The 41,883-nt window shown below is 63.3% G+C and carries 50 protein-coding genes (1 of these 50 cut by a window edge); 21 read left to right on the forward strand and 29 right to left on the reverse strand.

The features are described from left to right. Positions 1–589, reverse strand: the 5' portion of a protein-coding gene (locus FJV77_RS25255) for a xanthine dehydrogenase family protein subunit M (RefSeq protein WP_142869307.1). Its footprint begins 272 nt before the window's first position; only the first 589 of its 861 coding nucleotides appear in the window; the start codon lies at positions 587–589; the stop codon falls past the left edge of the window. A gap of 141 nt (positions 590–730) precedes the next feature. After that, positions 731–1,687 (reverse strand): SDR family oxidoreductase, encoded by a 957-nt coding sequence (locus FJV77_RS25260; RefSeq protein WP_142869308.1) that lies wholly within the window; start codon positions 1,685–1,687, stop codon positions 731–733. 95 nt (positions 1,688–1,782) lie between these two features. Between FJV77_RS25260 and FJV77_RS25265 the strand changes: the two genes are divergently transcribed. Then, a complete protein-coding gene (locus FJV77_RS25265) occupies positions 1,783–2,691 on the forward strand; it encodes a LysR family transcriptional regulator (protein ID WP_142869309.1) in 909 nt (302 codons plus the stop codon). On the opposite strand, the gene FJV77_RS25270 is transcribed toward FJV77_RS25265, so the two are convergent. The 3 genes from FJV77_RS25270 to FJV77_RS25280 all read right to left on the reverse strand — a co-directional run bounded on the left by FJV77_RS25270 (position 2,655) and on the right by FJV77_RS25280 (position 5,377). Next, positions 2,655–3,830, reverse strand: a complete 1,176-nt coding sequence (locus FJV77_RS25270; protein ID WP_142869310.1) for an MFS transporter — start codon at positions 3,828–3,830, stop codon at positions 2,655–2,657. The two genes, FJV77_RS25265 and FJV77_RS25270, sit on opposite strands and share 37 nt — an antisense overlap. Before the next feature lie 430 nt (positions 3,831–4,260). Continuing rightward, positions 4,261–4,569, reverse strand: a complete 309-nt coding sequence (locus FJV77_RS25275) for a DUF1244 domain-containing protein (protein ID WP_142869311.1) — start codon at positions 4,567–4,569, stop codon at positions 4,261–4,263. A gap of 10 nt (positions 4,570–4,579) precedes the next feature. Beyond that, the gene (locus FJV77_RS25280; protein ID WP_142869312.1) at positions 4,580–5,377 is read right to left on the reverse strand and encodes an N-formylglutamate amidohydrolase; all 798 of its coding nucleotides are present in this window, start codon (positions 5,375–5,377) and stop codon (positions 4,580–4,582) included. 246 nt (positions 5,378–5,623) lie between these two features. Here FJV77_RS25280 and FJV77_RS25285 point away from each other — a divergent pair, with 246 nt between their 5' ends. Then, positions 5,624–6,112, forward strand: a complete 489-nt coding sequence (locus FJV77_RS25285; RefSeq protein WP_112559583.1) for a DUF1036 domain-containing protein — start codon at positions 5,624–5,626, stop codon at positions 6,110–6,112. Continuing rightward, positions 6,109–7,554, forward strand: coding sequence for a pyruvate kinase (pyk, locus tag FJV77_RS25290; protein ID WP_142869313.1), 1,446 nt, complete (start codon positions 6,109–6,111; stop codon positions 7,552–7,554). Before FJV77_RS25285 ends, pyk begins: the two co-directional genes overlap by 4 nt. Positions 7,555–7,562: 8 nt before the next feature. Here pyk and FJV77_RS25295 read toward each other — a convergent pair whose 3' ends face one another. The 4 genes from FJV77_RS25295 to ykgO form a co-directional block, all read right to left on the reverse strand. Further along, positions 7,563–8,027 (reverse strand): hypothetical protein, encoded by a 465-nt coding sequence (locus FJV77_RS25295; RefSeq protein WP_142869314.1) that lies wholly within the window; start codon positions 8,025–8,027, stop codon positions 7,563–7,565. A gap of 7 nt (positions 8,028–8,034) precedes the next feature. After that, positions 8,035–9,102: an alpha/beta hydrolase gene (locus FJV77_RS25300; RefSeq protein WP_142869315.1), complete on the reverse strand. Its 1,068-nt coding sequence runs from the start codon at positions 9,100–9,102 to the stop codon at positions 8,035–8,037. 165 nt (positions 9,103–9,267) lie between these two features. Continuing rightward, a complete protein-coding gene (locus tag FJV77_RS25305; protein ID WP_142869316.1) occupies positions 9,268–9,855 on the reverse strand; it encodes a hypothetical protein in 588 nt (195 codons plus the stop codon). A 113-nt stretch (positions 9,856–9,968) separates the two neighbouring features. Beyond that, a complete protein-coding gene (gene ykgO, locus FJV77_RS25310; protein WP_006203764.1) occupies positions 9,969–10,094 on the reverse strand; it encodes a type B 50S ribosomal protein L36 in 126 nt (41 codons plus the stop codon). Between the two features lie 240 nt (positions 10,095–10,334). Here ykgO and FJV77_RS25315 point away from each other — a divergent pair, with 240 nt between their 5' ends. Continuing rightward, a complete protein-coding gene (locus FJV77_RS25315; RefSeq protein ID WP_142869354.1) occupies positions 10,335–10,763 on the forward strand; it encodes a lysozyme inhibitor LprI family protein in 429 nt (142 codons plus the stop codon). 45 nt (positions 10,764–10,808) lie between these two features. Here FJV77_RS25315 and FJV77_RS25320 read toward each other — a convergent pair whose 3' ends face one another. From FJV77_RS25320 to FJV77_RS25380, 13 genes are all read right to left on the reverse strand, one after another. After that, a complete protein-coding gene (locus FJV77_RS25320) occupies positions 10,809–11,885 on the reverse strand; it encodes a 5-(carboxyamino)imidazole ribonucleotide synthase (protein ID WP_142869317.1) in 1,077 nt (358 codons plus the stop codon). Continuing rightward, positions 11,882–12,379 (reverse strand): 5-(carboxyamino)imidazole ribonucleotide mutase, encoded by a 498-nt coding sequence (gene purE, locus FJV77_RS25325; RefSeq protein ID WP_112559807.1) that lies wholly within the window; start codon positions 12,377–12,379, stop codon positions 11,882–11,884. Before purE ends, FJV77_RS25320 begins: the two co-directional genes overlap by 4 nt. A 100-nt stretch (positions 12,380–12,479) precedes the next feature. After that, positions 12,480–13,367: a ribokinase gene (locus FJV77_RS25330; RefSeq protein WP_142869318.1), complete on the reverse strand. Its 888-nt coding sequence runs from the start codon at positions 13,365–13,367 to the stop codon at positions 12,480–12,482. Next, positions 13,364–14,239: a MurR/RpiR family transcriptional regulator gene (locus FJV77_RS25335; protein ID WP_142869319.1), complete on the reverse strand. Its 876-nt coding sequence runs from the start codon at positions 14,237–14,239 to the stop codon at positions 13,364–13,366. Before FJV77_RS25335 ends, FJV77_RS25330 begins: the two co-directional genes overlap by 4 nt. Next, positions 14,236–15,225 (reverse strand): TIM barrel protein, encoded by a 990-nt coding sequence (locus FJV77_RS25340; RefSeq protein ID WP_142869320.1) that lies wholly within the window; start codon positions 15,223–15,225, stop codon positions 14,236–14,238. Before FJV77_RS25340 ends, FJV77_RS25335 begins: the two co-directional genes overlap by 4 nt. Positions 15,226–15,428: 203 nt before the next feature. Beyond that, positions 15,429–16,310, reverse strand: coding sequence for an anti-sigma factor (locus FJV77_RS25345; protein ID WP_142869321.1), 882 nt, complete (start codon positions 16,308–16,310; stop codon positions 15,429–15,431). Next, positions 16,297–16,830: a sigma-70 family RNA polymerase sigma factor gene (locus FJV77_RS25350; protein ID WP_246691381.1), complete on the reverse strand. Its 534-nt coding sequence runs from the start codon at positions 16,828–16,830 to the stop codon at positions 16,297–16,299. The genes FJV77_RS25345 and FJV77_RS25350 overlap by 14 nt, the downstream gene beginning before the upstream one ends. Before the next feature lie 401 nt (positions 16,831–17,231). After that, the gene (locus tag FJV77_RS25355) at positions 17,232–18,437 is read right to left on the reverse strand and encodes an aminotransferase class V-fold PLP-dependent enzyme (RefSeq protein ID WP_142869323.1); all 1,206 of its coding nucleotides are present in this window, start codon (positions 18,435–18,437) and stop codon (positions 17,232–17,234) included. A gap of 20 nt (positions 18,438–18,457) precedes the next feature. Beyond that, positions 18,458–18,919: a RidA family protein gene (locus tag FJV77_RS25360; RefSeq protein WP_142869324.1), complete on the reverse strand. Its 462-nt coding sequence runs from the start codon at positions 18,917–18,919 to the stop codon at positions 18,458–18,460. A gap of 37 nt (positions 18,920–18,956) precedes the next feature. After that, a complete protein-coding gene (locus tag FJV77_RS25365) occupies positions 18,957–19,751 on the reverse strand; it encodes an amino acid ABC transporter ATP-binding protein (RefSeq protein ID WP_142869325.1) in 795 nt (264 codons plus the stop codon). Positions 19,752–19,755: 4 nt separating this feature from the next. Then, positions 19,756–20,406 (reverse strand): amino acid ABC transporter permease, encoded by a 651-nt coding sequence (locus FJV77_RS25370; protein ID WP_142869326.1) that lies wholly within the window; start codon positions 20,404–20,406, stop codon positions 19,756–19,758. 1 nt (position 20,407) lies between these two features. Beyond that, positions 20,408–21,073: an amino acid ABC transporter permease gene (locus FJV77_RS25375; protein ID WP_142869327.1), complete on the reverse strand. Its 666-nt coding sequence runs from the start codon at positions 21,071–21,073 to the stop codon at positions 20,408–20,410. Between the two features lie 88 nt (positions 21,074–21,161). Further along, the gene (locus FJV77_RS25380; RefSeq protein WP_142869328.1) at positions 21,162–22,031 is read right to left on the reverse strand and encodes a transporter substrate-binding domain-containing protein; all 870 of its coding nucleotides are present in this window, start codon (positions 22,029–22,031) and stop codon (positions 21,162–21,164) included. A 118-nt stretch (positions 22,032–22,149) separates the two neighbouring features. On the opposite strand from FJV77_RS25380, the gene FJV77_RS25385 reads away from it, so the two are divergent. After that, a complete protein-coding gene (locus tag FJV77_RS25385; protein ID WP_142869329.1) occupies positions 22,150–22,953 on the forward strand; it encodes an IclR family transcriptional regulator in 804 nt (267 codons plus the stop codon). Between the two features lie 24 nt (positions 22,954–22,977). On the opposite strand, the gene FJV77_RS25390 is transcribed toward FJV77_RS25385, so the two are convergent. Further along, positions 22,978–23,181 (reverse strand): YdcH family protein, encoded by a 204-nt coding sequence (locus FJV77_RS25390; RefSeq protein WP_112559568.1) that lies wholly within the window; start codon positions 23,179–23,181, stop codon positions 22,978–22,980. Positions 23,182–23,421: 240 nt separating this feature from the next. On the opposite strand from FJV77_RS25390, the gene FJV77_RS25395 reads away from it, so the two are divergent. The 5 genes from FJV77_RS25395 (at position 23,422) to FJV77_RS25415 (ending at position 27,016) form a co-directional block, all read left to right on the forward strand. Further along, a complete protein-coding gene (locus FJV77_RS25395; protein ID WP_095487303.1) occupies positions 23,422–23,601 on the forward strand; it encodes a YdcH family protein in 180 nt (59 codons plus the stop codon). A gap of 297 nt (positions 23,602–23,898) precedes the next feature. Continuing rightward, positions 23,899–25,152 (forward strand): flavodoxin-dependent (E)-4-hydroxy-3-methylbut-2-enyl-diphosphate synthase, encoded by a 1,254-nt coding sequence (ispG, locus tag FJV77_RS25400; protein WP_142869330.1) that lies wholly within the window; start codon positions 23,899–23,901, stop codon positions 25,150–25,152. A 4-nt stretch (positions 25,153–25,156) separates the two neighbouring features. Beyond that, positions 25,157–26,017, forward strand: a complete 861-nt coding sequence (locus FJV77_RS25405; RefSeq protein ID WP_142869331.1) for a lytic transglycosylase domain-containing protein — start codon at positions 25,157–25,159, stop codon at positions 26,015–26,017. A 10-nt stretch (positions 26,018–26,027) separates the two neighbouring features. Beyond that, entirely contained in the window at positions 26,028–26,207 is a 180-nt protein-coding gene (locus FJV77_RS25410; RefSeq protein WP_246691382.1) for a hypothetical protein, read from the forward strand. A gap of 56 nt (positions 26,208–26,263) precedes the next feature. Beyond that, positions 26,264–27,016, forward strand: a complete 753-nt coding sequence (locus FJV77_RS25415) for a Stf0 family sulfotransferase (RefSeq protein WP_142869332.1) — start codon at positions 26,264–26,266, stop codon at positions 27,014–27,016. Here FJV77_RS25415 and FJV77_RS25420 read toward each other — a convergent pair whose 3' ends face one another. After that, positions 27,017–29,359 carry a response regulator gene (locus tag FJV77_RS25420; RefSeq protein WP_142869333.1) on the reverse strand — a complete coding sequence of 781 codons (2,343 nt, stop codon included), beginning with the start codon at positions 29,357–29,359 and terminating at the stop codon, positions 27,017–27,019. It lies immediately after the preceding gene. 189 nt (positions 29,360–29,548) lie between these two features. On the opposite strand from FJV77_RS25420, the gene FJV77_RS25425 reads away from it, so the two are divergent. The 3 genes from FJV77_RS25425 to FJV77_RS25435 all read left to right on the forward strand — a co-directional run bounded on the left by FJV77_RS25425 (position 29,549) and on the right by FJV77_RS25435 (position 31,939). After that, entirely contained in the window at positions 29,549–30,028 is a 480-nt protein-coding gene (locus FJV77_RS25425) for a carboxymuconolactone decarboxylase family protein (protein ID WP_142869334.1), read from the forward strand. Further along, on the forward strand, positions 30,028–30,885 hold the full coding sequence (locus FJV77_RS25430) for a sigma-70 family RNA polymerase sigma factor (protein ID WP_142869335.1): 858 nt from the start codon (positions 30,028–30,030) through the stop codon (positions 30,883–30,885). The genes FJV77_RS25425 and FJV77_RS25430 overlap by 1 nt, the downstream gene beginning before the upstream one ends. Positions 30,886–31,045: 160 nt before the next feature. Then, on the forward strand, positions 31,046–31,939 hold the full coding sequence (locus FJV77_RS25435; protein WP_142869336.1) for an aminoglycoside phosphotransferase family protein: 894 nt from the start codon (positions 31,046–31,048) through the stop codon (positions 31,937–31,939). A gap of 49 nt (positions 31,940–31,988) precedes the next feature. Here FJV77_RS25435 and FJV77_RS25440 read toward each other — a convergent pair whose 3' ends face one another. Beyond that, entirely contained in the window at positions 31,989–32,573 is a 585-nt protein-coding gene (locus FJV77_RS25440; RefSeq protein WP_142869337.1) for a TetR/AcrR family transcriptional regulator, read from the reverse strand. A 103-nt stretch (positions 32,574–32,676) separates the two neighbouring features. Between FJV77_RS25440 and FJV77_RS25445 the strand changes: the two genes are divergently transcribed. Further along, on the forward strand, positions 32,677–33,492 hold the full coding sequence (locus tag FJV77_RS25445) for an oxidoreductase (protein ID WP_142869338.1): 816 nt from the start codon (positions 32,677–32,679) through the stop codon (positions 33,490–33,492). A 68-nt stretch (positions 33,493–33,560) separates the two neighbouring features. Then, complete coding sequence (locus tag FJV77_RS25450) at positions 33,561–34,562, forward strand: NADP-dependent oxidoreductase (protein WP_142869339.1); 1,002 nt, start codon at positions 33,561–33,563, stop codon at positions 34,560–34,562. A gap of 98 nt (positions 34,563–34,660) precedes the next feature. Here the strand turns inward: FJV77_RS25450 and FJV77_RS25455 are convergent, their stop codons facing one another. Continuing rightward, positions 34,661–35,578, reverse strand: a complete 918-nt coding sequence (locus FJV77_RS25455; protein WP_142869340.1) for a polyprenyl synthetase family protein — start codon at positions 35,576–35,578, stop codon at positions 34,661–34,663. A gap of 131 nt (positions 35,579–35,709) precedes the next feature. On the opposite strand from FJV77_RS25455, the gene FJV77_RS25460 reads away from it, so the two are divergent. The 4 genes from FJV77_RS25460 (at position 35,710) to FJV77_RS25475 (ending at position 38,527) form a co-directional block, all read left to right on the forward strand. Next, complete coding sequence (locus tag FJV77_RS25460) at positions 35,710–36,417, forward strand: transglycosylase domain-containing protein (RefSeq protein WP_185970426.1); 708 nt, start codon at positions 35,710–35,712, stop codon at positions 36,415–36,417. 198 nt (positions 36,418–36,615) lie between these two features. Further along, the gene (gene rpmF / locus FJV77_RS25465) at positions 36,616–36,798 is read left to right on the forward strand and encodes a 50S ribosomal protein L32 (protein ID WP_008834724.1); all 183 of its coding nucleotides are present in this window, start codon (positions 36,616–36,618) and stop codon (positions 36,796–36,798) included. 217 nt (positions 36,799–37,015) lie between these two features. Then, on the forward strand, positions 37,016–37,963 hold the full coding sequence (locus tag FJV77_RS25470) for an agmatinase (protein WP_142869342.1): 948 nt from the start codon (positions 37,016–37,018) through the stop codon (positions 37,961–37,963). 162 nt (positions 37,964–38,125) lie between these two features. Beyond that, complete coding sequence (locus tag FJV77_RS25475; RefSeq protein ID WP_142869343.1) at positions 38,126–38,527, forward strand: hypothetical protein; 402 nt, start codon at positions 38,126–38,128, stop codon at positions 38,525–38,527. An 8-nt stretch (positions 38,528–38,535) separates the two neighbouring features. Here FJV77_RS25475 and FJV77_RS25480 read toward each other — a convergent pair whose 3' ends face one another. The 3 genes from FJV77_RS25480 to FJV77_RS25490 all read right to left on the reverse strand — a co-directional run bounded on the left by FJV77_RS25480 (position 38,536) and on the right by FJV77_RS25490 (position 40,111). Then, complete coding sequence (locus tag FJV77_RS25480) at positions 38,536–38,967, reverse strand: heme-binding protein (protein ID WP_142869344.1); 432 nt, start codon at positions 38,965–38,967, stop codon at positions 38,536–38,538. A gap of 183 nt (positions 38,968–39,150) precedes the next feature. Next, the gene (locus FJV77_RS25485; protein WP_246691383.1) at positions 39,151–39,348 is read right to left on the reverse strand and encodes a hypothetical protein; all 198 of its coding nucleotides are present in this window, start codon (positions 39,346–39,348) and stop codon (positions 39,151–39,153) included. A gap of 250 nt (positions 39,349–39,598) precedes the next feature. Continuing rightward, entirely contained in the window at positions 39,599–40,111 is a 513-nt protein-coding gene (locus FJV77_RS25490; protein ID WP_142869346.1) for a helix-turn-helix domain-containing protein, read from the reverse strand. Between the two features lie 100 nt (positions 40,112–40,211). Between FJV77_RS25490 and FJV77_RS25495 the strand changes: the two genes are divergently transcribed. After that, positions 40,212–41,045, forward strand: a complete 834-nt coding sequence (locus tag FJV77_RS25495; RefSeq protein WP_142869347.1) for an alpha/beta hydrolase — start codon at positions 40,212–40,214, stop codon at positions 41,043–41,045. Between the two features lie 91 nt (positions 41,046–41,136). After that, positions 41,137–41,793 carry a glutathione S-transferase family protein gene (locus tag FJV77_RS25500; RefSeq protein WP_142869348.1) on the forward strand — a complete coding sequence of 219 codons (657 nt, stop codon included), beginning with the start codon at positions 41,137–41,139 and terminating at the stop codon, positions 41,791–41,793. Positions 41,794–41,883 lie beyond the last annotated feature (90 nt).

Here is a 41,883-nt window from a genome sequence, read left to right on the forward strand (position 1 = left end):
TCACGCCGGCGCTGACCACGGCGATGTCCATCTCGGTGCGCGGAATGAATCGGAGATAGGCATCGCCCGAACGCGGCGCGCGTTTGTCGAGCAGGATCGCCTCGATGATCTCGCCCTTGGCGAGCGAGGTCTTGCCCGGCCCGATCGGCACGGCCTCCACGGCAATGGTGCGCTTGCCCGAGGGACCGGCAATCACCGCCTTGGCGCCGGCGGCCACCAAAGCCGGGACGCTGTCGGCGGCCGGCGAAGCGTTGCAGAGATTACCGGTTATCGTACAACGACCCTGCACCTGCTTCGAGCCGATCAGCTTTGCCGCTTCGACGACGCCGGGCCATGCCGTCTTCAGAGCTGAGTTTTCTCCCAGCACGGCGCAAGCAACAGCCGCGCCGATGCTGAAGCCATCGGCTGTTTGCCTGATCTCGCCCAGGCCCTCGATCGCCTTTATGTCGACGATCAGGTCGGGTTCGACAAACCCGCCCTTCATCCTCACCAGAAGGTCGCTGCCTCCTGCCAGAATGGCGGATGTGCCGGAAGAGCCGGCCAGCAGGCCAACGGCATCTTCGATTGAAAGCGGACGTATGTAACGCATCGTCTCCCCTTGGTCATCGTGATCTCGCCGACCGTTATAAACAGTCTCCTCATAATGACCATCCGGTTGCTCATTTCCGCGATTGGGCCAGGTGCGAGTTGGGTTCCATACCAAGCGTGGCTGACGCCCTACACTGTATGCCTATGCTGCGTCTTTTGCACGAGGGGCGGTGATGCCGATGTCATCGAGCGCCTCTGCCACAGCCTGATCCAGCGGCGTGTGCGGGACATCGCCGATGATGCCTTCCAGCCGGTCGGACACGAGCCGGTGCGGTTCGAAGCGCAGATAAGACATCGAGACGATCTCGCGCCACATCGCCACGAACGGGCTGCCGGCGCGCAGCACCCACCAAGGCATGAAGGTGAGCTTCAGCGGACGGCCCAGCGCCTTCTCGGCCGCCGCCTTGATGTCCATGTCGGTGACGGCATGGCCGGGGAAGTTGAGCACCTCGTAGAAACCGAGCTTGCCCAGATTGCGCACCAGCCCGACGAAGCCGACGGCGAAGTCCGGTAAATAGGCCCATTCATGCACGAGGTTGGCCGGGCCGGGCGCGGTGTAGACGCCCTTGTTCATCTTGGCGGCGACGACAAGGTCGAACCATGATCCGCTGCCGGTGCCGCCGAAGAAGTCGCCGGCGCGCAGAATGATGGTGCGGACGCGGCCGGCATCGGCCTCGCGGCGAAACAGCGCTTCCATGGCACAGCGGATGCGGCCTTTTTCGGTGGTCGGGCGGAAGGGGGTGTCCTCGGTGACCACCTGCGGCATTGGCGAGCCGTAGTTGTAGACGGTGCCGGGGAAGAGATGCAGCGCGCCATTGGCATGGCAGGCGGCCATGACGTTTTCCGCCATCGGCAGGCATTTGCCCCAGTCGGTGTAGATCGGGTTGAGGCCATTGAAGACGATGTCGACGCCCTCGGTGGCGCTGATAAGCGACTGGGGGTCCATGGCGTCGCCGGCGACGGAAGTGGCGCCGTCGAGTTCGGCCGGCACCTTGCCAGTGCGGGTGACGGCGCGGACGTCGAAGCCGGCGTCGATGAAGGCTTTGCCAACCACGCGGCCGAGCCGGCCATTGGCGCCGAGAATTGCGATCTTGGTCATTTTTCGTCTCCGTGTTTGTGTTTGCAGGCCGAATATGATGCCTTCATCTTCGAATGAAAATTGACTACGAATGCAGGTTTGATATTCATAAGTGAATGACAGAGATCGACTGGAACCTGATCAAGAGCTTCGTCACCGTGGCTGAAAGCGGCAGCCTGTCGGCCGCGGCGCGAAAGCTATCGGCCAGCCAGCCGACGCTTGGGCGCCACATCGGCGAGCTTGAACAGGCGCTCGGCGTCACCCTGTTTCGGCGCGGGCGGCGCGGCTATGCGCTGACGGAAGCCGGCGCCACGCTGTTCGAGCGCGGCAGAGCGGTGAGCGAACAAGCGAGCGCCTTTTCACTGCTGGCGCTGGGTTCGGTCGAGGCGATCGAAGGCACGGTGCGCATCGCCGCCAGCGAGGTGGTGGCAGCCTATGTGCTGCCAACAATGACGGCGCGGCTCGGCATCGAGGAGCCCGGCATCGAGGTCGAGATCGTTGCCTCGAACCAGGTCGAGAACCTGCTGCGCCGGGATGCCGATATCGCCATCCGCATGGTCAAGCCGGCGCAGAACGAGCTGACGGCGCGCAAGGTCTGCGACATTGCGCTGTGCTGCTGCGCGGCCAAATCCTATCTCGACCGGCACGGCCGCCCGCTGGCGCCAGCCGACCTTGTCGGCCACCCGCTGATCGGCTTTGACCGCAGCGACGAAATGATCCGCGGCTTTACCCAGTTCGGCATCCCGATAACCCGCAGCAATTTTCGTTTCAGGACCGACAACCAGATCGTCTTGTGGGAGGCGCTGCGGGCGGGAAACGGCATCGGCCTCGGCCAGGAGCCGCTGGCCGACAGCGACCCGTTGCTGGAAAAACTGCTGCCCGGCCTGCCCTTGCCCAGCCTGCCGGTGTGGCTGGCCATGCATCGCGACGTGCGCACCAGCGTGCGCATCCGCCGTGTCGCGGATTTCCTCTACGAGGAGCTGAAGCGTTATTCGGCCGGGACGGGCGCGAATTCGGCGCGGTGAGCGAGCCCGGCCATCAACAGCACAACGATCAGCAGGCCCGACATGGCGACGAAGATCGGCCCGAAGCTCGAATGCTCGGCGACGAAGCCGATCGCCGACGGCGCCACCAATATGCCGGAATAGCCCATGGTGGTGACGACGCTCATGCCGGTGCCCGATGACATGCCTTCCTGGTTGCCGCCGGCCGAAAAGATGATCGGCACCATATTGGCGATGCCGAAGCCGCAGAGAGCAAAGGCCGCGATGGCGATCCAAGGCGAGGGCGCCAGGCCGGCGACCAGCATGCCGGCGGCGGCGACGATGGCCGAGCCGCGCAGCGTCGCTACCGCGCCGAAGCGGTTGCGCACGCCGTCGCCGAAGAAGCGCATGATCGCCATGACACCGGAGAAGGCGGCGTAGGCAAGACCGGCAATGGCAAGGTCGGCGCCAAGCTCTTGCCTCAGGTAAAGCGCCGCCCAGTCGAGCACGGCGCCCTCGGAGATCATGGTCAGCAGGGCCATCAGCCCGACCAGATAGACCAGCGGATTGGCCGGCAGCGCGAATTTGTGATGCTCGGCGGCCTGCGGTTTGTCCTCGGCGATGAGATAGCCGACCGCCACGGCTATGACGGCAAAGGCAAGCACCGTCACGACAGCCGCATGGGCAAGATGGCCGTAAGTCTGGATGGCGTAACCGCCGAGACCGCCGCCGGCGAAACCGCCAAGGCTCCAGAAGCCATGCGACGACGACATGATGGCGCGGGACAGCCGGCGCTCCACCACCACGGCATTGGCGTTCATGGCGACATCCATGCCGCCGATCGAGCCGCCGAAGATGATCATGGCGATCGCCGCCAGCGGCACGTTGGGCGCCAGCGCCACCACCAGCAGGCCGAGGCTGCCGCACAGGCCGAACCAGCGCAGCACGGTGCGCGAGCCATGTTTGGAGATCAGTTGCCCGCACCAGCTCATGGCCGCGACCGCGCCGACGCCGAACAGAAGGATCAGCAAACCGAGCGTGAATTTTGTGATGTCGAGCCGAGTCAGGAACACCGGAATCTGCGGCGCCCAGCTGCCGGTCAGGAAGCCGTTGGCGAGAAAGATGCTTGCTACGGCCCATCGCCCGCGAATGGCGCCCTGTATGGTGTTTTGCGCGTCCATGGGTTCGAATCCGGTCAAAAATGGCTTTGCGCGGCAAATTAGATCGATTCAATCTGCAGTCAAGCGCCTGGCTGCGAGGAATGTTTGGACCAAAGGCCAACGTGGGTCGGTACCGTTCATGGCGAACTACTACGTCGGAGATTAGGAAGACGCCTCTCCCTTCGTCATCCACGGGCGAAGCAAGGAGCGTAGCGACGCGGCGCAGACCCGAGGATCCATTCCGTGCCGTCTGTGCGGTGCTACGGCGCAGAATCAGGCATGGTGGGCGCGACCTTCATTCTGAGCCGTTGCGCTCTTCGGCCGATGTCACGGCATGGATCCCAGGGTTTCCGCTACGTCGCTTCGCAACTGCTCCACCCTAGATGACGAAGTCGCGTAGGGCCCCGCCAATCGCGGGCGCGCAGTCGCCTATAGCGTTGCCAGCGGGGTGCTAATGATCCCTCGGCCGCCTCGCCTCGAACTCTGCTTTCTTGGCGTCCGAAGCCTCGGTCTGGTTCAGCGCCTGCCATTGTGCATACGGCATGCCGTAGACGATCTCGCGCGACTGATCCTTGCCGAGGTCGACGCCCTCGGCATTGGCGGCCTCGCGATACCAGTTCGACAGGCAGTTGCGGCAGAAGCCGGCGAGATTCATCAGGTCGATGTTCTGCACATCGCTGCGCTCGCGCAGATGGTCGACCAGCCGGCGGAAGGCGGCGGCCTCGAAATCGCGTTTCTGTTCGTCGCTGAGCTCGGTCATGTCTTGATCCTCACCGCGGCCCGGTGCGCGAGCCGAACATCCTCACGTCATGTATATCGGGACGACGATTGATCGCGTCAACGATCGGCGCCAGCCGTTCAGCCCACGCGATCGCACCCTTCTGATCAGCGATCAGGTCCTGACGGATCTCGATCAGCGCATGGGCAAAGCCGTTGACGATGGCGTGCTTGAACATGGTGTCGCCGCGCAGTGCACCATCATAGGGTTCGTTGTCGCCGACGACGAGGTCTTTATCCTCCTCCAGCATGTCGATCAGCGGCCGCGCCACGCGGTCGTCGAGGTCCCACAAGATGCCGACATGCCAGGGCCGCGCAATACCTTGCATGGCCGGGGTGAAGGAGTGCACGGAGAAGATGAAAGGCGCTTTGCCTGAAGCCTGCGCCACCGAGGCGATCATGGCGCCGACCGCGTCGTGATAAGGCCGGTAGAAGCCGTCGAGCCGCCTTTCGCGTTCTTCCGGTGCCATCGGGTAGTTTCCCGGCACCACGGTGCCGTCATAGAGCTGACGGATCAGCGTCGGGTCGTCCTCGCCACGATTGGGGTCGATCAACAGGCGCGAAAAATTGGCGATCACCGCCGGTACGTCGAGCGCCGCCGCCAGTTCGCGCGTCACGGTCTCGACGCCGATGTCGTAAGCGATATGGCGCTCGAGTTGTGCCGCCGGCAGGCCGAGGCTGCCATACTCATCCGGCAAGTCGCGGCGGGCATGGTCGGCGATCAGCACGATGCCTCGCTTGCGGTCGCCTTCGACAAGATCGAAAGGCGCGAAAACTGTGGATCGGGTCATTGGCTGAAAAGGTCTGTTCGCTGGCGTCGGGGAGGGTGCTATCGTCATTACCCACGAAGAGGACGCTGGCGCAATGCCGTTGTTTGGCCACGGTTTCTGCGAAAATCCGGTCACGCGCGGCAGATTGCGTGTCGGGGGCCTTTCTAAATCGATTGGAATTGGACAGAACGGCGCGTTGACATGCGCCCGGACTTTTCCGAAAAGGGGCGTTGAGAGATGCAGATGACGTTGTTGAGGGGTTTCGGGATGGGTTCCGCCGGCAGGCCGCGCGCGCGCAGCGCCTTTGCCGTGCCGCTCCTGACCTTGACGGTGGGGCTTACCGCGCTGGTCGCGGCCTCGCCCGCCCGCGCCGATTTCCGCGTCTGCAACGCCACGCAGAACCTGGTCGGCGTCGGCATCGGCTACCGCGCCAAGGCCGGCTGGATCACCGAGGGGTGGTGGCACATCGAAGGATCGAGCTGCAAGACGCTGATCGAAGGGCCGCTGTCATCAAGGTTTTACTATCTTTATGCAGAAGACGCCGAGCGTGGCGGGCGTTGGGATGGCCCGATCAACATGTGCGTGGCCGAAAAAGAGTTTAAGATCGCCGGCGTTACCGATTGCGTCGCCCGGGGCTTCCAGCGCGCCGGATTCCAGGAATATGACACGGGCGAACAGGCAAGCTGGATGGTCCAGCTGACCGATGAGTCCACAACGGGAGGCGCTCCAGCCGCCCCGGGAACAAACAGTCAATGAGACGTAGCCGCAAGGTCAAGATCCTCGCCACCATCGGTCCGGCCTCCTCGTCCGAGGAGATGCTGCAGAAGCTGTTCGAAGCCGGCGCCGATGTCTTCCGCATCAATATGAGCCACACAGACCACGAACTGATGCGCACGCTGGTCGGCCGCATCCGCGCCGTCGAGGAAAAGGTTGGTCGTCCGATCGGCATCCTGGCCGATTTGCAGGGGCCGAAGCTGCGCGTCGGCAAGTTCGCCAACGGCAAGGAGGTGCTGACGGCTGGCCAGACCTTCACGCTCGACAACAATCCCGAGCCCGGCAATTCGACCAGGGTCTACCTGCCGCATCCCGAAATCCTGAGCTCGGTCGAGGCCGGCCACCGTCTGTTGATCGACGACGGCAAGCTGGAGCTGAAGGCTCTGAAGAGCGACGGCAAGTCGATCACCTGCACGGTGGTCGCCGGCACCACGATCTCCGACAAGAAGGGCGTCAGCCTGCCCGACACCGACCTGCCGGTCGGTGCGCTGACCGAAAAGGACCGCAAGGACCTCGATGCGGTGCTGGCAGCAAGCGTCGACTGGGTGGCGCTGTCCTTCGTGCAGCGGCCGGAAGATCTCGCCGAAGCCCGCAAGATCGCGCGAGGCCGGGCGCTGATCATGGCCAAGATCGAAAAGCCGCAAGCCGTCACCCGGCTGGCCGAGATCATCGAATTGTCGGACGCGCTGATGGTCGCCCGCGGCGACCTCGGTGTCGAAATGCCGCTCGAAGCGGTGCCCGGCATCCAGAAGCAGATAACGCGCGCGGCGCGCCGCGCGGGCAAGCCGGTGGTTGTCGCCACGCAGATGCTGGAATCGATGATCACCGCGCCGGTGCCGACCCGCGCCGAAGTCTCCGACGTCTCGATCGCCGTGTTCGAAGGCGCCGACGCCATCATGCTTTCAGCCGAGTCGGCGGCCGGCGCCTATCCGGTCGAGGCGGTGGCGATGATGAACCGCATCGCCACCAAGGTCGAAACCGACCCGACCTATGCCGGCATCATCAACGCACAGCGTTCGGAACCGGAAGCGACCGGCGCCGACGCCATTTCGCTCGCCGCGCGCGAGATCGCCGAGACGCTGAAGCTGTCGGCGATCATCACCTATACGGCGTCGGGCAACACCGGCCTGCGCGCCGCGCGCGAGCGCCCGCAGGTGCCGATCATCGCGCTGTCGCCGATCCTCAACACCGCGCGGCGGCTGTCGCTGCTGTGGGGCACGCATTGCGTCGTCTCGCCCGACGCCGTCGACCTCGACGACATGGTCGACCGCGCCTGCCGCATCGCGTTCGAAGAGGGTTTCGGCCAGCCGGGCGACCGCGTCATCATCACGGCAGGTGTGCCGCTGAGGACGCCGGGCTCGACCAACATGCTGCGCATCGCCTATGTCGGATCGGACGTGCAGGCTAGCCGCAACATAGGCTGAGAGAGGCTTCAACTCGCCTTGGTTCGCAGCGCTCTTGCCGCGGCTTCGGCGTGATCGATACGCCGAAGGAACCGGCACGCGCGAGGAACGGGGTCGTGCAGGTACTGGTCCGGACCCAGCATCTTTCGCCGGTTGAGTTCGACCGTGTCGAGCAGGTCGAAATCGACCCTGGTGATTGCGCAGTGCCATCCAGGGTTGTGCGATGCCCAGCCTCTTCTGTGGTGTTCCAGCAGCCGCTTACGAGCGGAATAGCCGTGGTAGTCGAACGCGATCACGCCGTTGGTCACATAGATATGGTTTCCGGAAAAGCCCTCGCCCGGAATGATCCGTTCGCCGTAAAATCCTTCCAGAGGAGCGTGCTCGAGAAAGGCGCCTGCGAGAATGGCGCACGCGCCGTGACCGAAGAAGATGCGGTCCGGCAATGCCCATCGCTTCTCCGGGTTCTTCTTGATGCCGTGCTTCAGGACATACATGCGGCGATCAGATCGGGGCGAGTTCCGCGTCGGGCGCCGTGATGTCGGGGCATTGTCCCTCATTATAGGCGTCCCCTGCGATCCGCATCTCCACGGTTTTCGCCATTGCCTGCAGGTCGACGTCCTTGCCGGCGACTTTCTCGATGGCGCCAACGACGAGATCGGAGGCGATCCAGTCCGGCTTGTGGCCGAGATTGTGGACCCAGATCAGCTCGGCGCCCGGAATATCCCTGACCAGGCCGACCGAATGGATCGAGGCATAGACCACCTTGTCGCGGTCACCTGAGATAACGACCGTCGGCGCCTTGATGTCGCGGTAATGCGGCGCGGCCTTGAGCGCATAGTCATAGAGGCCGGCGACATCGATGGCATTGGCGCGGAAGGCACCGGGACGCAGCACCAGCGGGATCGAGGCGTTGCCGACATAGACGTCCGGCACCTTGTTGGGCGAAAACACGCAGGCCGTGGCGCCGTTCATCTGCAGTGTGCCGGCCGGATAGGCCAATGTCTCCGAGAACAGCCAGCCAATGATGGGGATGTTGGTCAGCTTGTAATACCAGGCGGTCGCGCCGCCCGGCCAAGGGTGGCTGACCGGCGACAGGAAGACGAGGCCGAGCGTCTTGTCAGGATGCTCGCGGCCAAAGGCAGCGGTGATCACGCCGCCGAAGGAATGGCCGACGATTATGGCCTTGTGGATGCCGACGCGGTCCATCAGCTTGGCGATGGTGTTGGCTTGCGCTGCGGGGCTTTCATTGTTGCCGGGGCCGCGTTCCGACCAGCCGAAGCCCGGCCGGTCGAGGAACACCATTTCGGCGCGGCCTTCGAGCAAAGGCCGGATCGGCAGCATCTGATCCCTGAGGTTGGCGCTGGCGCCATGGATGAAGACGATCGCCGGCAGCTCGGCATTTCGCGGCGCCGGCACATGGACATAGTGGATGCGGGCGCCGTCGATCTCGGCAAATTCGCCGGCCGGCGGATTGCGCCACTCGATCAGCCACGCGCCGGCGCGGGTGACTCCGGCAAGGGCAAAGACGAGCGCGAGGAGGAAGGCACAGGCGGCGTAGATGAGGTTCATGAGGAGAGGTACGGGGGTGGAGGGGGATAAGTTCTAGGCAGTAGGCAGTAGGCAGTAGGCAGTAGGGCAGTAGGGCAGTAGGGCAGTAGGGCAGTAGGGCAGTAGGGCAGTAGGCACGGGTATCAACCGCCACCCTACTGCCTAATCCCTATCCCTACTGCCTAATCAAATTCCTTCGCCGGCAAGCTCTTCCGACAGCGTCGCGACCTGGTCCTGGGCGCTCCGCATCATCGGGTAGATGGCCAGCACCTTCTGCCAGGCTTCGAGCGCCGATTGCTTGTGGCCGGTGGCGGCCATGATCTGCGCCAGGCCGCAAAGCGCGCCGAAATGGCGTGGTTCCAGCTGCAGCGTCTGGTCGATGTCGGACATCGATTTCCCGAAATTCCTCATCATGTAGTGCACGGTGGCGCGCCGGTTCCAGCCCTCGGCATATTTGGGCTGCAGGGTGACGACCTGGTCGAGGAAGTCGAGGGCGACGTCGAACTTCTGGTCATCCATCGCCTTTTGCGACCATTGCATCATCAGGTCGATTGAGGCGCTGCCTGACTGGAACCATTCGCCCCATATGCGCCCGGCGATGCGCTCGGCAGCCTTTTCGTTGCGTTCGCGCTTCAGGTCGGCAAACAGCTGGTCGAGCCGGGCTTCCTTGGTCACGGCAACCGGCGGCGTCGTGGCGGCCGGTGGATCATCCGCTCGCACTGCTGTGGCGCTGAACAGGAAGAGGGCCGCGAAAAATGCAAAAAGAATCCGCATCGCCCGAATCTAACCCCGGACGGCGGATCGTCAAACTGAAATTAGCGTGAAAGTGCCGGATCTCCGGCAAATAACATCACAGGGACGGAGGCAACGAGCCTCCGGCCGAAAACTCAGCCCTGGCGCGCCTTGTAGCGCGGAGCGGTCTTGTTGATGATGTAGATGCGGCCCTTGCGGCGAACCAGCTGGTTGTCGCGGTGACGCGCCTTCAACGCCTTGAGCGAATTCTTGATCTTCATGGTCTTGCCCGTCGGTCTGGGCCCTGTCCGGGCCGAATTATTAAGGCGCGCCAGAAGACGCGCCTTTGAACTTGCGTGGCTCATAAACGAGGAGCCTTGCCCATGTCAACCGCAAGCGTGCTGCATAGCGGCTGAGAACGGCTTTGGCCATCAAATATCCGCCATCTCGGCTCGACGCCATTGCGCCGCCGAAGGCGGGCTGGAATGGTGCGGCGCCTGCAAGCTGATTTGGAGAGGTCCATGCGCCCGTTGTTTGTGTCCGCCTGCCTTGCCGTTCTGGCGGCGGCCTCTACTGCACAGGCGCAGGAATGCGACCGCAACGACGACAGCCAGCAGATGATGAATATCTGTGCCGGCGAGGACTATCAGGCAGCCGATGCCAAGCTCAACCAGGCCTACAAGGATCTCGTCGGCAGCAACGACGACAAGAGCAGGAAGCTGCTGCAGGTCGCGCAACGCGCCTGGATCGCCTTCCGCGACGCCGAATGCGCCTATACCACGACAGACAGCGAAGGCGGCTCCATCCATCCCATGGAGGTTTCGCAATGCCTGACCGAACTGACGGAGCAGCGCACCAAGCAGCTGACGTCCGGCGCCAATTGCCAGGAAGGCGACGCGAGTTGCGCCAGCCCCGACGAAGACGGGGATCTGAACAACGAGCTGCAATAGGGCCACGCCCCTTAGGCAAAGCGCTGCGCGCTTTCCTGGAATAGCTCAGCTACGCCGGCTGATGCGCGTGAAATGGCCCATCTTGCGGCCTGGGCGGGCTTCTGCCTTGCCGTAGAGATGCAGCATCAGATCGGGCTCGGCGAGCAGAGCGGGTACGCGCAGGACGTCGTCGCCGATCAAATTCTCCATGACGCAGTTGGAATGCCGGCCGGGGTTGCCCAGCGGCAGGCCGGCTATGGCGCGGATATGCTGCTCGAACTGTGAAACGATGCAGGCGGCTTCCGTCCAGTGGCCGGAATTGTGCACCCGCGGCGCCATTTCGTTGGCCAGCAGGGAGCCATCGGCAAGAACGAAGAACTCGACGCCGATGACGCCGACATAGTCGAGGGACGACAGGATTTTTGCCGCCGCCGCTTGTGCCGCCGCCGCTGTTTCCTGCCTGATTTGGGCCGGCAGGGTCGAGGTATGCAGGATGCCGTCGCGGTGGACATTCTCGGCCGGATCGTAGGCGGCGACCGCGCCGTCCAACCCGCGCGCGGCGATCACCGAGATCTCACGCTCGAAAGCGACGAAGGATTCCAGGATCAGCGGCACATTGCTCATGGCCTCGCAGGTGCCGGCAAAGCCGCCCGTCTCCATGTTGCGGAAGACGCGCTGACCCTTGCCGTCATAGCCCATGCGGCGGGTCTTCAAGATGCCGCTGCCCGAGAACGCTCTCAGCGCCGCCGTCAGCTCGTCGTCATTGTCGACGGCGCGGAAATCGGCGGTCTTGATGCCAATGCCGTTGAGAAATTGCTTCTCCGCCACCCGGTCCTGTGCCACTTCCAGCGCACGCGGCGGCGGATGGACCGGCACCTTGGCGGCAAGCGCGCTGGCAGCCGCCACCGGTACGTTCTCGAATTCATATGTGACGACGGCGCTGGCTGCTGCAAGTTCGGCAAGAGCGTCCGCATCGTCATAGGCGGCGGTGATCTGGCGGTTCGCGACCTGAGCCGCCGGGCAATCGGCCTGCGGTTCGAGGATAATTGTGCGGTAGCCGAGGCGCGCCGCGGCAACAGCCAGCATGCGGCCGAGCTGGCCACCGCCGATGATCCCGATGGTCGATCCCGCTGGCAGGCTCACGGCGCGTCCGTCGGTTCGGCGGCGACCTTGGCGGTCTGGGCGGCGCGCCAGGCGTCGAGACGGGCGGCAAGCTTGTCGTCGTTGAGCGCCAGCACAGCGGCCGCCAGAAGGGCGGCGTTGGCGGCACCGGCCTTGCCGATGGCCAGTGTGCCGACCGGAATGCCGGCCGGCATCTGGACGATGGAGAGCAGCGAATCCTGACCGGACAGCGCCTTGGATTCCACCGGCACGCCGAACACCGGCAGCGGTGTCATCGCCGCCGTCATGCCGGGCAGGTGCGCCGCACCGCCGGCTCCGGCGATGATCACCTTGTAGCCGGCCGCCTTGGCGCCCTTGGCGAAATCATAGAGCCGGTCCGGGGTCCGGTGGGCGGAGACGATCAGCCGCTTGTGCGGGATGCCCAGCGCTTCCAGTGTTTCGGCGGCGTGGCGCATCGTCGCCCAGTCGGACTGGCTGCCCATGATGATGGCGACGTCGGCGCGGTGGTCGGTCAAGCGCATGCTCCCGGCGGCAAAGGCGCGCCTTAGCGGAATTCGGCATCGACGGCAAGGATGCGCGGCGCTTGGTGTCTTTTGATGATATCAAAACCGGCCGTTAGATACGTTTGGCCTCCGGTGTCGAGACCAGCACGGCCGAAGCGGCGTTGGCGACAGCGAGGGCCGGCCGCAGGGCCTGTCCCCTGGCAAGGGCTGCGGCCAGCGCGCCGACGAATTCGTCGCCCGCGCCATGCGTGCTGACAACCTTGACCGGAATGGCAGGGAGCGCGAAGGCTTCGCCGCTCCGGTCACAACAGGCGACACCTTCGCCGCCCGCCGTGACAATTGCCGTGGGGCAGAGATCGACAAGGCGTCGCGCAGCCTGCGCCGCACCGTCGAGCGTTTCGACCACCGCCATGCCGGCCAGGAACTCGGCCTCGATGGCGTTGACGATGAGGATGTCGACCAGCGCGATCAGATCATCGGAGAGTTTGCGGGCCGGAGCCGCGTTGAGCACGACCCGGCCGCCCCTCGTTTTCACCGCGCGCGCGGCGGCGATGTTGGCGGCCTCAGGCACTTCGTTCTGCAGCAACAGCACCGCCGTCTGGGCCACCACTTCGGAAGGAGAGGCAATGTCGGCCTCACCCAAAGTGAGGTTGCTGCCCGAGACGATCACTGCGCCGTAATCGCCTTCCGCGTCGAAGATCGCGACGCTCATGCCGGAGCCTGTATTTCGCGCCACACGCACACAGCTGTGGTTGACGCCGGCGCGCGTGAGATTGGCCAGCAGAGCCGTGCCGAAATCATCGTCGCCGACGGCTCCGATCATCGCCGCACGCACGCCGGCGCGCGCCGCCGAGATCGCTTGATTGCCGCCCTTGCCGCCGCATTTCGGGTGCCAGGCGTGACCGGTTACCGTCTCGCCCTTGCGTGGCCGGTCAGGCGCATCGACCATGATGTCGTAGTGCAAGCTGCCAAACACGGTGACCAGTGGCGGATTGCTCATGAGCCACGGTCTTTTCGTTTTGATTTCACCGCCGACATGGTGCGGCCAAGATTGCGCTCCGCCGCCTGGTAATCGCGCTGCGCCACCGCCACGAACAGCGCGTCGAGAATATTGAGCTGTGCAATGCGTGCCGCCGCGTTTTCTCCCATCAACGGCGAGCCCTGTGCGGTCGAGCACAGCACGATGTCGGCTAGCCCAGCGAGTGGAGAACTGTCGTAGTTGGTGATGGCGAGCGTGCGCGCGCCATTCTTGCGGGCCAGCTGAATGGCATCGATGACGGCCGACGTGTTGCCCGAATGCGAGAAGCCGACGGCGATGTCGTCGGCGCCGAGCAGCGAGGCCGACATCAGCATCATGTGCGAATCGTCATAGACCGATGCGCGGATGCCGATCCGCAGGAATTTGTGCGAAACGTCGCGTGCGATCTGCGCCGAACCGCCGACGCCGTAGAAGTCGCGATTTGAAGCGCGGTAGAGCAGATCGGCGGCGCGGTCGAAATCCTCGATGTCGAGTATGGCGAGGGTTTCCTCCAGCGCCTGGATGGAGGTGCGAAACACCTTTTGCACGATCTCGGCCGAACTGTCGTCGACCGACAGTTCCTGGTGCATTTCGGCGGTCGGCAGGCGGCTGTATTCATAGACGGCGGTGCGAAAGTCGCGATAGCCGGAGAAGCCAAGCTTCTTGGCGATCTTGACCACCATCGCCTCCGACACGCCGGCTTCCTCGGCGATCTGCTTCAGCGGAATCGTCTCGTCGAAACCGCGCCGGCCAAAAACGGTTTCTACCACCTTGGCCTCGAGCGGGGTGAGATGCGGCATCATCATGCGGATGCGCGGCCCCACGGCTTTCAGATCCAGCCCACTCAGGCTCATATGTCCGGTCCAAGCATGATTTCCTGGACGATGGCCTGCGATGTCACGGCGTCCTGGCTGCCCATGGCGGCGGACAGCCGGTTGTCCTTTTCCAGCCGCTCGACGACGCCGAGCATGCGCCTGACAGTGGCGATGTTGACTTCGCATTCGCGCACAGGATCGAGCCCGGTCATGTCGGGAAACGTGTCGAAATAGATCGCGCCGGCGTAGCCGTCGCGGCGGATCTGGCGCAGCAGTTCGACGGTCTGCAGCGTATGCACCGCGCCGACCATCAGGCCGTCGTCGCGCTTGGCGTAACCATCGTTGAGATGCACGCCGAGCAGCTTGCTGTGGCGGGCGATCAGGGCGGCGGCAAAGGCCGGCTGCTCATCGGCATAGAGCACATGGGCGAAATCGAGCGTGACGCCGAGATTGGGCAGGCCGACCTCGCGGATCGCCAGCAAGGTCGTCGCCGCATCAGGCATCAGGCTATAGGAGCGTGGTTCGTTGGGCTTGTATTCCAGGCTGATCTGGCAATCGGGATCATGCGCGGAAACTTCACGAATCCCATCGATTTCGTGTTGCCAGAGCGTCGCATAGTCGGCCTGGAAGGCATAGTCGAAGCCATCCTGACCAAGCCAGAGCGTCATCAGGCTGGCGCCGGCCTCGCGCACGGCGTCGATGCCAGCCTTGGTTAGGTCGATGGCTTCGCGGCGTACCACTGGGTCCGGATTGGTGAAGGCGCCGAGCTTGAAGGCCGGATTCGAGTAGTAGCGCATGGCGAAGCCATTGATGGAAAGCCCGAGGTTACCAAGCTTGCGGGCGATTCCAGTTGGCTTTTCGCCGACATGGTCGGGGAAATTGAGATCAAGATCAGTCAGCCCTGCAACCTTGGCGGCGCGCGCCGCCATCTGCATTAGCGACGGCTTGCCCGAAAGATCGGGCCATTCGGCCTGTGGCCGTGAGGCAAAGGAGTTCAGGCGCGTGGCAAAACGATTGGCTGTCATGATTGACCCTTCAAGACTCATAACTTCACATAAACACAAATATTTGTAAAGTTATCGTTTTAAAGGGCTGCGAGCAGCGGCCTGGCCGTATCCCGGCCAAGTTGAGCAGCGCAAATGCGCACCGGGAACCGGCTATTTCCTAATCGCTGTAGGCTGGAGAACCTGTCAGGGTGGCGGCGGGATCAGTGACGAGACTGGACTCCTCACACCGCAGCCTTGCGGAAGCGGGCGACGAAATCGTCGAGTTCTGGCCGCTCCATGTCGGAGATCGCCCAGTAGGAGAAGGCGCCGTCGCTCCAGTGCACCATAGAGAAGCCGCCCGAGGAAACGTCCTTCGGTTCGGTGACTCGGCCGCCTTGCTGCGGTTCGGCAACCAGCGTGATCAGGTGCTCTCGGTGGCGGTAGACCAGCGCCGGCACCGGACGACCGGAGACGACCTCGACCCGGCCGCCGATCAGCGCGAAGCCGTCCGTGGCAAGATCGGGCGCCGGCGGCGACACGCCGATGCGGGCGTCGAGCCACGGTTTCACCGTGTGGCGGTCGGACGAGACGATGTCGATCGGGCTGGCGGCGAGCAGGCTGCGGCGATGGTCGCCGGCGATCTCGGCGGCGACGCTGTCCGATGCGGCATTGAACATCACCCACTGCGTGGCGCCGCTGGCCAGCACCGCGGTCATGACGATCGACGCCGCCATGGCGCGCCAGTCGAACGAGCCGAAGCGGCGCGCCCTTGGCGATGGCCTCGCCTGGGACGGCCGCGTATCGGTCGCTCGCCGTTGCTGGGCTGCCCCGGCGATCAATCCCGGCAGCGCCGGCGGTGCCTCGTCCTGCGCCTGTGCCGATGCCGTACCGATCGCCGCGATGCGGGCTCGAAAGGCATCGCTGACATCGGGGCGCGGCAAGCGGCCGACTGCGCCTTGCAAGGCGAGGATGCGGGCGTGTTCGGCGGCAAGCTTCGGATCGGCGGCGATGCGGCGTTCAACGGCAAGTGCGGCCGCCGCATCGAGTTCGCCATCAACCAGAGCGTGGATCATCAGCATGATGCCTTCGGGATCGTTGGGCAGTCCGTCATCATGGGCGGTCATGGCGCTCTCCCAGTTCGGACGCAAGCAGGCTGCGAGCCCGCGCCAGCCGTGACATCACCGTGCCAATCGGCACGCTGAGCATCACCGATATGTCACGGTAGCTGAGGCCATTGATGTCGCGCAGCACCAGCGTCTCGCGAAAAGGCTGCGGCAGGCCGGCGATCGCTTTCTCCAGCGCCGCCGTCTCGGCCTTGGCGATCAGGCTCGCCTCCGGGCCATCTTCATCCCGCACATTCGTGCCGTGTGCAGCCGCCATCTCGTCGAGATCGCCGAGATCACCGACGGCCATCATGCCGCGCGGCCGGTTGCGCGACATCCAGGTGTAGGACGTGTTGCGCACAATGGTCAGCAGCCAGGCGCGCGGGTTGCCGCCAGCATAACCGGCAATGCCGGTATGCGCCTTGATGCAGGCATCCTGCACGACATCCTCGGCGTCGGCGGCATTGCCGGTAAGCCAGCGCGCCAGCGCAAGCGCGTCGCCGAGATGCGGCAGCACCACTTCGTTGAAGCGTTCGGCCATAGCCTTCTCGCTCAAAGCAGCACCATGATCCGACACTCCGGGGCGGATGGGCCGTGCGCATTCAGCGTGCGACGGCGATCTCGCCCTACGGGCCAACCCCGCAGGAACAGGCAAGGCTGCCTGTTGAGGCGAAAGTGAATTCATCTGCGTCACCAGTGTCAAGCGCCAGGCAGGAGACGCCGATGACGATCATACGGTCCAACTCATGACGAGACGGCTGATGCCGTGGCCATGGTGGCTGTCCTCGTATCGATGCGGCATATCCGTCTCCTCAACGCCAGCGATGGCGTATACCGAGAAGACCTGTCGCGGCCGGGATTTATTCCCGCAGCGCGCAAATCCGGCTGTTCACAGTCGCGTGATCAGCCGGTTGCATCAGCTTTGTCTGACCTGGTTGGTGCTCAATCCGGCCAGCGCAAGGCGCCGGACGAATCCTTTCGCGGCTGTTTTATCGCATCCGCCGGCCGCTCGGCCGCCGTCAGCACGGCGCGCAGGCACTCGGCGACGATCTCGGCCTCGCCGGGATGCAGGTTGCAGGGGTCAAGGAAGAAATGGCCGCGCTCGACCTCGTGGTTGCGCACGATGATCGGCGGCGAGCCGGCCGCCAATGCCGAGGCGAGGCCGGCGGCGGTGAAGCGGCTTTCGGGCGAGATGAAGATCTGCAGCCGGTCGAGCGGGTTGGCGGTGGGGTCGGGAATGATGTGGGCGGCGATGCCCGGTATGCCTTGCAGCGCGCTCTTCCACAGGTTGAGCGCCGCTTCCTCGCGCCGGCGGATGCCAGCATGGTCACGTTTTTCCCAGGCTTCGAGTGCCGCCATGGTGCCGGCGATGCTTTCCTTGCCGACCTTCATGGCGCGGGCGACGCCGCGGTTCTGCAGATAGGCGGCCCGCACCAGATCCTTGCGTCCCGTGACAATGCCGCTGGTCGGCCCCGAGAGGAATTTATGGCCGCTGTAGACGACGATGTCGGCGCCGCGCGCCAGGAAGCTGCGCAGATCATATTCGGAGGCCGCATCGACGATCACCGGCACGCCCCTGGCGTGGCAGATCTCACAGAATTCCTCGAGGGAAAGCATGCCGTATTGCACGGTGTGGTGCGCCACGACGTAGAGCGCCGCCGCGGTGCGCTCGTTGATCGCTTCGCGCACATGGTAATCCTGGGTGACGCTGACCGTGCCCGCCGGAATGACCTTGGCGCCGGCGATGCGGATCGACTGGTCGATCGGCGCGCCGTAATTGACGATATGACCAAGCTGGATGACGACTTCCGACTTCAGGCCTTCGGTGTTGTCCGGCAGGCGCTCGATCGCCAGAAGGTTGGTGCCGGTCATCGCGCCGGCGATCGCCATGGTGATGCCTGAGGCGCAGCAAGCGGTGATGAAGCCGGCCTCGCCGCCGGTAAGGCGAGCGGTGATCACGCTTGCGGCGCGCTGCAGATCGTCCATCTCAACCCATTGCGAGGCGATCTCGGCCATGGCGCTGATCGCCTCGGGAACAATGATCGAGGCGCCGAGCGTCGTCATCGTGCCGGAGACGTTGATGATCGGCCGCAGTCCCAGCCGTTCGCGGATCGTGGTGTTGGAGCCGGTGTCGGAATAGGTTTTCATGTCAGCAAATCCCTTGACTGTCAGTCGGCGATCTCGACGACCGCTTCGATTTCGACGGTGATGTTTCCAGGCAGCGAGCCGACGCCGATCGCCGAACGGGCATGACCGCCAATCTTGTCGAAGACGTTGGCGAACAGGTCCGAGCAGCCGTTGACGACTTTCGGGTGGTCGCTGAACGTCGGCGTCGCATTGACGAAGCCGAGCAATTTGACGACGCGCACGATGCGGCCGAGATCGCCGGCGGCGGCATGCATGACGGCAAGTAGATTGAGGCCGGTGAGGCGGGCATGCTCATAGGCCTGCTCGACGGTGACGTCCTCGCCGACCTTTCCGGTGCACAGCGTGCCGTCGGCGCGCAGCGGCCCTTGGCCGGAGAGGAAGATCAGCCGGCCGCTTTCGGCATGGGTGACGAAATTGGCGATCGGCGTCGGCGGCTCGGGCAGCGTCAGGCCGAGTTCGGCGAGCCGGATGTAAGGCGTCATGGAAGAATTCTCCTTGGGGCGGCTTCAGCCGCCCACGTCAGAAATGCGAGGCGCGGAACCGCGCCAGGAAAGAGCGCAGGCGCTCATTGGTGGTCTCTTGGGCGAGGATCTCCTTCGGCGGACCGACAGCGCTGACACCGCCATCGGCCATGAAGACGATGCGGCTCGAAGCGTCACGGGCAAAGGCCATCTCGTGGGTGACCATCACCATGGTCATGCCGTCTTCGGCCAGGCTGCGGACAACGGCCAGCACCTCGCCGACCAGCTCGGGGTCGAGCGCGGAGGTGATCTCGTCGAGCAGCAGGATCTTCGGCTCCATGGCGACGGCCCGCGCTATGCCGACGCGCTGCTGCTGGCCGCCGGATAGTTCCGCGGGCAGGCTGTCGGCCTTGTGGGCGAGACCGACGCGGCTCAGCCAATGCTCGGCGATCTGGCGCGCCTCGGCCTTGCTCTTGCCACGCACCTTGGTGAGGCCGAGCATGATGTTGCCGGCGGCGGTGAGGTGCGGAAACAGGTTGAAGCTCTGGAACACCATGCCGGTCTCGGCGCGCATGGCGGCCAGGTCGCGCTCGCTGCGCCGCTGGCGCGTGCCGGCCTCGCGAAACCCGACCTCCTTGCCGTCGATGCGGATCGAGCCCGAGTCGTAGCTTTCGAGGAAGTTGACGCAGCGCAGAAGGGTCGTCTTGCCGCTGCCCGAAGGGCCGATGACGGTGACCACCTCGCCCTTGTCCACCTTGAGGCTGACCGAGCGCAGCACCTCGACCGAACCGAAGGCTTTCGAGACCCCGGCAATGTCGAGAAGGGCTGGATTATCGTGCGAGCTTGTGGCCATCGTGCTAATCCCGGATGAAGGCAAAGCGCCGTTCCAGCCGCCGGCTGGCGTAGGAAAGCGCATAGTTGACGGCGAAGTAGATGAGGGCGCCGAGGATATAGAGCGGCATCGCCTCATAGGTGCGGCCGATCACCTGGTTGATCGCCTGCATCAGGTCGGTGATGCCGAGCAGCGAGACCAGCGCGCTGCCCTTGACCGCGTCGGTGACGCCGTTGATCCAGGGCGGCAGGAAGCGCCTGAAGGCCTGCGGGAAGATGACATAGGTGAGCCGCTGGCGAAAGGTCAACCCGATCGCCATCGCCGCCTCGGATTGGCCTTTCGGGATGGAGCCGACCGCGCCCCTGAGATACTCGATGACCTGCGCCGTCTTGAACAGAGTGAGCGCCAGCACAGCGGCCCAGAAGGACTCCAGGTGGACGCCGACGGCCGGCAGGCCGTAATAGACGAAGAATATCAGCACCAGGATCGGAATGCCGCGGATGGTGTCGCTGAAGATACGCACCGCCCAGCGTAGGGGTGCTGGACCGTAGACAAGGCCGACGCCCATCGCCACGCCGGCCACGAGCGAGAAGACCACGACCAGAAGCGACACCCACAGGGTCAGGGCGAAGCCCTGGGCGAGGAAAGGTAAAGCGTAGAGGATCTGGCTCAGCATGTCAGCGTGCCGCCCTGAACCGGCGTTCGACAAGGCGCAGCGCGAAAAGCAACACATAGCCGGTCAGGAGGTACATCGCGGTCGTCACAAGATAGACCTCGACGATGCGGAAGGTGTTGAAATTGATCCACTGGGCGCCGTAGGTGAGCTCGGGCACCGAGATGACCGAGGCGACGGAGGTGTCCTTGAACAGCGACAGGAAGGTGTTCGAAAGCGCCGGCAGCGTGATCCGCAGCATCGTCGGCAGGCGCACGTGAGTGAGCCGCTGCCAAGGCGTCAGGCCGATTGCCTTGCCGGCATCCAGTTGTCCGCGCGGGACGGCTTCCAGACCGGAGCGGAAAACCTCGACCAGATAGGCGCCGCTATAGACCGACAGCGTCAGCACGAACGAGGTTGGCGCGCTGTAGGCGAGGTCGACGACCGTCGGCACGCCGTAAAAGACGAGATAGACCAGCAGGATCAGCGGCACGTTGCGGATGAATTCGACATAGGCCGCGATGATGGCGCGCACCACGCGACCGGCCGAGACATACCAGACCGCCAGCACCAGGCCGATGACGACACCGATGGCAATCGAGATCACGGCAAGCTCGAGACTGAGTAGCAGGCCACCCCACAGCTTGTCGAAATGCCGCCAGATCAGGTTGAAGTTGAGGGCATAGCCCATGCGTCTGCCTCAGTACCCAGCGTGGCATCGCGCGCTGTCGAGGAGAAGGAGGCGGAAGAGCGTTTGCTTGCCCCTCCGCCGGCTAGTGTCAGATGACCGGGAAACCAGGATGCCGCGCCGGCGGCTCCAACCCGAAATAGTCCTTGAATGCCGCGTCGTAGAGCGCCGTTTCATGACCGAACATTGCGGTCGCGAAGGTCGTATTGACGAAGGTCAGCCAGTCAAGATCGCCCTGCCGCAGTGCGGCGCCATAAAGCATCGAGAACCAGCTCTTGCCAGCATCGAAGTACTTGTCGGGATTGCGCGAGGCGAGCCAGCGGACCGTCGAGAGATCGACGGCGGCTGCGTCGACGCGCTTCGATTCCAGCGCCTGCAGCACGTTGGCCTGGGTGTCGATCTGCATCACCTGTGACTCCGGCAGGACGAGATGCACATTTGCCTCGGCATCGACGTTCTGCAGGATGGAAATGCGCGTCGCAGCACCGCCAGCGAGCAGCTTGTCGAACGTCTTGTTCTCGGCAGTCGGAAGGGTCAGCAGCGCGACGCCTTCGACGTAGTACGGCCTGGAGAAGTTGATCAGCTGCGAGCGCTGGGCGGTCATAGTCATGAACTGGATGGTGATATCGACCTTATTGGTGGTCACGTTTGGAATGCGCTGCGCCGGGTCCTGCATGACGAACTCGACCTTGGTCGGGTCGTCAAAAAGTCCCTTGGCCAGGATGTGCCCCATGGTGATGTCCATGCCGACGAGTTCGCCGGCATCGTTTTCGAAATGCCACGGGGCGTTGGTGCTGCCGGTGCCGACGATCAGCTTGCCGCGATCGAGAACGGTACGCAGCAGGCTGTCGGGTGCTGCCTGAGCCGCCGCCTTCTCGGCGTTGATTGCGGTCACTACGCCGGCCGTTGCCAGTCCGGCCATGCCCAGTTTCAGAAAATCTCGCTTGGATGTGTCGTTCACTGCGACCTCCTGTTCGTTTGAGTTCCCCTTACAGGCACATGCGTCGCCTACGTGAATTGTCTCTTACAAAAGACACATGTATCCTATACAAGACAGATACTAACATCAGGAATCAGTTATGCAAGACAGCAATGGGATCACCGATCAGCCAGTTCTTGGCCCAGCCGCGGACAAGACCTCGGGCTCGCGGGAAAAAGGTCTCAACCGGGTGCTGGAGATCCTGGAGTTCCTGCATGTCACGCAGCGCGCCATCGGCATTGGCGACCTTGCCAAGGGGGTGAATGCGCCGCGTTCGACCACCTATACGCTGGTGCGTTCGCTGGTCGACGCGGGTCTGCTGGAGATGGAAGGCGACGGTAACCGCGTCTATTTCGGCAAGAAGCTCTACCTCTACGGAATGGATTATGTCCGCGGCAACGACCTGCTCCGCCGAGGCCGGCAGGAGGTCGACAATCTGTCACGCGAGACCGGCGAGACTTCCGAATTGTGCATGCTGCAAAGCGGCCGCTATACCATCGTCCATTCCAGTCCGGGCACCAGGCCGTTCCGGATCAGCTCCGCCACCGGCCTGCAGATCCCGCTGCCATGGACGGCATCGGGGCGGCTGCTTCTGGCCGGGCTTGAGAGGGCGACTATCCGGGACATGGTGTCGGAGAGCGACCTTTTGCTGCCGGATGGCCGCAGGCTGCAGCTCGACGATTTCATCGCCGATATCGCGACGGCCCGGACGACGGGCTATTGCATCACGTCGGGGCTGGTCGACGCCTATACCAAATGCCTGGCCGCCCCGGTCTTCTCGGCGGCCGGCAATGTCGAGGCGACGATGTGCCTGGTGGTGCCGATCGATACCGCGAAGGAAAAGACCGACGAGCTTGTTGCGCTGTTGCGTGAACGCGCCGCAAGGCTTTCGATCCCGGGATAAGGGGTCAGGCTCCGAGGCTATCGCTCAGGCGATAATGTCCGGAATGATCTTGTCTTCCAGCGCCATCAGCCGGTCCTTGAGGAACAGCTTCTTCTTCTTCATGCGCTGGATCTGCAGGGGATCACAGCCCATGGCTATCATCGCATTGATGGCCGCGTCGAAATCGGCATGCTCTTGTTTCAGCCGAGAAAATTCGAGGCGGATATCAGCCTGTTCCTGTTCGGACATTATCTACCGTCTGCACGTCTGCGGCGCCCAATGATGGGCCTGATTGGGCGGGACCGGCGGGGTTTTGTAGCCGGCGCGCAGCCCATACCACATTTCACATTGTCGTGGAATGCTACCACGCAGCATTCGACATCTCAGTTGGATGGTGGCAGACTGTCATGGTGCCGTCACAGATACGACCTGCGGTGGACGTGCCTTTGACGGCTGCAATCGAGGAAACCATGAAAGGGAGAACCAATCATGTCTCTTGCATCCCATCTTGATGAGTTGCAGCGGAAACACGGTGATATCGAGCGCGAGATCGATGATGCCATGAACCATCCATCGGTCGACGACCTCGAAATCGTGAATCTCAAGCGACGCAAGCTGGCACTCAAGGACGAGATTGAAAAACTGAAGGCGAAACCGACGACGCACTGACGCCCTTCCTGGACTAGACGCGCCGCTCCGGCGCGCATCCATCGCTCCGGTGGCGAGGCGCCGCCGGAGGATAGTCGTTGTTACTGTTTCCGACACTATTGACCGGTCGACACCGTCTGTGACGGGTCGCCGCGCCACTGCGATTTGGCGGCTCAGCCCGCCTGTCGCCATTGACAAGCCATCTTTGCTCCTCCACCTCATGCCCGAACCTCAGCGCAATGCGCTGATAACTGTTTGAGCGTAGGTTTGCGCGTCAACGCGAACGCAGGTCGCTCAGGAGCTCAAGAGGCTGCCGGCATGACCGGATATTTTTCCTCCCCCTTTCCGCGCCGCGCATCGGTCGGCGTCGATGTCGGCGGTGTGACCGTCGGCGGCGGCGCGCCGGTCGTCGTGCAGTCGATGACCAACACCGACACCGCCGATATCGATCAGACCGTCGCGCAGGTTGCTGCCCTGCATCGCGCCGGCTCCGAGATCGTGCGTATCACTGTCGACCGCGACGAGAGCGCCGCCGCCGTGCCGCGCATCCGTGAGCGGCTCGAACGGCTCGGCATCAATGCGCCGCTGGTCGGCGATTTCCATTATATCGGCCACAAGCTGCTCGCCGATCATCCGGCCTGCGCCGAAGCGCTGGCCAAATACCGCATCAATCCCGGCAATGTCGGCTTCAAGGACAAGAAGGACCGCCAGTTCGCAGCGATCGTCGAGATGGCGATCAAGCACGACAAGCCGGTGCGCATCGGCGTCAACTGGGGTTCGCTCGACCAGGAGCTTTTGACCCGGCTGATGGACGAGAACCAGCGCCAAGGCTTTCCACTGACGGCGCAGGAGGTTACCCGCGAGGCGATCGTGCAGTCGGCGATCCTGTCGGCCGAAATGGCCGAAGAAATCGGCTTGACCCGCGAAAAGATCATCCTGTCGGCCAAGGTCAGCGGCGTGCAGGATTTGATTGCCGTCTATACCGAGCTTGCGACGCGCTCCAACCATGCGTTGCATCTCGGCCTCACCGAAGCCGGCATGGGCTCCAAGGGCATTGTCGCCTCGTCGGCCGCCATGGGCATTCTTCTGCAGCAAGGCATTGGCGATACCATCCGCATCTCGTTGACGCCGGAGCCGAATGGCGACCGCACGCGCGAGGTGCAGGTGTCGCAGGAACTCTTGCAGACCATGGGCTTCCGCCAGTTCGTGCCGATCGTCGCCGCTTGCCCCGGCTGCGGCCGCACCACATCCACCGTGTTCCAGGAACTGGCGCAGAACATCCAGGCAGACCTGCGCAAGAACATGCCGGTCTGGCGCGAGAAATATCCCGGCGTCGAGAATCTCAAGGTCGCGGTGATGGGCTGCATCGTCAACGGCCCCGGCGAGTCCAAGCATGCCGATATCGGCATTTCGCTGCCCGGCACCGGCGAGACGCCGACGGCGCCCGTCTTCGTCGACGGCAAGAAGTCGGCGACGCTGCGCGGGCCGTCGATCGCCGCCGATTTCGAGAAAATGGTCGCCGACTATATCGAGCAACGGTTTGGACAGCACGGCAAGGCCGCGGCCGAATAGGCCTATGCGCGAGTTGCTCAAAGCCGGTGTGATCCTGCTTTGCGGCCTGGGTTGCGCCGGACAGGCCCTCGCCGATCCGCCGCAATCGCGCTCGGCTGCGAAACGATTGATCGGCCGCGTCTGCGACCTGATCGAGGCGCATGCCGAGCAGAACGGCCTGCCCAAGGATTACTTCGCCCGTCTGATCTGGAAGGAAAGTCGTTTCGACCCCAATGCGGTGAGCCCGGTCGGCGCTGAAGGCATCGCCCAGTTCATGCCGGGCACGGCCAAGATGCGTGGCCTTGCCGATCCCTTCGACATCGACCAGGCGATCCCGGCCTCGGCAAAGTATCTCGCCGAGATGAAGGTCAGCTACGGCAATCTCGGCCTCGCGGCCGCCGCCTACAATGCCGGCGAGAACCGGGTGTCGCGTTGGCTCGGCTCCGGCGGCTTCCTGCCGATGGAAACCGAAGCCTACGTCTTCGACGTCATGGGCGAGCCGGTCGACAAATTTTCCGACAGCGCCTACGCCGGAACGGTCGAGCCGCTCGATGCCAAGACCAGCTTTGCCGTCGCTTGCCGCAAACTGCCGGTGATCATGTCGAGAACCGTCGCCATGGCCTCGATCAATGTGAAGCCGTGGGGCGTGCAGGTGGCCGGCAATTTCCGCCGGGGTGCTGCGATCAATCAATGGCTGCGGGTCAGGAGCCGGTTTCCGGCGCTGCTATCCGGGCATGATCCGGTGGTCAGCCGGGTGCGCACGCCGATCGGCCGGCGGGGCATTTATGCGGTCAGGATCGGTGTCGACGACCGCGCTGCGGCCAATGTCATCTGCCAGAAGCTGCAGAGCGTCGGCGGCGCCTGTATCGTCGTGCGCAACCGGTAGGCATGGTCGCATGGCGCCGTTGGACGTATTGGAAGCGCGGGAAGCCGCGCGTGCCGACAGGCTGCCCGGCCTGGCGCGCTGGCAATATCCTCGCGTCCACAAGGGCATGGATTACGACCTCGAAGTCGACACCAGCCAACTGACGCCGCTCGAATGCGCCCGTCGCATCCAGCAGGAATTTCAGCTATAGGCCGGCGCTTAAGTGGCCGGGCTTGCCTTGGCTCTTACGAACGACAAGGGCAGTGAATGTTAGACGGCTACATAATCTGCGGTACGCCGAGAACCGGAAGCACTTTGCTGTGCGGCTTGCTGGCATCGACGAAGACAGCCGGCGATCCGCACTCGTTCTACCGGCGGCAGAACATAGCCGAGTGGGCCGAAGAGTGGCATTTGCCGCATCCCGAGACGATGAGCGCGCATGATTTCGATGTCGCCTACCTCCGGGCGGCGATCAGGGCCGGGAAGGGCGGAACAAGCGTCTTCGGCCTGCGCCTGATGCGGGAAAATCTGGATGAGCTTTCGGCGATCCTCGACGGGATTTTCCCGGATCTGCCGTCGGACAAAGCGCGCTTTGAAAAGACCTTCGGCCGTGTTCTCTACATCCACCTTTCGCGCGAAAACAAGCTGGCGCAGGCGGTCTCGCTGATCAAGGCTGAGCAGACCGGGCTTTGGCATATCGCGCCCGACGGAACCGAGATCGAAAGGGTCGCACCGCCGCAGGAACCCCAATACGATTTCGAGCGGATCCAGCATGAACTTGCCAAACTCGAAGCCTATGACGCGGCCTGGAACACATGGTTTGCGGAGCAGGGGATAATGCCGCTGCGGATTGGCTATGAGCGGCTTTCAAGCGATCCGGCGGCTACGTTGATGGCCATCTGTGCAGCGCTCGGCGTTCAGGCGCCGAACGCGGAGGATGTGAAGCCTGGCGTCGCAAGGCTCTCGGACGAAACAAGTCTCAACTGGATGCGCCGCTATCGCCTGGACGCGGCGATTTGATCAAGCCGTCTTCGCCGCCACAGTCTCGCTGAGCCAGGTGCCGATCTTGCTGCCGAGGCGGTCGGGCGAAACGGGCTTGGGCAGATAGTCGTCCATGCCGGCCTCGATGCATTTGTCGCGGTCACCCTTCAGCGCGTGCGCGGTGACGCCGATGATCGGCGTATGGTTGCCGGTCCCCGCCTCCGCCGCCCGGATGGCGCGGGTCGCCTCGTAGCCGTTCATCTCCGGCATAGAGACGTCCATCAGGATCAGCTTCGGCCGCAGCGCCCGGTACATCTCGACGGCGGTGCGGCCATTGCCGGCGATCCGGTAGCTGAGGCCAAGGCCATTGAGGATCTGGCCGAACACCAGCTGGTTCACGTCATTGTCCTCGGCAATGAGGATATCGATCGGGCCGTTCGGCGTGGTCGTCGATTCGGGCACCGTGGCCGCAGGCATCACCGGGCCGCGAATGACGGTAAAGGCCGGTGGCGCCACCGGTGCCGCCTGCGCAACAACGGGCTCGCGAATGAATTGGGCCTTGCCGATCTGGGCGCGGGCCTTCTGGATGACCGAGATGACGGTGCCGAGCAGGATGGCCGAGCGCGCCGGCTTGGTCAGGTGCGCGGCAATACCGAAATCGATGACCATTTTGCCGAAATCGACCTGGTCGACCGAAGTCAGCAGCACCATCGGGATGGCGGAGAGACGGCTGTCGGCGGCAATCGCCTTGGCGACGTCGGCGCCGTTCATGCCGGGCATCTGGTAGTCGAGGATAATGCAATCGACGGCAGCACCGAGCTGGCTGGCCCGGTCGAGGAAGGCGAGGCCGACAGCGCCGCTTTCGGCGGCCGCGCAGTCGAAGCTCCAGCTTCTGAGCTGTTCCAGCAGGATCTCGCGATTGACCGGGTTGTCGTCGATGACCAGCACACGGGCGCCGGTGACGTCGACAGGCACGATCTCGTCGCGCGAGTCCTGCTGATGCGCAGGCAGCGGCACGGCGAACCAGAAGACCGAGCCGCGGCCGATTTCGCTTTCGACGCCGATCTTGCCGCCCATCAGGTCGACGAGACGGGCGGCAATCGCAAGGCCGAGGCCCGTGCCTTCATGGCGGCGCGTCGACGAGCCGTCGACCTGGGCGAATTTCTCGAACACGTTCTCAAGCTTTTCGGCCGGAATGCCGATGCCGGTGTCCTCAACGCGGACCTTGAGCTGGACCAGACCGTCGACCACCTCGCCGCCGACATCGATCAGCACATGACCTTTTTCGGTGAACTTCACCGCGTTGCCGAGCAGATTGGTGACGATCTGGCGGAAGCGTCCGGCATCGCCGACGACATGGGCCGGCAGGCGTGGGTCGACACGCACGATCAGCTCGAGATTCTTTTCAGCGACGCGCGCCGACACCAGCGTCGCCACGTCCTCGACCGCTTCGGCAAGGCGGAAGGGCGCCGGATCGAGCGTTAGCTGGCCGGCATTGATCTTGGAGAAATCGAGGATGTCGTTGATGATGGTGAGCAGCGCATTGCCGGATTTGACGATGACGTCGGTGAAGGTTTTCTGGCGTGCGGTCAGGTCGGTCTTGGCAAGCAACTCGGCCATGCCCAGCACGCCGTTCATCGGCGTGCGGATCTCGTGGCTCATATTGGCCAGGAATTCCGATTTGGCGCGGTCGGCCGCTTCGGCCTTGAACAAGGATGCGGCGGATTCAGTGAAGGCGCGGCGGATCGCCTTTTCCATCGGCCGGAAGATCCACAAGGCGGCAATGGCAAGAACCGCAAACAAAAGGCCGCTTGCCCACAAAAGCAGCCGGTCGCTGGAGGCGTCGGCCAGATGGCGTTCACTGTCCATGGCGGTGCGCACCCGCACCAGCATCGGCTGGACGAACAGATCGTTCTGGTTGAGGATTTCGCGCGAACTCCATTCGTCGGTCTTTTGCGCCGCCGACATCAGGTTGAAGTTGCGCACCATATCGCGCGACGACCAGAACAGGTCGCCGTTGACCGAAGCGGAGGAGAGTTCGTTGAGGGTCCTGGCCGACAGGCTCGGCTTGATCGCGGCAAGCTGGGCCGAGAGCGTTTCGATCTCACCGGTCAGGCGTTGCGAATGGCCGCGCGCGGCGGCGGCAAGGCCGTCACGGGTTTCCGTGCGCCAGGCGGTGCTGGCGGTTTCGGCAAAACTGGAGGCATTGCGCAGATCGCGGGTGAAGACGACGAGATTGCTGCTCAGCGCGTCGACGTCGTGACGAAAGGAATTGACGCGATTGAGTGCAAACATCACGGCGGCGGAGGCCAGCGCGAAGATCAGCAATCCCGAGATATAGCGGATCCGGATCGAACGGATGAAGGAAGAGTATTCCGGCATGCGCAACCCCAACACATACGCATCATTTTAATGGTCGGGATTACGCTTGATTTACATTAAAATTTCGTTCGCGCCGGTCGCCTCACATCTCCCGCAGGATGGCGGCATGCAATAAAAACCTCGCATGCATGTCACACCACCCGATCCTGTCTCGTCATGATGTCGTACCCAACAAGAAGGACTGCAATCATGACCGCCAAAATTGACCTCTTCGCCGCTGCCCCTGCGTTGATCAAGCAATGGCAGCGCGCATCGACGGAGCTCTCTGTCGCCGCCGGGCTCGAGCACAGCCTCAACGAGCTCGTCAAGCTTCGGGCGTCGCAGATCAATGGCTGCGCCAACTGCATCAACCTGCATGCGACCGAAGCCCGCGAGAATGGTGAGACCGAGCAGCGCATCTATCTGCTGCCGGCCTGGCGCGAGGCGCCTTGCTACACCGATCGCGAACGTGCCGCGCTCGGCTGGACCGATGCGCTCACGCGCCTCTCGGAGGGGCAGGACCGCGAACGCGCCTATGCCGATTTGAAGGCGCATTTCACCGAGGAGGAGCAGGTCAAGCTCACCATGTTGATCAACATCATCAATGGCTGGAATCGTATCGCCGTCGGCTTCGGGCTCTACACCGACGCGGCAGCGATACGCTCCAGCGCCAAGGCGGCGGCCGCCTGATGACGGAGGCACCTCCCGAGGATGCTGCCGCGGGCTTCGGCCCGCTGCGGCCGAGGCTGATGCGGGTCGCCTACCGTATGCTGGGTTCGGTGACCGATGCCGAGGATGTCGTGCAGGAGGCCTTCATTCGCTGGATGGGAACCGATCGGTCGCAGGTCCGCGAGCCTGAAGCGTTCCTGCGCCGTACGGTGACGCGGCTTTGCCTCGACCAGCTCAAATCAGCGCGGCGCCAGCGCGAAACCTATATCGGCCCTTGGCTGCCCGAGCCGATCGTGGAAGAGGACGACCTGGAAGACGTCACTCTGCCACTGATGCTGGTGCTGGAGCGGCTTTCGCCGCTGGAGCGGGCGGCCTTTCTGCTGCACGACGTGTTCGGGCTGGAATTCGAGGAGGTCGCGACCGCCATCGAGCGCGACTCCGCCGCCTGCCGCCAGCTGGCAGCCCGAGCACGTGGCCACGTCCGCCAGGCCCGGCCCCGCTTCAAGGTGGAGAAGCAGCGCGGCCTCGAAATCGCCGAGGCCTTTTTCGCGGCGTCGCGCAGCGGCAATATTCAGGCGCTCGGCGCGCTGTTGACGGCTGATGTCAGTTCGCATGCCGATGGCGGCGGCAAGCGTCCGGCAGCCTTGGCGCCGGTGCTGGGTTTCGACGCCGTCATGAAGCAGTACGCGCAGGTGGCAACCTGGCTGCGTGACAACCCCTCGACCCTGGTTCGCGTCGGTTTCATCAACGGACTGCCGGGGTTCGTCACGCGGGAAGCCGATGGCGAACTGCAGACGACCGCGCTCGACATCGAGGCCGGCAAGATCGCGGCCGTCTATGTCATGCGCAATCCCGACAAGCTCAGGCATTTGCACTAGCTGTAGACTCATAAGCCCTGAATCAGAATCCGGCGCAATGTGAAAGCAGCCGGTCGGCAAACGACCTCGTTCCGGCTATTGGTCATCCGTGCCAACAGGGCAACCAGAGGACATACAGTCACTGCATATGTGGTCAAACCACTCGGGAGAGCGGCAACTCATGCATAGCGACCAGGTGCGCATCGAAATCGACCTCGCGCGAGACCTGATCCGCGATCAGTTCCCTCAGTATGAATATCAGGAGATCGTGCCGCTCGTAACAGCAGGTACCGTCAACGCAATTTTCCGCATCGGCTCGAAATACGCCGCACGCTTCCCCTTGCGATTGATGGACCAAACCCAATGCACCATCCTGCTGAGGGCGGAAGCGGCTGCGATGGACGAACTGAAGGAATATTGCCCGTTTCCAACTCCTCAACCGATTGGGCTAGGCAGACCGAGCCCAGCCTACCCCATGCCTTGGCTGGTACAGAGTTGGATAGAGGGCGAAACGGCGATGCCCAACGGGCTGAGCGGCTCGACAGCCTTCTCACTCGATCTTGCTCGTCTCGTAACCTCGCTTCGCAGGGGAGATGTGAAGGGGCGACGTTTCGATGGGCGAGGGCGGGGCGGGAACCTCTCAGATCATGACGATTGGATGGAGGTCTGCTTCTCCAATAGTGAAGACCTTCTCGATGTCGCGCGTCTGCGGCACCTATGGGCTGTCCTGCGCGAACTGCCTCCTGCAGGTTCCGAGGTAATGAGCCATAAGGACCTCATCCCGGCAAACCTCTTGGTACAAGGGGAAAGTCTGGTCGGAGTTCTTGACGGTGGCAGCTTCGGCCCAGCCGATCCGGCGCTCGATCTCGTCGTTGCGTGGCACCTACTCGACCGTGCCCGTCGGGCAGCCTTTCGCGAAGCTACTCAGGCCGGTGAGTTGGAATGGAGGCGCGGCGCCGCATGGGCTTTCCAGCAGGCGATGGGTCTCGTTTGGTACTATCGGGTGACCAATCCGACCATGAGTGCTCTGGGGCGGAGCACGATCTCTCGTCTACTTGAGGATCTCGCAGTCTAGTCCGCGAATTCGGTTTCAGTATGGCCGCATCTGGCCGGTTCGCTCCCAGCTAGGATGCCTTCTCATCCTCACCTGGCTGGATCAGCCTGCGCGCCGCATCTGCTCCTGCGGCAAGGATGCGATCCGACAAGTCCGTCCCTGCCACCGCTCGGGCCAGTTGAAGCGTGCCGATGAGGGTCGCAAAGACACCCATGGCGGCGCTTTCCGGATCCCTGGTCTGCGGAAGCGCTGCAGACAACTGGCGCACCAAAACCAGCAAGCGTTCGGTGTAGACTTCGCGCGTTTCGGGCGGCTGACGCGCGAGTTCCGGCAGCAGCGCGGCGTTGGCGCAGCCCGTTCCCGGATTATCCCGGTGCTCAGCCGACAGATACGCCGCTATGCCCATCTCCGGGCCACCGGCGGCCAATACCTCGTGCAGTTGCTGCGACTGGATCTCCATGGCCGCAACCAGGCTTTCGCGCACAAGCTCCGCCTTGGATTGGAAATGCGGATAGAAGGCTCCGTTCGTCAGCCCGGCGTCGCCCATGATGGCTGCCAATCCGGACGCGGCGATGCCGTCACCGCGAAAACGCTGGGCGGCGACCTCCACGATCCGATCGCGTGACGCGTCCTTTCGGCCCTTTTCGTAGCGCATGGCAACGTTTCCTTTCTGCTATTGCATTATGTTCGTAATTTGATATTATGATCGTAATTCAACCGCTGGCAAAAAGCTAGCCCTCATGTCTCCGGAGTATCAAATGCGTACATTTTCGGGAAGAACCGCTGTTGTGACCGGAGCCTCCTCGGGCATCGGCCGCGCCAGCGCCGAGGCCTTGGCGCGGGCAGGATATACCGTCTTCGGGACAAGTCGTGGCAAGCCCGGCAACGGTCCGACGCAGGTGTCCATGCTGAGGTGCGACGTGACCGATGGCGACTCCGTCAGCGCCCTCGTTTCAACCGTACTGGCGCAGACCGGGCGGATCGACCTCTTGGTCAACAATGCCGGCGTCGGCCTGCTTGGCGGCGCCGAGGAGTCCTCGGTTGCACAGGTACAAACCCTGTTCGACGTCAATCTGTTCGGCGTCATTCGCATGACCAATGCGGTGTTGCCGTCGATGCGGCGGCGCGGCGAAGGGCGCATCATCAACATCGGCTCGATTCTGGGATTGGTACCTGCGCCATACGCAGCTCATTATTCGGCAGTCAAGCATGCGCTCGAGGGCTATTCGGAATCGCTAGACCATGAGGTACGTGCCTTCAATATTCGCGTCTCGGTCATCGAGCCGGCATACGTGCGCACCGTCTTCGACCAGAACGGCATCGAGCCAGATTCCGTATTGAAAGAGTACGATCAGGCCCGAGCCGGGGTCGACGCGCTGCTTCGCGACGTGATGCCCAAAGCCGATCGGCCGGAAGTGGTGGCGGATGTGGTCGTCAAAGCGGCGACCGATACCCGTCCGCGACGGCGCTACACCGCTGGCAAGGCCGCGCGGCAGGTCAGCCTGCTGCGCCGCTTTGCCCCTGCGGAGATGTTCGACAAGACCTTGCGCAAGCAGTTCCGTCTGCCGGTCTGAACAACGGTGAGACGGAGAATTTCGCGCACAAACGGTACACCAACAGACATTTTCAGAAAGTCACTGCCATGAAGGCATTCGTTGTCGATAAATATAACAAGAAAGGCATTCTGCGGCTGGCCGAGATGCCGGAGCCGGAGTTGCTGGACAATGATGTCCTGGTCGAGGTCCATGCCGCAGGGGTGAACCTGCTGGATTCCAAGGTCAGGACCGGCGAATTCAAGCTCATCCTGCCCTATCGCCGGCCCTTCATCCTCGGCCACGACGTGGCTGGGAGGATTGTCAGGGTGGGCTCGAAAGTCCGCAAATTCAAACCCGGCGACGCTGTCTATGCGCGGCCGCGCGACGGTCGGATCGGAACATTTGCCGAATTCATCGCAATCGATGAAGCCGATGCGGCCCTGAAGCCCGCGAACCTCAGCATGGAAGAAGCGGCTTCAATCCCTCTGGTGGGTCTGACCGCCTGGCAGGCTCTCATCGAGAGGGCAGGCCTGAAGAAAGGCCAGAAGATCTTCATCCAGGCTGGCTCCGGCGGCGTGGGGACATTCGCCATCCAACTGGCAAAGCACCTCGGCGCGACCGTTGCGACAACGGCGAGCGCGGCGAGTGCCGACCTGGTCAAGGGTCTCGGCGCCGATGTCGTCGTCGACTACAGGAAAGACGACTTCGAGAACGTCTTGTCGGGTTACGACGTCGTCCTGAACAGCCAGGACGCCAAGACGCTTGAAAAATCCCTGAATGTGCTGAAGCCGGGCGGCAAGCTCATCTCCATTTCTGGTCCGCCGGACCCCGAATTTGCCAGGAAGCAGGGACTGAACGTGGTGCTAAGGCTCCTGCTGCGCCTGCTGAGCCGCGGTATCCGGACCAAAGCCAAGCGCCGAGGCGTGAGATTTTCGTTCCTGTTCATGTGGGCGCAAGGTGAGCAGCTGAGCAAGATCACGTCCCTCATCGAAGATGGGGCGATCCGCCCGGTTGTCGACAGGGTCTTTCCCTTTGAAGCGACCAATGAGGCGTTGGCTTACGTTGAAAAAGGACGTGCCAAGGGCAAGGTCGTCGTCAAGGTCAGATAGCGCACCCACTCGCTTCGGGGCAATCAAGTGACCCTGGGCAAAGCAGCGCAAAACGGACAAATTCGAGAACGGTTTCAGCTATCCAATTGGCCAAGACGTCAGTTGTTGCGGATTGCCACGAAACTTGCCGCGGCCTTCAGCAGGGTCGCCTGGTCGCCATAGGGTTCGAGCAATTCATGCGCCTGCGTGACCAGCCCATGGAGCTGGCTGCGCGCCCAGTTCGTGCCGTGCAGCGCCACCAGCGTCGCCTTGCCGGCGGCGGCGTCCTTGCCGGTCGCCTTGCCCATCTGGCTGGCATCGGCGGTCAGGTCGAGCAGATCGTCGGCAAGCTGGAAGGCAAGCCCGACTGCCGAGCCGAATTCGGCCAGCCGGTCGCGGTCCTGCGGGGCGGCGCCGGCAACGATAGCGCCGGCTTCGCAGGCGAAGCGGATCAGCGCGCCGGTCTTCATCGCCTGCAGCCGGATGATGCCGGCCTCGTCCGGCCTGATACGCTCGGCTTCGAGGTCGAGTGTCTGGCCGCCGACCATGCCGCCGGCGCCGGCGGCACGGGCCAGCGCCAGCACCAGGGCTGCCCTGCGCTCCGCCGGCAAGGCCGTTGCCTCGTCGGCGAGTATGTCGAAGGCGAGCGTCAACAGCGCGTCGCCCGCCAGGATGGCGGTGGCTTCGTCGAAGGCCTTGTGCACGGTCGGCTGGCCTCGGCGCAGATCGTCGTCGTCCATGGACGGCAGATCGTCATGGATCAGCGAATAGCAATGCACGCACTCGAGCGCGGCCGCCACGCGCGACGCGGCCTCGCCATCGGCACCGAAAAGGGCGGCACTTTCCATGACCAGGAAGGGGCGCAGACGCTTGCCGCCGTTCAGCACGCCATGGCGCATGGCCGCCATCAGGCGCTCCGGCCGGGCGATCTCGCCGGCAAGCGTACGGCCGTCGAGCAACAGCCTGAGTTCGATCTCGATCGCCGCCGCCCGCACCAGAAGTGCGGCTTCAAAAGCCATTTGCTCGTCTTTCGTCATGGCCGGGAGCGGTAGCCGACACTCAGACGTTGCGCAAGAAGCCTCGCGCCATTATGCCGGAGGCGGGAGACTGGCGCGGGTGGGGCGGCTTGACGGAACCGATCGTCGATCATGAAATCGAAGGGCTGGACATGGCGCGACCGAGGCGCGTGAACCGCGCCGGTCTGAAGCGCGTGGCTCGGCGCTGCCTGGTCGCCGCCGCCGTGCTGGCGGCGATACCCATTGTGCTGACCTTCCTTTACCTGCCGTCCTTCGTGCATCCGATATCGACCTTGATGGTCAAAGACCTGGCGACATTTTCCGGCTACGACCGGCGCTGGGTGTCGATCGACGATGTGTCGCCGGTGCTGGCCAATTCGGTGATCATGTCGGAGGACGGCCAGTTCTGCTTCCATCGCGGCGTCGACCTCGGCGAATTGCGCGGCGTCGTCGACGATGCGCTGGCCGGCGAGGCAACGCGCGGCGCCTCGACCATCACCATGCAGACGGTGAAGAACCTCTTCCTATGGTCGCGGCCGCTGGGCTCGGTGCGCAAGGTGGTCGAACTGCCGCTGGCCGTTTATTTCGACGCGGTGATGTCGAAACGGCGGATCATGGAGATCTACCTCAACATCGCCGAGTGGGGCCCGGGCATTTACGGCATCGAAGCGGCGGCGCAGCATCATTTCGGCGTTTCGGCCAAACAGCTGTCGCGGCGGCAGGCGGCATTGCTCGCCGTCTCGCTGCCCAACCCGATCGCCCGCAATCCGGCCAAGCCTGGTCCGGGTCTGCGGCGGCTGGCGTCGCTGATCGAGCGGCGCGCCGGCCGCTCCGGCGCCTATGTCGGGTGTTTGGACTAAGCTGCACCGATATTCAGATGAGGCCGGCCTGACCTCAAATCTCGGCATACCTTGTGGTGCCGGCAAAAAAATTCGCCGCAGTGCTGGCCAAAACGGCGCAGGGCGTGTATAGGCACCCGACTTTCTCAGATTATGGCCCTGACGCGGCCCTTTCACGAGGGCTATCGGGGCATTTTGACCATGTAGTGGAGCATATCCATGGCCGTTCCGAAACGAAAAACCTCTCCGTCCAAGCGCGGCATGCGCCGCTCGGCCGACGCTCTCAAGGCCCCGACCTATGTCGAGGACAAGAATTCCGGCGAAATGCGCCGCCCGCACCACATCGACCTGAAGACCGGCATGTATCGCGGCCGCCAGGTTTTGACGCCCAAGGAAAGCTGAGACCAGCTTTTCGAAGGTTGAATACCAAAAAGGACCGGCCATTGGCCGGTCTTTTTGCGTTTGGTGGCCGCCCGGCTGCTTCGCGCCGTTCTCTATGCCAAAGGCCGGACCATCGCTGGCGATACACGCCGCCATCGCGGTGCTGTATTGCGTTGCGTCGCCGCGATTGCGGCTGAAGTAGGCGCCTGCACCGTTGGTGGGCGACAGAGGAAACCGCATGACTAAGCTCACCACAGCGCCGCGCGACGTCTTCCAGACATTCCTGAACTTCCCGCTGGTCGAGGATCTCGATGCGCTGAAGGCCGATGTCGCCATCATCGGCATGCCTTACGGCAGTCCCTATACGATCGACGAGCTGATCAACGACCAGACCAACGCGCCGACCGCGGTTCGGCGCGCCTCGCAGCGCATCAGTCTCGGGCTCGACCGTTATGATTTCGACATTGGCGGGACCCTGTTCGACGGACAGGACGTCAGGATAGTCGATGTCGGCGATGTCCTCGGCGATGCCGCCGGCGGCCACTACGGGCGGGCCGAAGCGGCGATCCGCAAGATCCGCGCCGCCGGCGCCTTGCCGATCACCATCGGCGGCGATCACGGCATCCCGATCCCGATCTTCCGGGCGCTCGATGGCGAAGGGCCGATCACCCTGGTTCAGATCGATGCCCATCTCGACTGGCGCGACAACGTCAACGGCGTCAGGGAAGGCTATTCCAGTCCGATCCGCCGTGCTTCGGAGATGGCGCATATCGCCGAGATTTTCCAGCTCGGCATCCGTGGCCAGGGCAGCGCCCGGCTTGAGGAGGTCGAGGCGGCGCGCGCCTACGGCTCCAACATCATCACCGCCGATGAATGGCAGGACATCGGAACGGCGGTGCTGCTCAAGCGCATCCCGGATGGCGGCCGCTACTACCTCACCATAGACGCCGACGGTCTCGATCCTGCGGTGATGCCGGCGGTCGAAGGGCCGGCACCTGGCGGCATCAGCTACCGGCAGACGATCGAGCTGATCAAGGGGCTGTTCGCCAAGGGCCGCGTCGTCGGCATGGACATTGTCGAGATCGCACCGGCGCGCGACGTCAACGAGATCACATCGATGACCGCCGGCACCATCATCCTCAATGCCATCGGCGCTGCCGTGCGCACTGGGCAATTCAGGCGCTGAGCCGGGTGACACGGTTGTTGCACCCGGTCTTCGACCGTGTTCGCGGCTGTCAGCGAAAAATCTTGACGGCGTGCTTGCGGGGCATTCTACAGAAGGTGCCCCCATTGTTTACGCAATTCCGGACCGCTCACACTTTCCTGGAATTGCTAGAGGAGACGCCTGATGTTCGGTGCTATCCCGCTGCTGATCGTGCCCTTCGTGGCCTACAATCTCGGACTCCTCGGAATATTCGGCAGCGGCGACGATCCGTGGGCCACCGAGATCTTCTCGTTCCGCATGATGTCTGGCGGGGTGTTTTCGATGACGCTCGGTGACCTGATGGTGGTGATCGGGCTGATCTTCCTGTTCCTCGAAATGGTGAAATCGGTGCGCACCACGAACGCCTCGATCATGGACCATCTGTTGTCGACGCTGGTCTTCGTGGCGTTCCTGGTTGAGTTCCTGCTGGTGAAGGGCGCGGCGCACTCCGTCTTCTTCACGCTGATGGTGATCGCCCTGTTCGACGTGCTGGCCGGTTTCTCGGTCTCGATGCGGTCGGCGAGCCGGGATATCAACCTGAACTAGCCTAAGTCTCAGCCCGTATCGGCGGTGAAGCCGGCGGCCTCGATGCCGGCGATGGCGGCGGCCTCGTCATTGTCCGACGTATCGCCCGAAATGCCGACTGCGCCGATGACCGTGCCAGACTTGTCGCGGATCAGCACGCCGCCGACGACCGGCAGGACGCGCCCGCCCGAGACGTCGGAAATGCCGGCAACGAGATGCGGCCGCTCCTTGGCGAAAGCCTCGACGCGGCGCGAGCCCATGCCGATGGCGAGCGCGCCATAGGCCTTGCCGGCCGACATTTGCGGGCGCAGGAACGAGGCGCCGTCCTGGCGCTGGAAGGCGACGAGATGAGCTCCGGCATCGAGCACGGAGACGCCGAGCGGCTTAAGCTTCAGCTCGGCGCCCTTGGCGAAAGCGGCGTCGATGATTTGCTTGGCCTTTTCGAGGGTCAACACGGTCATGGCAGTCTCCTGTTCAAAACGCGTCAATCATCGGCCGGGATCACGAGACGCAAAATCCCTGTTGCGGTTGAAATTGCTTCGCGTGGGAAAGCGGAATGGCGGGCGGTCAAAGCGGCGTGCAGTTGACCGGCATCCGGCCGATATGCTCAGCCGCTCCAGTCTACCATCGACGATTGGCAATCGTCAGGCGATTTTTTTCTTGGCCCGCGCCGGCTTCTTGACCGGGGCGGCGGGGGCGTTGGCGAGGTCTTCGGCTTCTTTGGCAAGGCGCAGTGCCCGCAGCTTGTTGGTCTTGGCCTGGCGGGCGTCGGCCTCGGCGACATACTCCGCCATCGCCTTTTGCCGCACCGTGGCTGCCTCTTCCTGCTTCTTGAAACGCATATCTGCCCGGGCGCGAGCAGTATCCTTAGAGTTCTCAACCAAGAGCGTTATCCAATCCCATAAATTATGTTTTTCAGCCCCTTGATAGCAGAGCCGCCCAATAAATGGGAAAATAAGTTGGTCAGGAGGCGGCGGCCTAGAGCCGGATCACTTCAGGTCGAATCGACCTGAAGTCTGAATCCGCCTCTAAATTAAAGAAGTAGAGCATGATGTCGTCCGAAAACCGCTTCACACTTTTCGGCATCATGCTCTAGGCGGCGGTCGACGCCTTGCGAGCCACCACCGCCTCGTATCCGGCCTGCAATGTGGCACGAACGGAAGGCCGCCCCGGCACAGTGGCAGGCGTGCCCAGATGCTCGTGGCGCAGCTCGTCCATGAACTGCTCCCACATCGCCGGCCCGCCTTTTTCCAGGAGTTCGGCGCGGATCGAAAGCTCCTCGCTGACCGGCAGCCAGACGCGGCCCCAGGCGCCGAGATGGGCCATGATCGGCACCAGCGTGATGGCCATTTCGGTCAGGCTGTAGATCGCCTTCTGCTTGTGCGAGGGGTCGTCGGCCTTGGTCAGCATGCCGAGTTCCATCAGCCGTTTCAGCCGGTCGGCCAGGATGTTGGAAGCGATGCCCTCGATCGAGCCGTTGAGCAGCTCGCGAAAGTGGCGTTTGCCGCCAAAAATCATGTCGCGCAGGATGATCAGGCTCCAGCGGTCGCCGAATACTTCCAGCGACAGATTGATCGGGCATCCCGAGCGGTGTTCGGTTTTCATCCGACTCTCCCCAAAAAACTGGTTGCATTATCGTATCAGTTTTATTATCGTGCAACCGATTGCAAAACGCAATCAGTTTGAGCTTAAGCGAGGAGATCCCATGACAAAGGCCGCGGCACCCGAAATCGTTTCCCAGGCGTTTGGCGACCCCCGGGATCCAGCCGTGCTGCTGATCATGGGCGCCATGGCCTCGATGCTGTGGTGGCCGGAGGCGCTTTGCAAAAAACTTGCCGGCGAAGGCCGTTTCGTAATCCGCTATGACAACCGCGACACCGGCCTGTCGACCAAATATGCGCCGGGCGAACCGCCGTATACATTCGATGACATGGCGGACGATGCCGTGCGCGTCCTCGACAGCCATGGCATAGGGAAGGCGCATGTGGTCGGGATGTCGATGGGCGGCATGATCGCGCAACGACTGGTGTTGAAACATCCCTCGCGTGTCATCTCGCTGACGGTGATCAGCAGTTCGCCGGTGGGCATCGACACATCGCATCTGCCGGGAACGACCGAGGCCTATATGGAGCACTCGGCCGACGGCGCCAAGGTCGACTGGTCGGACCGCGACCAGGTGGTCGGCTTCGTCGTCAAGGACGCGCGCGCCATCGCAAGCACCGCGCATCCGTTCGACGAGAAGGCGATGAGGGCGTTCATTGAACGGGACTATGACCGATCCGGCGGTTTTTTGAGCGCGACCAACCATTTCATGCTGAAAGGCGGCGAGGATCTGAAAGGGCGCCTGCACGAGATCAAGGCCCCGCTGCTGGTCATCCACGGGACGTCAGATCCGATCTTTCCAGTCGAGCATGGCGCGGCTCTTGCCGATGCCATCGCCGGTGCACGGCTTGTCCGCATCGAAGGCGGTGGCCACGAACTGCATCCCCAGGATTGGGGCACGATTGCCGCAGCTATCATTGCCCATACCAAGCCCTGACAGAGGCTTGACAGGCTCCCTGCGGAAATAGCCAGCTGACATTTCTGTGTTGTCAGGCAGTGTCAACGCATTCGAAAACAAGCGAGCAAGCATGTCCCTGACGTTCCATTTCCATCCGCTGGCATCGTTCTGCTGGAAACCGCTGATCGCGTTTTACGAGAACGACACTCCCTTCACGCCGGTCATCGTCGATCTCGGCGATGAGCAGTCGCGCGCGGCGTTCCTGAAGGTTTCGCCGACCGGCAAAATGCCGGCGCTGCGTGACGATGCGCGCAACCGCACGGTGCTGGAATCGACTATCGTCATCGAATATCTCGCCGCGCACTATCCAGGCCCGGTCGAGTTCATCCCCACAGACATCGATCTGGCGCTGGCCGTCCGCCAGGCCGACCGTTTCTATGATTTCTACGTCCAGACGCCGATGCAAAAGATCGTCGGCGACAGGCTGCGGCCGCAGGACAAGACCGATCCGTTCGGGGTCGAGGAGGCGCGCGCGCAACTGCGCAACGCCTACGCGATCGTCGAGGAGGAGATGCGCTCGAAAATCTGGGCGGCCGGCCATAGCTTTACCATGGCCGACTGTGCGGCCTCGCCGGCGCTGTTCTACGCCAACAAGGTCGAGCCGTTCGGCGACAAATATCCGGCCGTGAAACGCTACCACGACCGCCTGCTCAAGCGGCCCTCTTTCGCCAGGGTGGTCGAGGAGGCGCAGCCCTACTTCAAATTCTTCCCCTACAATAACGGCTGATCTGCACGATCCCGCCTAAAGCGTGTCGCTATTAATTGGCCTCATATCCGGCAGCCTTGAAGAAGTTTCTGCATTCGGCTGGCTCGAACA

The sequence above is a fragment of the Mesorhizobium sp. WSM4306 genome, assembly GCF_007003975.1.
In the GTDB taxonomy this organism is placed as follows: domain Bacteria; phylum Pseudomonadota; class Alphaproteobacteria; order Rhizobiales; family Rhizobiaceae; genus Mesorhizobium.

Coding starts and splice junctions, on each gene's coding strand:
- FJV77_RS25470 (WP_142869342.1), top strand. CDS start 37,016: ATGACTAAGCTCACCACAGCGCCGCGCGACGTCTTCCAGACATTCCTG.
- FJV77_RS25280 (WP_142869312.1), bottom strand. CDS start 5,377: ATGACCCGATCCACAGTTTTCGCGCCTTTCGATCTTGTCGAAGGCGAC.
- FJV77_RS25425 (WP_142869334.1), top strand. CDS start 29,549: ATGACCGCCAAAATTGACCTCTTCGCCGCTGCCCCTGCGTTGATCAAG.
- FJV77_RS25300 (WP_142869315.1), bottom strand. CDS start 9,102: ATGAACCTCATCTACGCCGCCTGTGCCTTCCTCCTCGCGCTCGTCTTT.
- FJV77_RS25415 (WP_142869332.1), top strand. CDS start 26,264: ATGTTAGACGGCTACATAATCTGCGGTACGCCGAGAACCGGAAGCACT.
- FJV77_RS25335 (WP_142869319.1), bottom strand. CDS start 14,239: ATGAGCCTGAGTGGGCTGGATCTGAAAGCCGTGGGGCCGCGCATCCGC.
- FJV77_RS25445 (WP_142869338.1), top strand. CDS start 32,677: ATGCGTACATTTTCGGGAAGAACCGCTGTTGTGACCGGAGCCTCCTCG.
- FJV77_RS25405 (WP_142869331.1), top strand. CDS start 25,157: ATGCGCGAGTTGCTCAAAGCCGGTGTGATCCTGCTTTGCGGCCTGGGT.
- FJV77_RS25270 (WP_142869310.1), bottom strand. CDS start 3,830: ATGGACGCGCAAAACACCATACAGGGCGCCATTCGCGGGCGATGGGCC.
- FJV77_RS25330 (WP_142869318.1), bottom strand. CDS start 13,367: ATGAGCAATCCGCCACTGGTCACCGTGTTTGGCAGCTTGCACTACGAC.
- FJV77_RS25480 (WP_142869344.1), bottom strand. CDS start 38,967: ATGACCGTGTTGACCCTCGAAAAGGCCAAGCAAATCATCGACGCCGCT.
- FJV77_RS25305 (WP_142869316.1), bottom strand. CDS start 9,855: ATGCGGATTCTTTTTGCATTTTTCGCGGCCCTCTTCCTGTTCAGCGCC.
- FJV77_RS25350 (WP_246691381.1), bottom strand. CDS start 16,830: ATGGCCGAACGCTTCAACGAAGTGGTGCTGCCGCATCTCGGCGACGCG.
- FJV77_RS25275 (WP_142869311.1), bottom strand. CDS start 4,569: ATGACCGAGCTCAGCGACGAACAGAAACGCGATTTCGAGGCCGCCGCC.
- FJV77_RS25375 (WP_142869327.1), bottom strand. CDS start 21,073: ATGGGCTATGCCCTCAACTTCAACCTGATCTGGCGGCATTTCGACAAG.
- FJV77_RS25385 (WP_142869329.1), top strand. CDS start 22,150: ATGCAAGACAGCAATGGGATCACCGATCAGCCAGTTCTTGGCCCAGCC.
- FJV77_RS25390 (WP_112559568.1), bottom strand. CDS start 23,181: ATGTCCGAACAGGAACAGGCTGATATCCGCCTCGAATTTTCTCGGCTG.
- FJV77_RS25285 (WP_112559583.1), top strand. CDS start 5,624: ATGGGTTCCGCCGGCAGGCCGCGCGCGCGCAGCGCCTTTGCCGTGCCG.
- FJV77_RS25355 (WP_142869323.1), bottom strand. CDS start 18,437: ATGAAAACCTATTCCGACACCGGCTCCAACACCACGATCCGCGAACGG.
- rpmF (WP_008834724.1), top strand. CDS start 36,616: ATGGCCGTTCCGAAACGAAAAACCTCTCCGTCCAAGCGCGGCATGCGC.
- FJV77_RS25420 (WP_142869333.1), bottom strand. CDS start 29,359: ATGCCGGAATACTCTTCCTTCATCCGTTCGATCCGGATCCGCTATATC.
- ispG (WP_142869330.1), top strand. CDS start 23,899: ATGACCGGATATTTTTCCTCCCCCTTTCCGCGCCGCGCATCGGTCGGC.
- FJV77_RS25495 (WP_142869347.1), top strand. CDS start 40,212: ATGACAAAGGCCGCGGCACCCGAAATCGTTTCCCAGGCGTTTGGCGAC.
- pyk (WP_142869313.1), top strand. CDS start 6,109: ATGAGACGTAGCCGCAAGGTCAAGATCCTCGCCACCATCGGTCCGGCC.
- FJV77_RS25500 (WP_142869348.1), top strand. CDS start 41,137: ATGTCCCTGACGTTCCATTTCCATCCGCTGGCATCGTTCTGCTGGAAA.
- FJV77_RS25365 (WP_142869325.1), bottom strand. CDS start 19,751: ATGGCCACAAGCTCGCACGATAATCCAGCCCTTCTCGACATTGCCGGG.
- FJV77_RS25370 (WP_142869326.1), bottom strand. CDS start 20,406: ATGCTGAGCCAGATCCTCTACGCTTTACCTTTCCTCGCCCAGGGCTTC.
- FJV77_RS25340 (WP_142869320.1), bottom strand. CDS start 15,225: ATGACAGCCAATCGTTTTGCCACGCGCCTGAACTCCTTTGCCTCACGG.
- FJV77_RS25440 (WP_142869337.1), bottom strand. CDS start 32,573: ATGCGCTACGAAAAGGGCCGAAAGGACGCGTCACGCGATCGGATCGTG.
- FJV77_RS25360 (WP_142869324.1), bottom strand. CDS start 18,919: ATGACGCCTTACATCCGGCTCGCCGAACTCGGCCTGACGCTGCCCGAG.
- FJV77_RS25430 (WP_142869335.1), top strand. CDS start 30,028: ATGACGGAGGCACCTCCCGAGGATGCTGCCGCGGGCTTCGGCCCGCTG.
- FJV77_RS25345 (WP_142869321.1), bottom strand. CDS start 16,310: ATGACCGCCCATGATGACGGACTGCCCAACGATCCCGAAGGCATCATG.
- ykgO (WP_006203764.1), bottom strand. CDS start 10,094: ATGAAGATCAAGAATTCGCTCAAGGCGTTGAAGGCGCGTCACCGCGAC.
- FJV77_RS25295 (WP_142869314.1), bottom strand. CDS start 8,027: ATGTATGTCCTGAAGCACGGCATCAAGAAGAACCCGGAGAAGCGATGG.
- FJV77_RS25450 (WP_142869339.1), top strand. CDS start 33,561: ATGAAGGCATTCGTTGTCGATAAATATAACAAGAAAGGCATTCTGCGG.
- FJV77_RS25490 (WP_142869346.1), bottom strand. CDS start 40,111: ATGAAAACCGAACACCGCTCGGGATGCCCGATCAATCTGTCGCTGGAA.
- FJV77_RS25485 (WP_246691383.1), bottom strand. CDS start 39,348: ATGCGTTTCAAGAAGCAGGAAGAGGCAGCCACGGTGCGGCAAAAGGCG.
- FJV77_RS25460 (WP_185970426.1), top strand. CDS start 35,710: ATGGCGCGACCGAGGCGCGTGAACCGCGCCGGTCTGAAGCGCGTGGCT.
- FJV77_RS25475 (WP_142869343.1), top strand. CDS start 38,126: ATGTTCGGTGCTATCCCGCTGCTGATCGTGCCCTTCGTGGCCTACAAT.
- FJV77_RS25395 (WP_095487303.1), top strand. CDS start 23,422: ATGTCTCTTGCATCCCATCTTGATGAGTTGCAGCGGAAACACGGTGAT.
- FJV77_RS25315 (WP_142869354.1), top strand. CDS start 10,335: ATGCGCCCGTTGTTTGTGTCCGCCTGCCTTGCCGTTCTGGCGGCGGCC.
- FJV77_RS25265 (WP_142869309.1), top strand. CDS start 1,783: ATGACAGAGATCGACTGGAACCTGATCAAGAGCTTCGTCACCGTGGCT.
- FJV77_RS25260 (WP_142869308.1), bottom strand. CDS start 1,687: ATGACCAAGATCGCAATTCTCGGCGCCAATGGCCGGCTCGGCCGCGTG.
- FJV77_RS25435 (WP_142869336.1), top strand. CDS start 31,046: ATGCATAGCGACCAGGTGCGCATCGAAATCGACCTCGCGCGAGACCTG.
- FJV77_RS25410 (WP_246691382.1), top strand. CDS start 26,028: ATGGCGCCGTTGGACGTATTGGAAGCGCGGGAAGCCGCGCGTGCCGAC.
- FJV77_RS25455 (WP_142869340.1), bottom strand. CDS start 35,578: ATGACGAAAGACGAGCAAATGGCTTTTGAAGCCGCACTTCTGGTGCGG.